The sequence below is a fragment of the Mesorhizobium sp. WSM4817 genome (assembly GCF_055811135.1).
In genome coordinates this window covers 110328-166415 of the sequence record NZ_JBVVQQ010000013.1, presented here as the reverse complement: position 1 = coordinate 166415, position 56088 = coordinate 110328, and the positions used below count along the sequence as shown (strand labels likewise).

Genomic DNA, 56088 nt, shown 5'->3' with positions numbered 1-56088 from the left:
CGAGGTCGAGCCAGAGTGGCGTGTCGTTGTCGCACAGCGCCAGCGCGATGGCGCCCGCGGTGGCCGACAGCGGCGCCGGTGGGCGGGCAAAGACCGGCAGAGGCTGCAGGGTGCCCGGCCGCGCCATTCCGTCCATCACGGCGCGGAACACTGTCTGGGCGTCGAACACCGGATTGGCAAAGCCGCCCTCGATCGCTTGCGTTGCGATGTCCATCAGTCTTCTCCGCGTACCATGGTGAAGAAATCGACCTTCGTTGCCGCCGTCTCGGCGCGCCGCCGCTCACGTCGGCTGGCCAGTGCGGCCTGCAGCGGCGCAATGAGTTTGCTCTCGACCTCGTTGCGGCGGGTGGGATCCTGCCAGAGCGCGTCGGCGATCGCCGCCAGTTTTGCTTTCTGCTTGTCACGGCCGAGCGCATAGCAGTGGCCGACTTCTCCCGAGGCAAGCCGCACAGTCGCGCGGGTGACCGTCGCCTCGCCGAGGTTGAATGGTGCGCCGCCGCCGCCGATGCGGCCACGCACGGTGACCAGGCCGGTTTCAGGGCCGCGCAGGAGTTCTGCTTCCGAAGGCAGGCCGGCTTCGTTCCAGAGGCGGACGATATCGTCGCCGGTCGATTGCGCCAACGTCGCCATGACGGCCTTGCGCTCAAGCTGCTGATCGCGCGCTTCCTGTCCTCGCATGGTTGACATTCCCTTGCATCGAAAATTCGTCTATTGATATAGACAATTATACAAATTATATCTATTTTCTAAAGCGTGTCCATGACGGACGGATGACAGCGCGAAAAAGATCGGGGCAAAGAAATGATCGGTCAGCAGATGGCCAGCAGCTTGGAGCGGCGCAGCGGCGTCTCGCTGTGGCGGCAGATCGCCGACCAGATCCTGCATTCGATCGCCGTCGGCGACTTTGCCGAGAATGCTGCATTGCCACCGGAAGTTGCACTGGCCGAGCGCTATGGCGTCAACCGCCATACGGTGCGCAGCGCCATCGCCGCACTGGTGCAGGATGGCGTGCTCAGGGCCGAACAGGGGCGCGGCACCTTCGTGCTGTCGCGCAAGCGCCTGTCCTATCCGATCGGCGCCCGCACCCGTTTTTCGGAGGGCTTGCAAGGGCAGGCGTCGGAGCGCCGCAGCGTGCTGCTCGAATCGGCGGTCGAGCCGGCCAGCCGGCGCGTCGCCGAAGGGCTGGGGCTTGCCAGGGGTTCGACTGTCATACGCCTCGAGACACGCGGCGAAGCCGATGGGCAACCGGTCTCGCGTGCGACCGGCTGGTTCGACGCGGCTCGCTTCGCCGGCATCGATGCCGCCATGGCCGAAACCGGATCGGTGACCGCCTCATTCCGGGGTTTCGGCATCGGTGACTATCTCAGACAATCGACGGTGTTGTCGGCCCGCCACGCGGACGCCGCCGACCTTGCCGATCTTAATCTGCAGCCCGGCGCTATCGTGCTGGTCACGGTCGCCGTCAACGTCACGCCGGACGGCCAGCCGATCCAGTTTGCCGAAACCCGGTTTCCGGCTGAGCGGGTCGAGCTCAAGATATCGGCGCTTTAAAGTCCGGTTCATCCGACCTGGATGACGGCCTTGATCAGGCCGGATTTCTCATGCGCCCAGCGGGCGAGGTCGCGCGGCGTGTCGCCAAGCGTCGTGCGATGGGTGACGAGCTTTGCCAGCGGCACAGCACCATCGCGGATCGAGGCGGCGACATGGTCGAAGTCGACGCGCAGAGCGTTGCGGCTGCCGATCAGCGTCATCTCGCGCTTGTGGAATTCAGGATCGGAAAAGACGATGTCGTCCTTGACGACGCTGACCAGGACCAGCGTCCCGCCATGCGCGACATGGGCGAAGGCTGACTGGACGGACTGGGTGTTGCCGGTGGCATCGAAGACCGCGTCAAAACCTTCGCCGTTGGTCGCCTCGCGAACTAGATCGGTCGCAGACTGCCGTGATGCGTCGAGGGTGGCGAAGCCGAGTTCGCTTGCGGCGAAGCCAAGCCTTTCCGCGCTCATGTCGAGCAGCGTCACGTCGAGACCGGCGATGCGGGCAAACAGCGCCGTGCCGAGGCCGATCGGCCCGGCACCGATGACCAGCGTGCGCGCGCCGGGATCAGCCAGCGAGCGCCGCACGGCATGCGCCCCGATCGCCAGGAATTCGACGGCGGCGGCATCGGCCAGCGACAGGCCGTTGGCCGGATAAAGATTTTGCGCCGGCACCAGGATCCGTTCGCACATGGCGCCGTCGCGGTGGACGCCGAGCACCTCGATCCTGACGCAGCAATTCGGCTTGCCTAGGCGGCAGGCGCTGCATTTGCCGCAAGCGAGATACGGGTTGATGATCACCGGCTCGCCCACCGGCAGGTCGACGCCTCCGCCGGCCTCGATCACGGTGCCGGAGACCTCGTGACCCATGATGCGGGGATAGGCGAGGAACGGATGCTTGCCCTCGAAGATGTGATAGTCGGTGCCGCAGATGCCGACATGACTGACCGCGACCAGCGCCCAGCCCGGCGGTGGTGTGCCCGGCGCCAGGCGGTCTTCCACAACAAGATCGCCGGGCGAACGGCAGATGACGGCTTTCATGCTTTGATCCAGTCGGTTCATGGCACCGCCGGCCCGATCGCCGGGCCGGCGGTTGTTAAGATGGTCTACTTGCCGCGGCGGCGCAGGCCGTCGAAATAGACGATGACGATGATCAGCACGCCGGTAATGATGCGCTGCCAGAAGGCATTGACGTTCAAGAGATTGGCGCCGTTGTTGATGGTGGCGAGGATGAAGGCGCCAAGCAGCGGTCCGTGCACCGAGCCGACGGCGCCGAACAATGAGGTGCCGCCGATCACCGACGAGGCGATCGCCTGCAACTCCCAGCCCTCGGCCTGTGTCGGATTGCCGATGCCGATGCGCGAGGCAAGCAGCACGCCGACAAAAGCCGCGCAGAGGCCAGACAGCGTATAGGCCATGTAGATGGTGCGCTGGACGTTGACGCCGGACAGACGCGAGGCCTCGGCGTTGGAGCCGACCGAGAACAGATACCGGCCCCAGCGGCTGTGATGCAGGAAGATGTAGGCAGGGATGCCGACCAGGATCACCATCCAGAACAGATTGGGGACGCCGAGGAACGAGCTGCGCGAAAACAACTGGAAGGCGTCGTTGTTGATCGAGATCGAGTTGCCATTGGTCATCAAAAGGCCGATGCCGCGCAGCGAGGTCAGCGTCGCCAGCGTGATGATGAAGGGCGGCAGGCCCATCTTGACGATGCCGAAGCCGTGGAACAGGCCGATGGCGACGCCAACCAGCAAGGTGATCAGGATGGCGAGGTAAATCGGCACGCCGGCATTGATCAGCATCGCAACGATGACGGTGGCGAAGCCAACCACGGCGCCGACGGAAAGGTCGATACCGCCGGTGATGATGACGAAGGTCTGGCCGACCGCCAGGATGGCGATCATCGAACCTTGCCGCAGCAGGTTCGAGATGTTGTTGGCGGAGGCGAAGCTCGGCGTCGCCACCGACAGGATGACCCACAACAGCACCAGCAGCGCCAGCAGCGTCAGCCCGAACAGCGCGTTGTAGTTGCGTTTCGGCCTTTCGGCCGCGATCGCCTCGGTGCTCATATCTGTCCTCCCGGTTTTTCTTGTTTCTCGGCCAGCGCCTGGGTGAGGATCTCCTCATGGTCGGCAGTGTGGAAACCATGAGTGGCCACCAGTTTGCCGCGCCGGAACACATGCAGCGTGTCGGCCAGTTCATAGACCTCGGGCAGATAGGACGAGATCAGGATGATGCCGGCGCCCTTGGACAAAAGCGCACTGAACAGGCGGTAGATCTCGGCCTTGGTGCCGACATCGACGCCGACTGTCGGCTCGTCGAAGATGAACAGCTTGGCGCCGTGCGCCAGCCATTTGCCGATGACGATCTTCTGCTGGTTGCCGCCGGACAGGCTGGAGGCGAGGGCGTGACGCGTCGGCGTCTTGATCCTGAGATTGGCGATCTGGCGATCCGCCTCGGTCTTCTCCTGTGCGCTGGAGATCAGCAGATTGCTGGAGATGCGCTTGTAGATCGGCAGATTGAGATTGAGGCCGACCGGCAGGTTGAGGCAGAGGCCCTGGTCGCGGCGGCTTTCCGGCGCCAGCGCCATGCCGAGCCTGATAGCGTCATGCTCGGAGTTGACCTGAACCTCCTTGCCCTCCCAGAGGATCTGGCCGGCCGACTTGCGGTGACGGCCGTAGAGCGTGGTGACGAACTCGCTGCGCCCGGCGCCGATCAGCCCGTAGAGCCCGACGATTTCGCCGGCACGGACCGTCATCGAGACATTTTCGAAGCCCTTGCCGGAGAGATTTCTGGCTTCGAGCAGCGTCGCGCCCGGGGTAAAATGCTCCTTGTGATAGACTTGCTCGATCGAGCGGTTGATCATCATCTTGACCAGCTCGGCGTCGTTGGTCTCGGCGATGTTCCTGGTGCCGACAAGCGTGCCGTCGCGCAGCACCGAGACGCGGTCGGCGAGCTCGAATACCTCTTCCATGCGGTGGCTGATGTAGATGATGGTGACGCCTTCGCCCTTCAGCCGGCGGATCAGCGTGAACAGCTGGTCGGCTTCCTTGCGGGTGAGATAGGCAGTCGGTTCGTCGAAGATCAGGAACTTGGTGCCGCGCACGGTGGCGCGGGCGGCGGCGATCAGCTGCTGCTGGCCTATGGTCAGGTCACCCAGCACGACATGCGCCGGCAGATCGAAGCCGAGATCGTCGATGATCTTCTGCGCTTCCCTGACCATGGCCCGCTGCTGCAGTATGCCGAAGCGGGAATCCTCCTCGCCGAGGAACATGTTGGCCGCGACAGTGAGATGGCGGCACAGAACGACCTCCTGGTGCACGGCATTGATGCCGAGCGCCATCGCCTCATGCGGCGTCGCCAGCGCTGCCGGCTTGCCCTCCCAGATGACGTCGCCGGAGGTGCGCGGCATGACGCCGGTCAAAAGCTTGATCAGGGTGGATTTGCCGGCACCGTTCTCGCCGACAATGGCGTGGATTTCGCTGGCCTTGAAGGCGAGGTCAACCGGCTTCAGCGCGTGCGTGCCGGGATATCGCTTCTCCAGTCCCTTGAGTTCGAGGATCGTCCTGCCCGGTTCCAGCGTTGGGGCGGGATGCAGTTCCTGCGCCGTCGACGTCATGACGTTCCTCCCAATTGGCCTCCCAGATTGGCCTCCCAGATCGGCCTCACGAGTGGCACGCGTGTAGGTCGTTTCCGGGGCAAAAAGCCCCGGAAACGGTGTGCCAATGCCGGTGCTCAGTCGAGCTTCGGATTGAGCAGCGCGTCGATCTTCGGATCTTTCATGTTAGCCTTGGTGACGAGGTTGGCGCCGGTGTCGACATTGGCCTCGACCTTCTCGCCCTTCGAGGCAGCGAGCGCCGTCTTGATGCCGTCATAGCCCATCCGGTACGGATCCTGGACGACGAGGCCGGAAATGACGCCGTCATTGAGGAACTTGACCAGCTTCTCGTCGCTGTCGAAACCGATCAGCCCGACCTTGCCGGCAAGGCTGTTCTCGGCGATCGCCTGACCGACGCCCTGCGCCATGATCAGGTTGGAGGCGAAGATGCCCTTGAGGTTCGGGTTGGCGGTGATCAGGTCGGTTGCGATGTTGAGGCCGGTGGTGGCCTGGCCGTCGGCGTATTTGTCGGCAATGAGCTTGAGGCCGGGATATTTGGCGGCAAGCTGTTCCTTGAAGCCCTGGGCGCGCTGCTCGAGCGAGCCGGCACCCGGAAGCGCGGTGATCAGGGCGACGTCGCCCTCGATTTTGCCGCCATTGGCTTCGCCGATCGCGGCCGCCAGCCCGTCAGCGGCGACGCGGCCGCCCTGGATATTGTCGGTGGTCAGGAACGAGGTGAAGGCCTTGGAGTCGGCGCCGGAATCGATGCCGATGATCTTGACGTTGGTGGCTGCCTCGTCGATCGGCTTGCCGAGCGCCTTGGCCTCGGTTGGTGCGATGACCACGGCAGCCGGATTGCCGGCGACGGCGTTTTCAAGGATCGAGATCTGGCCGTTGACGTCGGTCTCCGCCTGGGCGCCGAGTTCCGGCACGTTGACGCCGAGGTCCTTGCCGGCCTTGCGGGCGCCGGCCAGGACGATCTGCCAGTAAAAAGAGGTGGTGTCCTTGACGATGATCGGAATGGTTACGTCCGCCGCCGAAGCCGGCGCCGAATGCATCACGCCGGCAAGCATCGAGGCGGCGGCGAGCGCCACGAATGCGCGGCGGTTGAGAATGCTGGTCACGAATTTCATTAGACTTCCTCCCTAAGTCGCCCGGTGAACGTAGCGGAAGCTCGGTTTGGATAGGCGCTGCCCAAACGGAACTTTATCAATAAAAAACATTTACCGGATTTTGATAATGCATCGGTCCGGTCGACGCAAGCGGTGTTTCGTGTCGTCCTGCGTATGCCTCGACCGGAAGGGAGTGCCGATCCCTCTCATTGCCAAACCCCACAAATCCTCTCCGAAACGGCATGGAATATTAATTCCATCTTCCCGTCAAGATGGAATATTTGTTCTTTTTTGAGGCGTAAGGTGGGGCGCCTCCTGATCGCACCGTCCGCCGTTCAACCGGCGAAGGCCGCAGCGCATCAGCCGAGTTTCTGTACGACCGTGTAGGGATCATATTTGGCGAATTCTGTTTCGGGCACCTGGATGTCGAGCAGTTGCAGATTTCGTTCCAGATTGGCCGGTTTGGCGGTGCCCGTCAGCACAGAAGCCACCACAGGCTCGTGCAGCGGGAACTGGAACGCCGCCGCGGCAAGCGGGTAGCCGCCCTCGGCGGCGATTTTTTCCATGGCGCCGACGCGGTCGAGAATGTCGCCGGTGGCCGGCAGGTAGTCGAAATGCGCGCCCGGCACCGGGCCGGTCGCCAGGATGCCCGAGTTGAAGACGCCACCGATGATCAGCGAGGTCTGCCGTTGCCGGCAAAGCGGCAGCAATTCGGCTTCGGCGGTGCGGTCGAGCAGCGAATAGCGGCTGGCGAGCAGGATGCAGTCGAGCGGCGCCCGGCGCAGCACATCGAGACAGATCTGCACCTCGTTGACGCCAAGGCCGTAGGCGGAAATGACCTTGTGCGACTTCAGCTCTTCCAGCGCCTTCAGCCCGCCATCCATAAACTGGCGGAAATGCAGCTTCGTTTTCTCGACGCCATGCGTATAGACGCCGATGTCGTGAACGAACAGGATGTCGATTCGATTGAGGCCAAGCCGCGCATAGCTGAACTCGACGGAGCGCATGATGCCGTCGTAGGAATAGTCGTAGTCGGGCGCAAAGGGCAGCGGATCGACATAGGAATGGTCCGGAATCCGGTCTTCCGGCACCGGCCGCAACAGGCGCCCGACCTTGGTCGACAGCATGTAGGAGTCCCGCGGCTTGTCGCGCAGGAAATCGCCGAAGCGGCGTTCCGAAAGGCCGAAGCCGTAGAAGGGCGCGGTATCGAAATAGCGCACGCCGGCATCCCAGGCGACCTGCAGCGTCTGCATCGCCGTCTCGCGTGGGCAGGCTCGGTAGAGCCCGCCGACCGCCGCGCCGCCGAAGCTGACCTCGGTTATTTCCAGCGCGGTGCTGCCGACACGGCGTTTCTTCATGCAAAGCCTCCCACCGGCCATTTGCCGGCCCCGTCCATGTCTTAAGTCAGTTGGTGGCTGTTCTAGAGGGTCGCTCCGAGGTGCCACGGCACGAACTCGTTGTCGCCGTAGCCGAACTCCTCGCTCTTGGTCTTGCGGCCGGAGGCCGTCTCGACGATCAGCTCGAAAATCTCGCGGCCCATGCCGGCAATGGTCTTTTCGCCCGAGGCGATGACGCCGCAATTCACGTCCATGTCCTCTTCCATCGTGTGGTACATGGTCGAGTTGCTGGCGACCTTGATCGACGGTGTCGGCCGGCAGCCGAAGCAGGAACCGCGGCCGGTGGTGAAGACGATGACGTTGGCGCCGCCAGCCACCTGGCCGGTGGCGGAAACCGGGTCGTAGCCGGGCGTGTCCATGAACACCAAGCCGTGGCCGCTGACCTTCTCGGCATAGCCGAAGACGCCGTTGAGCGGCGTTTGGCCGCCCTTGGCGACGGCGCCAAGCGACTTCTCCAAAATGGTGGTCAGGCCGCCGCGCTTGTTGCCGGGTGACGGATTGTTGTCGATGGAGGCGCCATGCTTGGCGACATGATCTTCCCACCACTTTACATAGCCATCGAGCTTGGCGGCGATCTCCGGGGTCGCCGCGCGATAGGCGAGCAGATGCTCGGCGCCGTAGATTTCCGTCGTCTCGGAAAGGATGCCGATGCCGCCGACGCCGGCCAGGATGTCGACGGCGGCGCCCAGCGCCGGATTGGCGGTGATACCGGACATGCCGTCGGAGCCGCCGCATTGCAGGCCGACGACGATCTCGCTGACCGGGATCGGCTCACGCTCAAGCTTGCCGACCTCCTCTGATATCTCGGCCAGCACGACCAACGCCTTCTCGACAGATTTGCGCGAGCCGCCGGCTTCCTGGATGTTGAAATGGCGCTTTCCCGCGGCGACGCCCTTCTGGCCATAGAGGGTGAGCTGGTTGACCTCGCAGCCGAGACCGACCATCAGCACACCGCCAAAATTCGGGTGACGAGCATAGCCGGCCAGCGTGCGGTGCAGCACCATCATGCCGTCGCCGGTGGCGCTCATGCCGCAGCCCTGGCCGTGAACGATGGGAACGAAGCCGTCGATCCCCGGATATCTGGGCAGCAGCGTCCGGTTCGCCTCGTCGGCGATGGCGTGGCAAACGGTGGCCGAGCAATTGACGCTGGCGAGAACGCCGATGAAGTTGCGCGTGCCGGCACGGCCGTCGGCGCGGCGGTAGCCCATGAAGGTGCGGGCGCGATCGGCCTCTGTGGCGTGCACGGCCTCGCTCGGCGGCACCACCGGCAAACGCCCGGATTCGAAGACCAGATTGTGCGAATGGACATGCTCGCCGGGCGCAATGGCTTCAGTGGCGCGGCCGATCGCTTGGGCGTATTTGACCACGGCCTCGCCGGCGGCAATCGGCTTGATCGCCACCTTGTGGCCGGGTTCGATCAGCGCCGTGGCAACGGCGCCGCCCGGCAGCACCGCGCCGATCTCGATGCGGCCGTTGGCGACCGCGACATTGTCGGCGGGGGACAGAAGAATGCTGTTTGCGGTGTTCACGGGCAATTTCCTGGGTGTTCCTGGGATCGGCAAGCGATTGACACGCGCCTGTTAACAGTTAATGTCTTTTATCGTGAAAAAACAGTTTTGCGTCAATTGTTTTTTCGTGACGAAGCCGCGCGTTCTTGCGGATGCGCAGAGGACCGGACGCTGGAACCAGGCCTGACTTCCGAAAAGCGATTCCGCTTCCCGGGAGCCTGCGCCAGAAGCATCTGCATATCGCGCTTCAAGCCGGCCGCCGCAAGCGCCGGCGCGCAACGGGGCAGGGGATGTCGAAGAGCAACAACGTCTATAAGGACGCCTACAATCGCGGTTTGCGGCTGCTCGACGAAACGAAAAGCCTGCCGTCGGAGCCCGAGCTGGGCACCCTGCTTGGCGTCAGCCGCACGACGATCCGCACCATCCTTGCGCGCATGGAAGAGACCGGGCTGATCGCCTGGAACAAGCGCAGCAAGACGGTTTTGCGCGTGCCGCGGCCGGACGACTTTTTTCCCGAGGAAGAAACCGACACGCTGTCGCAGATCATCGAGCGCTCCTTCATGCGGCGGCTGCTTGCGGGCGGTGCTGAGCCCGGCATGCAGATCAACGAACTCGAGCTGGCGCGCGAGATCGGCGTTGGCACCACCAGCGTGCGCGAGTTCCTGATCCGCTTTTCCCGCTTCGGGCTGATCGAGAAGCGCCGCAACAGCCATTGGGTGCTGAAAGGTTTTACCCGCGCTTTTGCGCTGGAACTGACCGAAATCCGCGAGATGTTCGAACTGCGCTCGGCCGCCGCCTTCGCCGCGCTGCCGGAAGACAGCCCGGTGTGGGCCGACCTCGACCTGCTGGAGGATGAGCATCGCCTGCTGGCGCGCGAGATCGCCATGCGCTTCAACGAATTCTCGGAGCTCGACGAGCGCTTTCACCGGCTGATCCACCGCGCGTCGCACAATCGCTTCATCGTCGATTTCTACGACGTCATCGCCATGATCTTCCACTACCACTATCAGTGGAACAAGGCGCAGGAGCGCGAGCGCAACGAAGTGGCGGTCGCGGAACACCTGGCCTATATCGCGGCGCTCAAATCGCGCGATCTCGGCAAGGTCGACGCCGCCTGCCGCAAGCATCTGAAGTCGGCGCGCAATACGCTGTTGACGTCGATTCCAGAAGGCCAGCAAGCGTAGCGAGCTTTAGGTTGTTGTTTTATGCATGTCGTTATCGCAAAACCGCTGCACACTTTTGCGCGACATGCATTAAAGCGCCGCGTTGCCGCAGTGGTGATTTGGCGATTTTCCGACCGCCGGCCGCGTGCTAGATATCTTGCCGTTGCTGCGTGAAGAGGCAGGCATTTGAATATCCGGCGGAGACGATGGAGCATGCCGGCGGCATTCGCCGCGGCCTATTTGCTGGTGCTCCAGTCGGTGCTTGGCGCATTCGCCTTCGGCATCGGGCCGGATGCTTCGCAACGCGACGCTTTCGGCAACGTCATCTGCACCCAGGAGGGCGCTGCCCAGCGTCCCGGCGGCGATCCGCACCAGCAGCACATGCCGGCTTGCTGCATGCCTGGCTGCGGCATGGCTTCGGCTGTCTACGCGCCGCCGCCCGCTGCCGCCACGCTGTCCGGCAATTTTTCCGTCGAAACCGTCGCGTTTGTGCTGCCGGCGTTCAGGCATCTCGACTTTGCCCGCGACCGCTCTCCGTCGAATCCGCGCGCGCCTCCGGTGACGGCCTGATCCGTCCCGGTTCGCCATGCGGAATTTTTCGCGGGCGAATTCGTTCAACATCGAAACTGTTCGCGACTGGCCGACGGCGCGATTTCTCAGGTCCTGGAGCTATCATGTCTCACACTTTTCGCGTGCGGCTCGGCCGCAACAGCCGCTTCCTGCGCAGCTTCGAGGAGCGACTCGGCGTCACCGTGCTCCTCCTCGCCCTGCTGTTCGTCAACGCCCAGGCCGTCTTCGCGCATGAGTTCAGGGTTGGCGACCTCGAAATCGTGCATCCCTGGTCGCGCGCCACGCCACCGGGCGCCAAAGTGGCCGGCGGCTACTTCACCGTGACCAACACCGGCAGTTCGCCGGATCGGCTGCTGTCGATCTCCTCCGATGTGTCGGACAGGACCGAACTGCACGAAATGGGTGTCAAGGACGGCGTCATGACCATGCGGCCGGTCAGCGGCGGCCTCGAAATCCCGGCCGGCGGCAAGGCCGCGCTAGCTCCCGGCGGTTATCACTTGATGTTTATCGGCCTCAAGCGTCAGCCCAAACAAGGCGAGAAGTTTTCCGCTGCGCTGACCTTCGAAAAGGCTGGCACGGTGGCCGTCGAGTTCACGGTGGAAGGCATGGGCGAAACGGGCGGCATGCACGACCATGCCAATTGATCCGGCCAGATCCGCACAATTCAAACTCGAGGAACCATCATGAGCAATTATCTTCTGTCGGCCGGCGTGTTTTTCGTCCTGGGGACCAGTGCTGCCTTTGCCCACATTACGCTGGAAGCGCAGGAGGCGGCGGTCGGTTCAACCTACAAGGCCATCCTGCGCGTGCCGCATGGCTGTGAAGGCAAGGCGACGACCGCCGTGCGCGTGCAGATCCCGGAGGGAGTGATTTCAGTGAAGCCGATGCCGAAGGCCGGCTGGACGCTGCAGGTCAAGAACGGCAGATACGAGAAATCCTATCAGCTCCATGGTCAAGAGGTGTCCAGCGGCGTCAAGGAAGTCAACTGGAGCGGCGGCAGCCTGCCGGACGAATTCTACGACGAATTCGTCTTCCGCGGGACACTGGCGGCGGATCTGCCGGCAGGCCAAACGCTCTACTTCCCGGTGGTGCAGGAATGCGACGGCGCCGCCGAACGCTGGATCGAGATTCCAGCGGCCGGCCAGGATGAGGACGCGCTGGAATATCCGGCGCCCGGCCTCAAGCTTGCGCCGAAGCTATGATTTTTTGGCGGCGCGCCTTGTTCGAAAGAGTGCGCCGCTGTTTTGTGCCGTGACATGAGTGCTGCATCCCTGCTGCGAACGGTCTGCACAACCGGCCGATTTGCGATCTGCCTGCTGGCTGCGATCGTGCTGCTTGCCGCCATTGCCGCGCCAGGTCAGGCCTTCGCCCACGCGGCGCTGGTCACAACCGAGCCGACGGACGGCGCCGTGCTGGCGCAGAGCCCCGCGCAGTTCTCGCTGACCTTCAGCGAGCCGGTGTCACCGCTGATGCTGACCTTGGTGCGGCCCGATGGAACGCCGGTTCCGCTGACATCCTTTCGGCTCAATGGCCAGACGCTCGACATCGACAATCCGCAACGGCTCGGATCCGGCACGCATGTGCTGAGCTGGCGGGTGATCTCCGCCGATGGCCATCCGGTTGGCGGCTCGGTGCTGTTTTCGATCGGCGCGCCGAGTGCGGCGCCGGCCGTCGCCGAAGCTGTCGACCGGGGTCTGAGGTCGGCAATCTGGACCGGCAAGGTCTTTCTCTGTTTCGGCCTGTTTCTCGGCGTCGGCGGCGCCTTTGCCATCGCCTGGCTGGCGAAGGGCGGGCGTTCCGGCCGGCGCTTCGTCATCGCCGCGATCCTGTGCGGCCTCGTCGCGGCGCCGTTATCGCTCGGCTTGCAGGGACTGGACGCGCTCGGCGCACCGTTCGTCCGGCTGGCGCAGCCAGGCGTCTGGCAGGCCGGGCTCGGCACCAGCTTCGGCTGGACAGTGCTGGTCGCGCTGGTGGCGCTCGGGCTTGGCCTGCTGTCGCTGGTCGGGCCGCGCGGCGGCGCAAAGCTGTTTGCCTTTGCCGGCCTGGCCGGTGTCGGCGCCGCCCTTGCCGCCAGCGGACATGCAAGTGCTGCCGAACCGCAATGGCTGACAAGGCCGATGGTGTTTCTGCACGGCGCCGGCATCGCGTTCTGGGCCGGGGCGCTTGCGCCGCTCGGTCTCACTATCAGGCGGAAGCCGGCCGAGGCCGCACCTTTCCTGCATCGGTTTTCCCAGGCGATCCTACCTGTCGTGGCCGTGCTTGCGGCCACCGGCTTCGTGCTGGCTGTCATCCAGGTACAGGCGCCCGCAGCTTTGCTCGAGACCGCCTATGGCCGGCTGCTGCTGGTCAAGCTGGCGCTGCTGTTGTTTCTGTTCATTCTGGCCGCCATCAACCGCTGGAAGCTGACCGGTCCCGCGGAAGCGGGAGAGACGGAAGTACAGAAGAGGCTGGTCCGCTCGATCGGCATTGAGATGCTGATCGTTCTGGCGATATTCGGCGTTGCCGCCGGCTGGCGCTTCACGCCGCCGCCACGCGCCCTGGCGATCGCAGCGGCGCAGCCGGCTTCGGTGCATATCCACACGCCGAAGGCGATGGCCCACCTCAGCATCACACCCGGCCATGTTGGGCCGGTTGCCGCCTCGATCGTCATCATGACCGGAGATTTCGGCCCGCTCGACGCTGAACAAGTGACGCTGGTGCTGTCAAAACCCGATGCCGGGATCGAGCCGATCAAGCGCGCGGCGAAAAAATCAGGCGACGGCACCTGGCGCGTCGACGGTCTCGTCGTCCCGGTTCCCGGCCGATGGACAGCACGGCTCGATATTCTCGTCTCGGATTTCGAGATCGTGAAGATAGAGGCGCCGATCGACATCAGGCCTTGAGGACCAGCCGGCAGTCTGCGCAACACATTTCGGCGAGGCGGTTGACGCGGCCTTGAAGGCCCGTCATTCATTTCGGCAAGATTGGCATCTCGACAAGAATGGCATCCCAAGAAGAATGGGCACCGCTACAAATCGCGCCTCAACAAAAGATCCGAAAGCAGGGAAGAAACGATGGAAAAAGCCGAAATCGGCCTGATCGGCCTCGGCACGATGGGCTCCAACCTGGCGCTCAACATCGCCGAGAAGGGGCACCGCATAGCCGTTTTCAACCGCACCGCGGCACGTACCGACGCCTTCGTCGAGAATGCCGGCGCGCTGAAGGACATGGTTGTTCCCTGCTACAGCCTGGAGGAACTCGCCGCCGCCATCCGGCCGCCGCGACCGATCATCATCATGGTGCTGGCCGGCAAGCCGGTCGATGAGCAGATCGCGGCACTGCGCGGCGTGCTGTCGGCCAACGACATCGTCATCGATGCCGGCAACGCCAATTTTCGCGACACGATGCGGCGCTTCTCCGAGCTTTCCGATTCGGGTCTCACCTTCATCGGCATGGGCGTGTCCGGTGGCGAGGAGGGCGCGCGCCATGGACCGTCGATCATGGTCGGCGGCACGGAACAGTCCTGGAAACGCGTCGAAAAGGTGCTGACCGCAATTTCGGCCAAGTTCAGGGATGAGCCCTGTGCCGCATGGCTTGGCACCGATGGCGCCGGGCATTTCGTCAAGACCATCCATAACGGCATCGAATATGCCGACATGCAGATGATCGCCGAGATCTACGGCATCTTGCGCGACGGGTTAGGCATGGGGCCGAAGCAGATCGCACAGGTGTTTGCCGGCTGGAACAAGGGCCGGCTCAACTCCTACCTGATCGAGATCACCGCCAAGGTGCTGGCCGCCGACGATCCGAAGACAGGCAAGCCGGTGGTCGATATCATCCTCGACCGCGCCGGCCAGAAGGGCACCGGCAAATGGTCGGTCATCGAAGCGCAGCAGCTCGGCATTCCGGCCACCGCGATTGAGGCCGCGGTGGCGGCGCGCGTGCTGTCGTCGATCAAGGACGAGCGGCTGGCCGCCGAAAACGCCTATGGCAAAGGCGGCGTGACCACCATTTCCGGAGACAAGGACGCGCTTCTTGGCGATCTCGAACTGGCGCTGTTCGCCGGCAAGATATCAGCCTATGCGCAAGGCTTCGCGGTGATGAGCGGCGCGTCGAAGGAATTCAACTGGAACCTGCCGATGCCGACCATCGCCAAGATCTGGCGGGCAGGCTGCATCATCCGCTCGCAATTGCTGGACACGATGGCGGAAGCCTTCGGCACCGGCGGGGCGGCCACCAATCTTTTGATGGCGCCGGCTTTCATTGCAATGATGCAGGAAGCGCATCCATCGCTGCGGCGCATCGTGGCAGGGGCGTCGGAAGCCGGCTCACCCGTGCCGGCGCTGTCGTCGGCGCTTGCCTATTTCGACAGCTACCGCCAGGGCCGCGGCACCTCGAACCTGATCCAGGCGCAACGCGATTTCTTCGGCGCGCACGGCTTCGAACGCATCGATGGGCCGGGCGCTTTCCATGGCCCGTGGGGCAGCGGAGCGGCAGCTTAGCGCCTGATATCGGCCGTTGAGCAGACCTCAGCCGCATCCCAAAGCGGACATCCGGCCGCGCTGTCCGCCGGCATCTGCCCCGATGAGCCCAATGCAGCTTGTATGACTTGAAGCTAATATGCTATTCTACGTGATGCGCGGACTGCTGGCACTTACTATGCTGGTATTGGCGGCTACAAGAGTAGTCGCAGGTGAGCCGTTGTTCGACTCCATCGCTGCCGGCGACAAGAGTGCCGTGGAGCAAGCCTTGGCAGGCGGTGCCGAAGTCGACAGCCGGGCACGCGACCAGGCAACGCTCCTCATCGCTGCTGCTCTCGACGATCAGCTTCCCATTGCGGAATTCCTGCTGAGCAAGGGCGCCGACATCATGGCGCGCAATTCCGGTGGGTTTACCCCCCTCCACGCGGCTGCGTTTTCTGGAAGCCTCCCGATCGCCAAGCTGTTGCTCGAAAAGGGCGCGGTGCTCGAGGACTCGGCTAACAAGTCTGGGGTCACACCCTTGGTGATAGCGGGTGAGGAAAACCATGTCGAACTGGCAGAATTCCTCATTGCGCAAGGTGCGGATGTGAACCGGGCCGAGGGTCATGGCTATATGCCGATTACCCGCGCGTTCTGGAAGGGTAATACCGACATCATAAAACTATTCAAACGGCATGGCGCCACGTGCCAGGCGAAAGTCCTTGGCGAAGCGAACGCTGCGAAGTGCGACGCTATCCACGATTGAACGGAGAACGCAGATGAACATATTGATCACGAGGAGACTGGTTCGCAATTCGGTCTCGGCAGCCGTATGTTCGCTCACCCTGATGGCCGGTGCAGGCTCTGCCTTCGCCGACGACTCAGTGAACACTGGCTACTTCGGCGGCGTGGCGATCATGGGCTACGACACGGTCGCTTATTTCACCGATGGCAAGGCCGTAAAGGGTTCCGAAGAATTTTCCCATGAGTGGCTTGGCACGCCGTGGCATTTCGCCAGCAAGAAACACAAGGAAATGTTCATGAGCGAACCTGCCAAATACGCTCCTCAATACGGTGGTTACTGCGCGGGCGAGGTCGCACTCCATGAATCCGTCACTGTCAATGTCGATCCGGAAGCGTTCAAGATCATCGATGGCAAGCTCTACCTGATCTACGACGAAGGGAACGCGGCCGCTTTTGCGGACAATGCCGATGATTTTGTTCCGAAGGGCGATGCTAAATGGCCGGTTGTCCAAGCAAAGTTGGCAGTCGATGAGCCGGATTGGAACTTGATCAATAACCCCTGAGACTTGCGAGCTCAATTCACTGTCACGAAGTGAAACACCATACCTACATTGACATAAGAATACCCGTTGCCGGCAGCGTCCCTTCGTCTGTAGACGGGACCACAGATGGGGCGCCCAAACAAATTTTCGCTCTGCTCACATAAGAGGTCGCGATCAACGTAGACCCTCACGGTGATCATTCGTGTCATAGTGCGGAAGACTGCCGTGCCGTCCTGTTCGATCTGCATAATGGCTGGAAGCCCGTCGGGTTCGAGGTTGCCTTTCAAGGTCTTGCCAACCACAAGAGATGCGATTTCCGCGCCGTTCAACCGGGCATGTTCATCAGCGGTGAAGCCGAACGGCCATTCGGGCAGTCCTGCCTGGCGTAGGGCGTCGATGATCGGCGACAGATCTTCAGCGTTGCGAAGATGGGCATAGAGATTCCGAAACGCTTCCAACGACCGCAGTCGAGCCGAGGATTCGGTCCTCGCCACCAGCCGGAGGCCGTCCGCAATCGCCGCTTTGGCGTCCTCTGAGCGGCCGGCGCGGGCATAGGCCGCGGCGAGCAGAATCCTAAGGCTGCCCGCCTCTGGAGCATCGTCGCGAGCGCGCTCGAGAGTCTCAATGGCTTTCTTGGTGTCCCCGAGCAAAAGAAAGACAACTCCGACAACCTCGCGGTCTATCGGAGCCAGATTGGGATCAAGCTTCAATGCCGTCTCGACGGCTAATGCCGCTTCGTTATGATTGCCGGCGAACAGCTGGATATAACCAACGGCAATTTGCGTCGCAGCGTCTCCGGAGCCTAATGCGACCGCACGCTCCGCCGAGATGATCGCATCTTCATAGCGGCGATCCATGACCTGCATAATCCCGAGAACGGCGTAGGGCGATGAAAACTCCGAATCGAGCTCCAAAGCACGGCTTGCCTTCTCATATGCTCTCTTTCGCGCAAGCGCGCTCTGAATGATATCATCGGAGGCAGTGCGCCAAAGATAGACACTCAGCCGTGCGTCGGCGGCGAAGGCCTCGGCGAAGGCAGGGTCGAGCTTCTGCGCCTTCTCATAGAGCGCAAGCGCCTCGCGCAATCCGTCGCCTCGACCGGTGCGCGCCTCCCGCTCCGCACGCAGGTAGGTATCATAGGCTTCGAGATTTGCAGTCGGCGGGCGTGCCATTCGCTCGCTCTCGGCTGCCGAAGCTTGGACGCCGAGCGCCTTGGCGATTTCCCGGCCCATCTCGTCCTGGACGGCAAACACTTCCGCGATGCCGCGATCGAACCGATCGGCCCACAGATTGTCGCCAGTGGCTATGTCGATTAGCTGCGCATTGAGGCGGATTTGATCGCCGGTCCGCCTTACACTGCCGTCAACGACAAACCGCACGCCAAGATCGCGTCCGACATCTTCCAAAACGAGGGGCTTTCCTTTGTAGGCAAAAACCGAATTGCGAGCGATGACATCGAGGCCTGAAAGCTTGGCAAGGTCGGTAATCAAGTCCTCGGTGATGCCGTCGGCAAAATAGTCCTGGCTCGGATCGCCGCTCAGGTTTGCAAATGGCAGGACCGCAACGGATGGTCGTTGAAGCGCGGAGGGCCTCTGCCAGGCAAAGATGCCTACAACCAAGCCGATCAACAGGACCGCCGCGATTCCTGCCAAAATCATGATCCAGGAGCCCGGCCGGTGTGGCGGGGCCACGATCTTCCCCGATTGTCTGGGATCTAGCAGGACCCGATAGACGCGAATCGGATCGGCGATATTCTTGAGGCGCTGCTCTCCCAGACCGGCAAAGCCTACATCCACTTTGTGCGCTGCGTGATCGAACGCCGTGCCGGAGATGCAAATTCCGCCGGGCTCTGCGATCGCCTGCAGACGGGCGGCGATGTTTACCCCGTCGCCGTAGATATCGTCGCCCTCAACGATGATATCACCGAGATTGACACCAATGCGAAACCGGATTTGCCGGGCTTCGGCGGTGCCCTTGTTGCGGTCGGCCATCCGGCGCTGGATTACAGCAGCACACTGGACGGCATCGACGACGCTGGCGAACTCGACGAGCGCGCCGTCGCCCATGAGCTTGATCATGCGGCCGTGGTGCTTCTTGATCTCGGGGTTGATCAGTTCGCGACGGCAGCTCTTCAGTCCCTCGAGCGTGCCTACCTCGTCCTCGCCCATGAGGCGGCTGTAGCCAACCACGTCGGCAGCAAGTATTGCCGTAAGCCGTCGGTCCATACGTGCCGTGCGCCTTCCCTGGTCGGTCGTAGCGGCTTTACCTTTCACCCTATTCTAGTCCTGCTTCGGACGCGAGCGTGCTTTAGCTATAGCTAGGCGGATGGCGGGGTTACTCGGCATACGCAACGCGCCGGTCCTTCCATCCACGAGAGTTCTGAACGGAAAGCTCTCTCGACAAGATGTCCGCTTAGGTCATCAGCGCCGGCTTGGCTGAGTGTCCGCTTTGGAGACGCCGAAATGCTCTGGGAATGACCGGAATGGGTCAGATCGCGTCGATGCTCCCCAAGGTCCTGAATGTCCGCTTCCACCCCTTTAACGGCTGAAAGCCGACCGTCCGCTTCCGGCCCCATAGCTGTCGACTAGACTAAGCACGCCCGGCCTCCCATTCAGCACTATCAGGATTGGCTTACCATCCACTTAGCAAGGCGTTGATACCTAAACATCAGTTTTGCTGCCGACCTCCCATTCTGGCCAGGGAAGCATGAAGAAGGCGACCATGGCCAGCAGGCACGCCGCGGCGATGAACGCGAAGACAGCAGCGAATTGATTGACGCTAAACGTGCTCGCGGTGGACGCCACCCATCCAGTTGCGCCCTGCAAGATGGCAACGCCGAGGAATGCAGCTGTGTTCAGAATTCCGAATGCCCGGCCGACGACCTGAGGATCATATGCACTCTTAGTGTCTGCGAACTGCAGGATCGTGAAGCCGGTGAGCGCCCCAAGCGCAACGCACATCGTAGCATCGACGATCCAGTTGGCGGAGATTGCAAGGATAAGGAAAATCCCGGCGGAAGTGGCCATGCTCGCGCAGATCAGGTATCGCCGTGAGCGTCCTTTCGCCCGCACCAGACCGAATAGCGGTGGGCCAACCAAGGTCGCGACCGACGAGGCGAGAAGCACATTCCCGACGCCCGTCAGTGTGAAGCCGTGTCGCTCCATGAACAAGGGTGTCGCCCACAGGCCCCTCAGCGCGATGTAGGACGGATAGCCAACGAGCGCGAGCGCAACGATGCCCTTGGTCTGCCGTTCTTTCAAGATTGCAAGCGTCTCTCGAATTGCGCCTGGGATGTCGCCTGAGTTCTTGCCGTGATCATCCCGAACGAGGACCAGGATGCAGACCAAGTTTGCCGCCGCAACGACGCCTGTCACCACAAAAGCGCTGCGCCAGCCCCAATGTTCGACTACCCATGCCAGCGGCGTGCCAGTGGCCAGTAACCCAAGGCCGCTGAAGCTGAGAACCAAGCCCGATACTCGGGCAAAACTCTTTTCAGAAAAATGTTTGCTTACAAAGAACAGCGATCCCACAAAGGCTGGTGCGCAGCCGATGCCAATGAGCAACTGCCCCAGCATCAAAACCGGGAAGCCGGTTGCAATGAACGACAGGAGCGCTCCCGCTACTGCAAGGAGGAAAGCCGAACCAACGGTCTTTCTCACGCCATAAAGGTCAAGCGCTAGGCCCATCGGGATCTGGGCGAGGGCAAAGGACAGATGGAAGGCGCCGGCGTAGATGCCGAGTTCTTCGGTCGAGAGTCCGAATTCACGTTGCGGTCCGGGGGCGACGATGGCCGCAATAGTACGAAACACCTGACTCATCGCAGCCACGCCAACAAGCGTCGCGAGCATGACTCCGGCCGCACCGGCCTTGTCTGCGTTGAATACTTTCAGCCTACCGCCCTCCTTCCGGCCAAGCCGCAATGCGATCGATAACCTGGTATCCCGTTGCACCTAGGGGCAAATCTCTCCCATGGGAATGCGGCCTCGTCTGCCTACGCTGTCCGCAACTCGAGCATCTCGACGTAGTGCGGATTGTACATGATACCCAATACGTTGCCGAACGGATCAACCACCGAGGCGGTGACGAAGTCGCTCTCGCGCTTGGTGATCGGATCGTACTCCGTGGCGCCCATGGCCTTGAGCCGAGCGAACGCCGCCTCGATGTCGTCGACGTGCCACAGCAGTGTGGCGCCGCCCGGACCGGGCTGCATCGTTGCTGGTGAGTAGCGGCGGTCGATGATGCCGAACTCGTCCTCGTCGTCGCCGATTCGGAACTCGACATAGGCGGGGTTTTCCGCATCGGGCCGCTGGAAGTACGCCTCGACGCCGAACAGCTCCGCGTACCAGTCGCGCGCCGCGGCCACGTCGTCGGCCCAGAAGTTCACCGTGGCCATGCCACGCAAAAAGTGCTTGTTGTTCATTGTCGTAACCCTTTCCTTGATTGCGATCGGACGGCCAAATGATGCGCGATAGTGTAAAGCCCGTATTTCAAAAACCCGCAGACGGCTACGAGCCCCATGGGCGCCTCGATCCGGCCGGTTTCGACCGCCAAGGAGCGCGGTGTTCCGAACCTCATCGGGGAAGCGGGTAGCAAGGCCTGCTACTGACTCATCTTAATTGCACGTCTTAGGCGGGTGTAGTGACTTTGGAGGCGAGGCAGCCTCCAAACCTGGCGCTTTCCGGGTGGATCTGACAGGCAAGCTCGCGGGTGTCGGTCATCAGGCGCCCGTTGGGCGCCAGCTTGCTGGATGATCTGCTCCCAGCGGTCGGTCCGCATCCGGCCCCGTCCAGAAGAGCCGAAAGCGGTTTCACTTAGATGGAAAGGGAAGGGCCAGTTTCTGCTGGACCGGCCCAAGGTATCAAGGATCCGTTCTCTGCGGGCAAAATGCTCGTAGGTGATTTGCCACGGATCGTTGCCGGACGATCTTTCCTCGCCGATCCAATGGAAGCTGTCGGCCGCGATCTCGGTGAAACGCCACCGCGCTTTGAGGCCCCGCGAATCCTCGCCGATCTGGACAATGTCCTTACCCTCGGCTCGTCCAATCTGGCGCGAGTAGTCCTGGTTGAGCGGGTCGTTCCAGATGATGTGCCAGCCCCCGATGTCGGGATCGAAGATACGCAAGGTCGTGCCATACATGGTGGACGGCGCAGGGCGTCTGGGCCTGATCCAGATATCCTGAATGGCGCGACCTTCCAGCACCCAGCCGAAATGGATTTCTCCGGTTGATTCCTCGGTCGTGCCGTCATCGAGATGACGTATGGTGTCCATTTCCCAGCTTCCGATCAGCCACCCGTACAGGTGCATGTCTTTCGCCCCGTCGGCTGGCGGAGCCTTGGATCCGAGAGCGGCGAGAAACGGCGATATCGTCATAGTCAAAGACCTTTTGTTCTTCAGCAATCGTGGCAGAAGTTTAGCACGGCCCTCCTGACAGGGAGCCGTCAGGAGATCGGGCCAAACGTCGGGCTGGGCACGTCAGCCGAACGGCGGCTAACCGCTGAACTCACCCTGATTGCAGACAGACGGCTCACGGCCCCAAGGCTGCCAGTCAGCAGCGCGCATTTTGCAGCCAAGTGGAATCACTCGGCGTCGCGGAAATGCGGCTAAGACAAATAGATGGAGCGGGATGGCCCAGCTCAATTTGACCGCATCCGCTCTAGTCGGGACGGCGATAGGCCATAACCCCGGTCGGCTTGCTCAGGCTCTGCAAGGAGCCGGGTGCCGCGCCGCCGATCCAGCCCAGCACCGAGCGGGCGAGCTCCGCGCCGGCCAGCCGGAAGTTCTCGTTGACGGCCAGCAATTCCCTGCGGAACAGGTGCAGCAGGTCGGACGACTGCTTGGACACCGCGTCGACGTCCCGGCCGAGCCTGAACCTGGACATTCCTCGACCGCCTTGGTCGTAGCGAAGAAGTGCCAGCGCAGTCCACTGCCGGATTGCCTTCAAGGAGACAACCGGCAGTGGTCTGCGGAGTCGGAGAGAAACACTCTCGAAACAAAACCGCCGGATGAGCCATCCGGCGGCCGTATTTTTGTTTTTGACACTTTAAAGCTCGAAATGTGCGCATACGGCGCGTGGCCGAACTATCGGGCTTCGACAGATCCTTGCGGGCAGCTTCGTCGATCACGTCAGCGACGACCTTTGGCTGAGTCATAAAGACCCCATGGCTTGCCGCGACCTCCGTGATCGTCGCGCCGATGCGCTTCGCCATCGCTTGCAACATACGCTGATCGAAGGCCTTGTCGTCGGTTGCAATCACTGCCCAGCTCGGCTTGCTTCGCCATGCGGCATGCTCAAGCTTGGTTGCGAAGGCGGACATGTTTATCGGCACCTGAGAGTCCCGCATGAAAGCGGCATCCGCGTCCGTCGTGTCGTTGGCGAAGCCGATCTTGAACCTGTCGGGAGAAACGAAGCCGAAGCCGTCCGCGGTAGTTTCGATGACAAATTCAGGCGGGGTCTGGTAGCCCTCGTACTGCTGCGCAGTCGTCTCTCCGGCATCTGGCGACAACGCCGATACGTAAACCAGGCCTGTCACGTTTGAATGGGTACCTGCTTCCGTTATCACCGTGCCGCCCCAGGAATGTCCCACAAGGACCGCAGGTCCATCCTGACGGTCAAGAATGCGTTTGGTTGCGGCAACGTCGTCCGCAAGCGAGGTAAGCGGGTTCTGGACGATCGACACACGATAGCCGCGGGCGGTCAGTTCGTCATAGACGCCGCGCCAACCCGATCCATCAGCGAACGCGCCGTGCACCAGCACCACGTTCCGGACGGTCTGGTTGTCGGGAATTATCTCGGCAGAGTGAGTGGCCGTGGCTGCGGCAAGTCCTGCGACGGCGGCAGTTGCGGCCAGAAGGTTGGTCGTCCTGGAAGTCATGCTGATCTCCTCTTGTCTATCGATAACAATTATCGCGATATCTTTATCTACCGCTCCAGCCGCGACATGTCCAGCATAATTTTTATCGCGATATTCTTTTGGGATCGGGTAGGCTACATCGGGTCCAAGGAGAGCCACCCATGCCAGCGAAAAAACTCAACAACCCATTGCCGCTCGACGATCAGCTCTGTTACGCGATCTACTCTGCCGGCATGGCGATCCAGAGGGTGTACAAGCCACTTCTGGACGATTTGGGCCTGACCTATCCCCAATACCTCGTACTCAATGTCCTCTGGCGCGAGGACAAGCTGACCGTTGGCGGCATCGCCGAAAGGCTCGCGCTGGAGTCGAGCACCCTGACGCCCTTGCTCAAACGGCTCGAAGCGGCAGGACTTCTGCGCCGGACACGGAATCCCGCGAACGAGCGGCAGGTCGTAGTTGCGCTGACTGACAAGGGACGCGAACTCAGATCTCGTGCAGGCTGCCTTGCTGACGCTCTGCTTTCCTCCTCGGGACAAAGCCCAGCGCATCTCAACCAGATCAACCGTGACGTCAGGGAGCTACGTGACGCAATCTATGAACATACGGGCGTCTGGAGGAGTACGGCCTAAGCCGGCAAGCATGGGCGGCTTTTTTTACACTATAGGCACGGTTCCTCCGTCGATTAGGTACTCCGCACCCGTGATCGAAGAGGCACGATCGGAAGACAGAAAGGCAACGAGATTGGCGATCTCGGCCGGGCTTGAGGGGCGACCGAGGGGGATTCCACCGAGGGAGTCCATGATGATCTTCTTGCCGCCTTCGACGTCGGTGCCTGCCTCATCCGCGAGACGTCGGGCGAGCTTGACGGAGGCCTCGGTTTCAATCCAGCCTGGTGACACGCGAACGACACGCACGCCTTTCGGCGACACCTCCTTGGAGAGGCTTTTGCTGTAGGTCGACAACGCCGCCTTCGCCGCGGCGTACGCGGTCGTGGCTTCCGGCAGGGGAAGCAGCCTCTGGATGGAAGAGACGTGGATCACCACGCCGCTTCCCTGCGCGATCATTCCCGGTATCAGTTCTCGGTCGAGCCGCACGGCGGGAAACAGGTTGAGATCGAGTTCCTTGTGCCAATCACTGTCGCCCAGCGCCGAGAAGCCGCCTGCCGGCGAGGAAGAACCGCCGAGCATGTGAACGATAATGTCGACGCCGCCCAACTTACCCCTGACAGCTTCGGCCACCGTGAAGCAGCCTTCGCTGGTGGAAAGATCGGCAGCCACGAAAAGCTCCGCCGAAGAGTTCGCGGGGAACGAGCGGGCCGTCGTCAGTACACGCGCGCCGAGTTTGCGGAACAGGTCGACGGTTGCGGCACCAGCTCCCTTTGTGCCGGAAGTGATCAGGGCGCGCTTGCCTGACAGGTTCAGGAAGTCGCTCATGCGCCGATCTCCAAGGTTGCGATCTTGTCGCCCATCAGACGGAAGACGTAGGTGAGACTTACAGGGCTGCCGGGAAACTCGCCGGTGACTTTGGCGATCACCTTCGTCCCATGCTCGTCAGTGAGGGCTTCGAGCGGATCGGCGACATGCCGATACCTGGCTTTCGACCATTCCCACCAATTGCCGATGGCATAGTGCCCGGAGTAGGAGCGGCCCTCGTCATGGACAGCGGCCGTCTGCGCGAAGCAGGCCAGCAGAGCCTCGCAGTTGTTCTTCCGATCCGCTTCGAAATAAGCCTGGATCGCCTGAGGCAGTTGCATCTCTCATCTCCTCTGGGGAATTGTTCGCTCCACAATTAGGCGTATTTCGATGTTCGGATAATTGGGATAAATATGGATGTCGAATTGCGGAAAGTGGGATAATGGCGAGACCAGGCCTTCACGATCTGGAAGCTGTCGTAGCCGTTGCTCGCAGATCCTCTTTCCGCGGCGCGGCGCTTGAACTGGGAATGTCGACGACTGCCCTTAGCAATGCCGTCGGCAAGCTGGAGGCCCACCTTGGCGTTCGCTTGTTCAACCGAACCACCCGCAGCGTATCTCTGTCGGATGCCGGTCGCCTGTTCGTCGAGAACGTCGGTCCTGCGTTGCAAGACATCCACGGTGCCATGGATGCAGCGCGCTCAAAGCAGGCAAACCCCACGGGAACGCTCCGCATCAATTCCTATGCCACTGCCGCGCGAGAAATCCTTTCACCCCTGCTTCTGGAGTTCATCAGGCGTTACCCGCAGGTCCATATCGATCTGGTCACCGAGGGACGGCTCTTGGACATCGTCGCGGAAGGCTTCGACCTGGGCGTGCGTCGCGCCACCCTCGTGCCGAGTGACATGATTGCGATCTCGCTGGGTCGGCCGCAGAGAAATGTGGTCATAGGCTCGCCCGACTATTTCAAAAGCTATGGTACGCCTTCCACACCGACTGACCTCCTTCAACATCGGTGTATCCGTATCCGGCTGCCGAATGGCGCGCTCTTTCGCTGGCGCTTCGAGAAGGATGGGGAACCGCTATTGATCGATGTGAACGGACCGATGACTTTGGATGAGGCAAGCCTGTCCCGCGGCACAGTGCTCGAAGGCGTGGCGCTGGGCTACGTAATGGAACGTGACGTGCGCGAGGATATTGAGGCAGGGCGGTTGATCAGCGTTCTGAAGGAATGGCTGCCGCCTTCCGACGAACTCTGCCTCTATTACCCGGGACGACGGAATCCATCCGCGGCGCACAGAGCATTCGTTGAGCTAGCACGGGAACTCGGATCAAAAGCCCGAAACACGGCTTAAGCGCCGTTCCGCTTTGCGCCGCAATGGGCGTCGTTCGAGCTGTCGATCGCCTTCCAAAAGCAGACATAGTTGTGTTGCCGAAGTTCAGCCGAATATTTCGGCGCATGCGTTCGAACACTCCGTCCGCCACTGACAAACCAACCTACACCACCTTCCGTCAGCTGGCGCGCGAGAACTCGTTCGCCGCCGCCATCAGCGCACCGGGATCAACTCCCATGCAGCGCAACGCACGTGCCGCGACGCGCCCTGCTCCATTGCGACGACTATAGCCACGACATGCGCACCCAGCAGTGGACGGTGATCGTTTCGGTTGGCCGCCAATTCCTTCATCACCTCAGCTCCCGACGGGGCTGGGTCATAAAGGCCTGCCGCTCCCTGAAGCGGTTCTGGGGTCAAACCCCAGGATATTTGTTCGCCGGCGTTCACCCCAACGGAGCGCAGGGCTTCCCAATATTGAGCGCCGACCACGTCGCGGAAGCCAGCGGCATCCGCCCCAATTTCGCGGAATGCGAGACGGGCGGTATTGTCGGGAAGATCGATGGCCGCCAGCAGGAAATGTTCGGCGCCGGCCTGTCGCTGCTGGTCCTTTAAAGCGTAGTTTTCGGCACTTTCGCACAGTGTCTTGATGGTGCGGACGTTCGATAGACGGGTTTTGATGCCGCTGAGCATGATCGTCTCCTATGGCGGATTGTCCTGGGCGTTGATGTCGGACAGCCGCTTATGGGCTGCCTGTTTGGAGATGCCGAGTGCCTGGGCAATCTTCGCCCAGGACCAACCTTGCTTCAGGGCCGCCCTGACCGCTCTACGCTCCAATAGGTCAGCCGCTCGCCGAAGCGCAACGACCGCAGCCAATGCTTCCTCCGGCTGGTCAGGTGTGGGCAGTTGGCGGACATCGATCATGCGTCAACATTAGTTGACGAAATCGTCTCCCGTCAACATATGTTGACGGGACGATGCATTCGGGTCGGTTTCCAGAGAACCCGGGGCAGAGCGGCCGCCAGGCACGCATCTGTGACTTCTGGTTTGGGAAAAAATCCGATGCTTGAACAAAAAGATCAGTCAGGAGCGCGATAGGCCAGAACCCCCGGTCGGCTTGCTCAGGCTCTGCAAGGAGCCAGGTGTTGCGCCGCCGTTCCAGCCCAACACCGAGCAGCCGGAGCCGGACCCATTGCGGTCATTGGCACGCGCTGACGAATCTTTGTGCGCCCGAGCCTACGGACTCGAGTCGATCCGGGCACAAGCCGAACAAGCAGCAGGGCAGCCCAATCCGCCGCTGCTCGGTTTTGATGGGCCACGGCCCAATCGCCGATCGGGGAAGATCCACGTTCGAGATCGGGTCATTGGCAGGAAAGTGCGATCTCGCTGACGCGCCTCCTGGTTCGTTGTTACTTGGCAGCCCGGGTGGTAGAATGACGATGAGTTCAGGCAAAATAGCTTTATCATTTTCGAGCGCCATGACTTTCGTGCCGCGCGCTGCAGCCGCTGCGATGAGTATCTTATGGAGAGGACAGTCGTGACAGTCCCAGAGGACGACTTTTTCGTCCTCTCGAGCTTGCCGCCAAGTCAGGCGCAGAAGCAGCTCGCTCTCGTTTTTGTGCTTGGCCTTTTGGCCGTCTACGTGTTGATCACTGTTAGTCCGCTCTCGGGCATCCATCTGAGCCGGGTCGACGCCTTCGTCCCTGCCTATGCGACAGCGATGTTCGTGAACGATTCGATCACCGCAATCCTCCTGTACACTCAGTTTTCCATCCTGCGCTCACGTGCCACGCTCCTGATTGCAAGCGGATATCTCTTTACAGCGCTCATGCTGATCCCGTTTGTTCTGGCATTTCCAGGTCTGTTCACGCCAAAGGGCGGCCTGGTGGGCGGCATGCAGAGTACGTCATGGATCTACTTTTTCCAGCACGCTGGCTTTCCCCTATTTGTCATAGGCTATGCCCTCTCAAAGGGCTCGAACCCCAGCAAACGATTTCGACAGGGTACCGTGCGGGGGCAGATCGCTGTCAGTGTCGCCCTGACTGCAGCTGTGGTCTCGTTAGCGTCTTTTTTTTTCATAGCGGGCGAAGCGTCGTTACCGCGCGTGACCCTAGATTCCACTCGCCTTAGCCCGGTGTGGCCCTATGTGGGTGCGCCCGTCGCGTTGTTGAGTATCGTCGCCATCGTCGTGCTCTGGATCCGGCGACACTCAATGCTCGATCTTTGGTTGATGGTCGTCATGATCTTATTCACGATAGAGATGCCTTTAAGCTATTACCCCGATCCGGCCCGCTTCAGCCTTGGCTGGTATACCGTCCGCATCTTCGGAGTTCTGTCCAGCGGTCTCGTCCTTATGGTTCTGCTTCACGAGATAACGACCCTTTATACGCGGCTTCTCGGAGCGGTCCGTGGCCAGCGTCACGAGCGCGAGGCGCGACTGGTAACCGGCGACGCAGTCGCAGCCACGGTTGCGCATGAAGTCAAACAACCTCTATCTGGCATTATAACAAGCGCCGATGCGGGCCTGCGGTTTCTCAGTCGCTCAATGCCCGATCTGGAGGAAGCAAAGGAGGCATTCAAGCAGATTATCGCCGGTGGTCATCGCGCGGCAGCGGTGATCGACGGAATTAGAACGATCTTCAAGAAAGAAGACCGCAAGCGAGCTCCGCTCGACCTCAACAGCCTTATCGGGGAAACACTCGCCCTGGTGCGAGAGGGTCTGGCGAAACACCGGATAATGGTCGAAGCCGAGCTGGATGAACGCCTGCCGCGGGTACCAGGCGATCGAATCCAGCTACAGCAGTTGCTTGTAAACCTGATCACGAACGCCATCGATTCCATGGCCGCGGTCGGCGGGGCGCGGGTGCTGTCCGTGAAATCCAAGTTGCATGACGATGGCAACGTAACGGTTTCGGTTGCGGACACTGGAACAGGAATTGGTCCGCAAGACGTGAATCGAATATTCAACCCGCTCTTCACGACAAAGCCCGACGGCATGGGGATGGGCCTGTCGATCTGCAGATCGATCGTCGAAGCCCACGATGGGCGGTTGTGGGCGGCCCCGAACACGCCCCGGGGTGCCATATTTCATTTTAGCGCAACTCGATCTGTCTCCGCATGACAAGGATCCGTCTGTGATCAAAGTCGCACCGAACAGTTTGCAGCCGACGACAGAGGTCGAGCCTGCTGTCTATGTGATCGATGACGACGTCGGAATCCGCGACTCGCTCGGCCTGTTATTCCGCTCGGTCGGTTTGCGCGCCGAACTATTCCATTCGGCGAACGAACTCATGCAAAGCAAGCTGCCTCCGATCCCGAGCTGCCTGGTTCTCGATGTTCGGCTACCGGGGTTGAGCGGCTTCGAGCTTCATGCCGAGTTGACCAAGGCCGATGTCCATATTCCCATCATCTTCATCACTGCACACGGCGATATCCCCATGTCCGTACGGGCTATGAAAGCCGGCGCCGTCGACTTCATCACCAAGCCGTTTCGCGACCAGGATATGTTGGATGCCGTCACCGCCGCGATCACCCGCGACCGGGCCAGGCTGGATGCCGATCGCGCACGGCTCGACTTAAAGGGCCTGTTCGACAGCCTGACGTCGCGCGAACAGGAGGTGATGGCGCTCGTCGCTACCGGCTTAATGAACAAACAGATCGCCGCTCACATCGGCCTCAGCGAGATTACGGTTAAGATTCATCGCGGCCACGCGATGAAGAAGATGCGTGCGAAATCGCTCGCGGACCTGGTCAAAATGGCCGAAGCACTCGGTATCGGCCGGGAAATGTCCTCGTAGCCTCATATCTATGTATGACTTTCGAACACAGCCGACTCGTACCATTGTCGGTGCGCATTGATGGGCCAATCGCTTGCCAGACACTCCCGTTATTTCAATCGTCGACGATGACGAATCCATTCGAAGCGGAACTACGAGTCTTGTACGGTCGCTTGGGTTTGTCGCCCACGCTTTCCCATCCGCACGCGCGTTCTTGCATTCGGAACAACTGGCTCAAACCTCGTGTCTGATTTCAGACATCCAGATGCCGGAGATGAGCGGAATCGAGTTGCACGATATCTTGCGCATACGTGGACATCACACGCCCATCATTTTCATCACGGCCTTTCCCGATGAAAAGGCGCACGCTCAAGCGTTGGTTCGAGGCGCCGTCTGCTTTTTGAGCAAGCCTTTTGACGGCGACACGCTGTCTCGCTGCCTCGACGTTGCATTGAGAAACAATGCCGGTGAGAGCGACTAGCGTCGCCGATCGCTGGGCGCGATCAGGCTCAGCAGACCGCAAAGTCCAATCGTCGAAGCGCATACGTTCAACCGAGGGACGCTCGGGCCCGCCGGGGCCTATAAACCTAGGTATGACCGCCATAAACGAACACGCGGTCACGACCAACCTACGTCCGATGGAGCGCGCACTGGAGTGAGAGCACAACTAAAGTGTTCAACCACTCTAATGGCATCGCGCAACGAAGGAGACTGATCATGTCCACGGCATCACCGGCGCCAAATCGGCGCGACTTTCTTGCCACATCGGCCACCGCATTGCTTGCCACTTCGGCAGGTGCTGCCGCGTTCAACTTCACCTCGTCTCAGCCGGCGGCCGCGGCCGATGCCGGTTTAATCCGCCCCTTCACCGTGAGCTTCCCGCAGGAGGAGATCGACGAGCTACGCCGTCGCATCGCTGCCACGCGCTGGCCCGATCACGAGTTGGTGTCCGAAGCAGCTTCTCGGCGGACTTCGGCGACGTTGGCGGCAGGCGACACACAAGGCGTGCAACTCGCGACGATGCAGAAGCTCATCCAGTACTGGGGAACGGAATATGATTGGAGCAAGTGCGAGGCGCAGCTGAAGTCGCTGCCACATTTCGTCACCGAGATCGACGGGCTGGACATCCACTTCATCCACGTGAAATCAAGCCATCAGGGTGCGCTGCCGGTCATCATCACGCATGGCTGGCCCGGTTCGGTCATCGAGCTGCTGAAGGTCATCGATCCGCTCACGAACCCCACGGCGCATGACGGAACCGCGGCCGACGCGTTCGACGTGGTGATCCCGTCGATGCCGGGCTACGGCTTTTCCGCCAAACCGACCCAACCCGGTTGGGATCCGGTGCGCATCGCGAAAGCGTGGACCGTGCTGATGAAGCGCCTGGGCTATAACCGGTTTGTTGCACAGGGCGGCGACTGGGGGGCTCTCATCACCGAACAGATGGCTCTGATGGCGCCTCCCGAGCTGATCGCCATCCACACCAATATGCCAGCGACCATTCCGCCCGAGATTGTGAAGGCGCTTGCCGCCGGCAGTCCGCCTCCCGCCGATCTCGGGCCCGACGAAAAGCGCGCCTACGAGCAGGTCGCCTTCTTCTACAAGTTCGGCCTGGGCTATGCCAACGAGATGGCGCTTCGTCCGCAGACGCTTTACGGGCTCGTCGATTCACCGGCCGGCCTGGCGTCATGGATTCTCGATCACGATGCGGACAGTTATGCACTGATAGCCCGCTCCTTCGATGGGGAGCCGGAGGGCCTTACCCGCGACGACATCCTCGACAACATCACGCTCTATTGGCTGACCAACACGGCCATCTCGTCGGCCCGGCTCTATTGGGAACACCGGCAAACGGCGAAGGCGGGCTTCTTCGACGCCAAAGGCATCACCATTCCCGTCGGCGTGAGCGCGAACCCCAGCGAGATCTACACGGCGCCGAAGAGTTGGACCGAGCGCGCGTTCCCGAAGCTCCTGCATTACGGTCACCCGCCCAAGGGCTGCCACTTCGCGGCATGGGAACAGCCGAAGTACTTCACCGACGACGTGCGCGCATCGTTCAAGACGTTGCGGACGGCGTGAAGTGTTGAGCGGGGATGGCGCGCCGGACGTGCGCGTCACCCTCCGCCTGGCGATTAACCCCCAGCGCATCTCCAAAAGGAGAGAATGCAATGAACCTTCTCATCCAGACGCTCACCGCACTCGCGGCTTGCACCGTGTTCGCCACGGGTGCGTTCGCCCAGAGCACGGTCGTGCCCATCGACAACGAGCCCGCGCCAAAGCTGATCGTGGAGCCGCCGCTTCCGGGTCCGTTGGCCGGGGGCGTGGTGTTCATCCCGTACCGGGTGGAGAACCTGCGCATCCTGCCTGTCGGTGGGCCGGCCGCGCGCAACGTGTCTCCGCGGGTCGGGCATCTGCACCTCACCGTCGACGACCTGCCCTGGGCGTGGGCGGACTACGGTCAGAGCGACACCATCATCCTGGTGGGCATGCCGCGCGGTCAGCACAAGGTCCTGGTCGAGGTGGTGGACGCCGAAGGTAACGTCTTCACCAAGCAAACGGTGACGTTCCACTCGCCGGGCAAGGAGATTCAGCCATGAAGCTCCACAAGCTGGCGACCGTGCTGGCATTCGGGCTTTGCATCTTTTCCGCCTTGGCCAACGCCAGTGCGGCCGAAGATCGCTCGATCCGGCCCTTCACCGTCAGCATCCCGCAAGCGGCGCTCGAAGATCTTCGTCGGCGCATCGCCGAAACACGGTGGCCGGATCGCGAGACGGTCGATGACCAGTCGCAGGGCATACAGTTGGCGAAGCTGAAGCCGCTCGTCAAGTATTGGGGCACTGGCTACGACTGGCGAAAGGCCGAGGCCAAGCTCAACACCCTGCCTCAATTCATGACAACGATCGACGGCGTGGACATTCACTTCATTCACGTCCGCTCGAAGCATCCCAATGCTTTGCCGCTGATCATGACGCATGGCTGGCCCGGGTCGGTGTTCGAACTGCTCAAGACCGTGGGCCCGCTGACGGATCCCACAGCTCATGGCGGACGAGCGGAGGACGCGTTCGATCTCGTCCTGCCTTCGATGCCGGGATATGGCTTCTCCGGCAAACCGACAGAGACGGGTTGGGGACCTGATCGCATCGCGCAAACCTGGGCGGAGCTGATGAAACGCCTGGGTTACACCCGCTACGTCGCACAGGGTGGCGACTGGGGCTCCCCCGTCTCCAGCGCGATGGCGCGCCAGGCGCCGACAGGTCTGCTCGGCATTCATATTAACTTGCCGGCGGTGGTGCCGCCCGAGATTGCCGCGGTGCTCGCCGTCGGCGGGCCAGCGCCAACGGGACTCACGGATAAGGAACGCGCAGCGTTTGACGCGCTCAGCGCCGCAGCCAAGATGGGGAACAGATCCTACGCTACGATGATGGGCACCCGGCCGCAGACGATCGGCTACGCCATCAATGACTCTCCCACAGGCCTCGCGGCGTGGATGCTCGGACATCCGGGCTTCTCACGCTGGACATACGACAACAGCGATCCCGAAAAGTCCCCGGACGAGGTGCTGGACGACATTACTCAGTACTGGCTGAGCAACAGCGCGACCTCAGCAGGGCGGCTGTACTGGGAGTACGGTGGACGCAGCGTTGTTTTTGCGGCCGTCGAGCGGACCCTCGAGATCGCGCTGCCGGTGGCCATCACGGTCTTTCCGGAGGAAACTTATCTGGCCCCGGAGACGTGGGCCCGGCGCGCCTATCCAAACCTGATTTACTTTCATGAGGTCGACAAGGGCGGGCACTTCGCCGCCTGGGAGCAGCCCGAACTGTTTTCCGCCGAGTTGCGTGCGGCGTTCCGACCGCTCCGACAAGATTTCTGAGACGCGTACCAGGCCCCAGCCCGGACGCGTTCAATGCTCAACAGGTTAAACCCAAGGAGATCGACATGAGCAGCACCACTCAGACGCATAGCGAAAAACCGATCGAAACTTCCGGAACGCGGACGCTCGACATGAAGCTCGAGGCCGTGGTTATCCCAGTTTCGGACGCAGCACGCTCCAAGCAGTTTTACGAAGGCCTGGGTTGGAGGCTCGACGGCGACTTCGTCGTCGGCGACACGTTCCGGGCGATGCAGTTCACGCCTCCGGGCTCGCCGGCCTCGATCCATTTCGGCACCGGTATCACGTCGGCCGCGCCCGGCTCCGCAAGCGGGCTTTTCCTCGTCGTGTCGGACATTGACGCCGCGCGCGCCGAACTCATTGGCCACGGCGTCGAGGTGAGCGAAGTATTCCACCGCGCCGGTCCGGGCAAACCAGCGCTCAGCGGCAGGCATCCGGAGCGGCAGAGCTATTCCTCTTACGCAACCTTCAAGGATCCAGACGGCAACGAGTGGCTACTGCAGGAGGTCACCACCCGGCTCCCTGGCCGGGTCGATTCCAATACGACGGACTATGCCTCGGTAGCGGATCTTGCGGCCGCAATGTGGCGCGCGGGGTTAGCCCATGGCGAGCACGAGAAGCGCAACGGCGGCCAGCGCGATGAGAATTGGCCCGACTGGTACGCCAAGTACATGGTGGCGGAGCAGGCGGGCAAGCCGCTGCCGCTTTAAGCAGCAACCGAAAATTGGGTGAGCGGGACGGGTCACCGTCCCGCCGCCAAACTTAGCCGGCGATCCAAGCCAGGTTTGCGGCTGACGGTTTCACGCGCAGTTGCCAGCGCAATCGAATGGGAGAGCAATCATGACGTATTCCAAAATGGGCATCGCGATGGTGACCGGCGCCTCCGCCGGGATTGGAGCGATCTACGCCGACCGGCTCGCGCGCCGCGGCTATGACCTCATTCTCGTGGCGCGCAGCCAGGAGAGGCTGGACGAAGTGGCCAAGCGCATCGCCGGCTCAACGAATTGCAACGTCAGCACCGTTGCGGCTGACCTCAACGACAAGGCGGATGTGGGCCGGATCGAGACCTTGCTCGGCGCCGATCCCGCCATCACGCTGTTGGTCAATAACGCTGGCATCGGCGCTGTCGCGCCGCTCTTGAAATCCGACATCGACAAGATGCAAGCGATGATCGGGCTCAACATCACGGCGTTGACCCGCCTGACTTATGCAGCGGCTCCGGCCTTTGTGGCGCGAGGCGGCGGCACAATCATCAACATCTCGTCAGCGGTCGCCATCGCGCCGGAAATCCTCAACGGTGTCTATGGCGCGACGAAAGCCTTTGTGCTCGCTTTCAGCCTGTCGCTCCACAAGGAGCTTGCGGACAAGAAGCTGCGCATCCAGGCGGTTCTGCCCGGCGCCATCGCCACCAATTTTTGGGACGTATCAGGAGGTTCACTCGACGATCTGCCGAGCAAGGCGATCATGCAGTCCGATGACCTCGTCGACGCGGCCCTTGCCGGCCTCGACCAGGGCGAGTTGGTGACTATTCCCTCGCTTCCCGACGTCGCCGACTGGCACGCCTATGAAGCGGCGCGGCAGAAACTCATCCCAAATCTTTCGCTCAACGCCTCGCCGGCGCGGTACGACATCGCCGTGGCCGCGTAACCAAGCGAAAACTCAATGAGTCAGCCTGAGTAAAGCGCCAGAGGAGAATCAAAATGGACAAACTTTTGACGGCGGTCCTCGAGGCGCATGGCGGTTTGCCGAATTGGGGCAACGTTACAAGCATCACTGCGCAAATGTCGCTTGGGGGCGTATTTTGGGCTGCAAGGGGCTGGCCGGACGTCTACTCCAAGCAGACCGTCACGCTCGATCCACATCGCGAGCACATCGTTTTTTCGCCCTTCACAGCACCAGACCGTATGTCCGTGCTGGATGTCGCTCCCGAGCGGGTCGCTATCGCTACGCGCGACGGCCGCATCATCGAGGAACGTTTCAATCCACGTGGCTCATTTCCGCTGCCCTTTCTGGATGGCAGCACACCTTGGGATGCGATCCAGGTGGCGTACTTCACGAGCGCCGCCGTATGGAACCACCTCACGGCGCCGTTCGTCTTCACACTACCCGGTGTCGAAGCACGAGAAATCGCCGCCTGGAGAGAGGGCGCGCAAACGTGGCGACGGCTGGCCGTCACGTTCCCTAGGACCATCGCCAACCATAACGCCGATCAGGTCTTTTATTATGACGATGCGTTTATGCAGCGGCGCATGGACTATTCGCCCGACGTGACTGGAAACCCGCTGGTCGCACACTACGCTTATGACCACAAAACCTTTGACGGGTTCGTATTCCCGACACGGCGGCGTGTGCTTCTGCATGACGCCGAGGGGGTCGCAAACCAAGCATTCGCACCTATCACGGTCGACGTGTCCGATGTGACAGTCGACCGAAGATAATCCTCCACCAGGCACCATGCCATATCAACGGATACAAGCCACTATGACCGAACAGATCGACCTCCATCGACGTCACCTTTTGGGCGTGGCCGTCACCACCGTTGCGGCCGCTCAGTTTGCCATGACGGGCTCGGCAAATGCGCAGTCCAGCATTACGAAACCGGACGCCAGCACAATCGAACCAGAAGCAAACACGTCGTTCGGTCCGTTGAAGCAGGTTCAAGCTGGCGTACTCGACATTGGATATGCCGAGGTCGGTCCTGGCAAAGGGCCGGTCGTCATCCTCCTGCATGGATGGCCGTACGACATCCACACCTATGTCGACGTTGCGGCGATCTTGGCGTCGAAAGGCTTTCGGGTCGTCGTTCCATATCTACGCGGCTATGGCACCACGCGGTTCCTCTCCAACAAAACGCCACGCAATGGCCAGCAGGCGGTGGTCGCGATTGATGTCATTGCGCTGATGGATGCACTGCAGATCGATAAGGCGATCGTCGGCGGTTGCGACTGGGGCGCACGCACGGCCAACATCATCGCGGCATTGTGGCCGGAACGCTGCAAGGCCTTGGTTTCGGTCAGCGGCTACCTGATCGGCAGCCAGGAGGCCAACAAGATGGCGCTGCCGCCGAAGGCCGAGCTGCAGTGGTGGTACCAATATTACTTCGCCACTGAGCGGGGCCGCGCTGGCTACGGGAAATACACGCGGGATTTTGCCAAGCTGATCTGGCAACTCGCTTCTCCGCAGTGGAATTTCGACAACGCCACCTTCGAGCGCAGCTCTACCGCCTTCGACAATCCGGATCATGTCGACATCGTAGTACACAACTACCGCTGGCGGCTCGGGTTGGCGGAAGGCGAGCCACAATATGACGAACTGGAGCTGCGACTTGCGAAAGCTCCGGTCATCGCCGTGCCGACGATCACTCTGGAGGGCGACGCCAACGGCGCGCCGCATCCCGACCCCAGCGCCTACGCCAAGATGTTCTCCGGCAAATACGAGCACCGGCTCATATCCGGCGGCATAGGGCATAATCTTCCTCAGGAAGCACCGAAGGCGTTTGCAGACGCCATAATTCAGGTGGCGAGTCTAGCCTGAGCAAACGGCCCATGCCACGATACATGATCGACCATGCCCAAGGCAAAAACTGATGAAATCACACCCGGGGCAATCCCTCCGATACGAAATGAACATTTGGCGCGGCCAGGACGGCTTTCGTCGCCCTTTACAGTGGCTCCTCGCACCCATTGTGGGGGCAGTAGCCGGCTTGGCCTACGCGCTGATGTTCGACGTCGAGGCCCTGCACTCCGCAGTCAGAGGCGTGTTCATCGGAACTCCTATTCTGTTGTATGAGCGCGGCGTTATCTTGCGCCGATGGCGCAATGTGATCCGGCAAGCGGCAACGCCGGTCTTCGTCGTGGCTACGATCGCAACCTACGTGTTGATGATCTTGATCGGCAACGCCGCCGCCGGCACAGCGCTTCACCATCTCCTCGGCTACATGAGCACCGCGCGGGAAGCCATGGTGATGTCGGAGTCCGGTCTTCTGTATTCACTCGGCGTCTCCACCCTCGTCGCATTCGTGTTGCGACTACGTGACCTTATCGGGCCAAGCCTGTTCACCAGCCTGCTTCTCGGTCGTTATCACCGTCCCATCAAGGAGGAGCGGATCTTTCTGTTCCTCGATGTCAGTGGCTCCACGCACTTCGCGGATCGGTACGGAGATCTGGAGACCCAGGCCTACCTCGGACAGATATTCAACGCACTTGCGTCTCCTGTTCGTCGCTCCCAGGGCTCTATTGACGACTACATCGGGGATATGGCGCTGGTCACCTGGCCCATGGATCGCGGCATGCGGGACGCCGCGTGTCTTCGTTGCGTCTTCGACTTCGCGGCGGCCATAAGGAATCAGGCGGCGGCGTGGCAAGCGCGTTTCGGGCAAGTGCCGGAGTTTCGCGCCGTCCTGCATTGCGGCCCGGTCGTTACCGCTGAGATTGGCCTTGAGCGACACAAGATCGCGTATTTCGGCGATGTCGTGAACACCACTGGACGTCTGGAGTCGCTATCCAAGGCTCTCGGTCATCCCATTCTGGTCTCCGCAGATATTCTCGCCGGTATCCGTGTTCTACCTCCACATGTCGTCGCGGAGAACCTCGGATTTCATGTGATTGGAGGCAGAGATGAACCGCTTCAGATATCAGCCGTAAGGCTAGCACTGGGAAGCTGATTGGAGTGGCGCCATCATTACTATCTCCGTGCATCCACTTATCTTCGATGCCCATTACGGCAGTCGCCGTCACCCCTGTCCGCTTTTGAGGGTCCAGGTTCCGCAGCTGCCGGACCGCTTTCGGGCCCAAGGCCAGTCAGCAGCGCGCATTTTGCAGCCAAGTGGAATCACTTCGCGTCGCAGAAATGCAGCTAAGACAAATAGATGGAGCGGGATACCCAGTTCAATTTGAACGTATCCCGCTCTAGTCGGGACGGCGATAGGCCAGAACCTCGGTCGGCTCGCTCAGGCTCTGCAAGGAGCCAGGTGTTGCGCCGCCGATCCAGCCCAACACCGAGCGGGCGAGCTCGGCGCCGGCCAGCCGGAAGTTCTCGTTGACGACCAGCAATTCCCTGCGAAACAGGTGCAGCAGGTCGGATGACTGCTTGGACACCACGTCGACGTCCCGGCCGAGCTTGAGGCCGGCGTCCTCGATGCCGGCGACGATGGCGAGTGTCGCGGCAGCGGCACTGCTGACGAAACCGTCCGGCCTGACGTCGCGGCGCATCAGCTGCGCGGTCCTCATCCTGATCTGCTCGATCGAATGGTCGACCGAAACGGTGTTGAACGGGATCTCGCTGGCGCCGACCTCGCTCAGCGCATCGGTGAAGCCGTTCAGCGTATGACTGTGGTAGGTCAGCTCGACTGGAGGCGCCAGCAGAGCCAGCCGGCGGCGGCCGATGCCGGCCAGGTGGCGCACAGCCTCGGTCGCGAACGCGTAATTGTCGAAATCATGATAGGGGTGGATCAGCCCCATATCGGTGCGGCCATGCGTGGCGAAGGGAATGCCACGCTCGAGCATGTAACGGGCCCTGGGGTCATTCGGCTGGGTGCGCGAAATGATGACGCCGTCGGCGGAGCCGGTTTCCACCAGATAACGTATCGGGTCCAGGGGATCCTGAGAGCGTGAATAGGGGGTGACGATCAGGTGATAGGGTGTGTCGGCGATGACTTCCGAGACGCCGTAGATGATGTCCGAGACAAAGCTCATGATCTCGCGCTCGGTGTTGAGCACGAGGCTGATGACGTTGGTCTTGCCGGTCCGCAGGCGCACACCGGCGCGGTTCGGCCGGTAGCCGATCTGCTTGGCGACGAGCTGGACGCGTCGCCTGGTCTCGGCGCCGATCTCGGGCGCGTCCTTCAGTGCCCGCGACACGGTGGTGACGCCCAGCCCGGTCATGAAGGCAAGCGTCTTCAATGTCGGCCTGCCCAGTGCCGAGGCCTCGTCGTCCTTTTCCGTCTGATCTCTGTCCATTCGTCCCGCCCGTCAGGCGCATAGCAGTTGCCGTGCAGGTCGGCAATCGGTGATGAACACCCTATATACTGAAACGTTACAGATTGTCACTTGCCATCGCGCAGCGGCCAGTAAAAGCTAACCTGGAATGAGCGGCGCTCCATTCGACGCAAAGTCGGTGTGCGTCGGCAAGGACTTGCCCGCGAGCAAGGGTTTGCCGTTTTTTCACGCATTGCAGCATCATTTTGCAGTGCAGCCTGGCTTGCTGCCGTGCAGTAGGCGGACATTGCGCGGCGGGTTTGTTCGCGGCTCGAAAAAATGCCGAGCTGCTCCTGTTCGGGGGTTGCGCGCTTCCAACAATTGCCGTATCGAAAATCTGTAACGTTTCAGATTCTGGGAGGAGCCGAAATGCGATACCATTTCATGACCGCTGCGTTGGCAGTGACAACCGCGCTGCCATTCGCCGGCCCGGCGGCAGCGACGGATCTGGAAGTGACCCATTGGTGGACTTCAGGCGGCGAGGCGGCGGCGGTCGCCGAATTCGCCAAGGCGTTCGACGCGACAGGCAATCATTGGGTCGACGGCGCCATCGCCGGCTCCGGCGGCACGGCGCGGCCGATCATGATCAGCCGCATCACTGGCGGCGACCCTATGGGCGCCACCCAGTTCAACCACGGAAGGCAAGCGGAAGAATTGGTGCAGGCCGGTCTGATGCGCGATTTGACCGAACTGGCCACCAGGGACAAGTGGGCGGAAATCGTGCAGCCGAAGAGCCTGCTCGACGGCTGTACCCTCGACGGCAAGATCTATTGCGTGCCGGTCAACATCCACTCCTGGCAGTGGCTGTGGCTGTCGAACGCGGCCTTCGAAAAGGCCGGTGTGCCGGTGCCGAAGAATTGGAATGAATATGTTGCAGCAGCCCCTGCGCTGGAGAAGGCAGGTATCATACCGCTGGCGGTCGGCGGGCAGCCCTGGCAATCCTCGGGCGCCTTCGACGTGCTGCTTACGGCGGTCGGCGGCACGGACGCTTTCTTGAAGGTCTATCGCGACAAGGATGCCGAATTCGCCGCCGGGCCCGAGGTCGCCAAGGTGTTCAAGGCCGCGGACGATGCCCGCAAGATGGCGAAGAACACCAATGTGCAGGACTGGAACCAGGCCACCAATCTCGTCATCTCCGGCAAGGCCGGCGGCCAGATCATGGGCGACTGGGCGCAGGGCGAGTTCCAGGTTGCCGGGCAGACCGCCGGCAAGGACTATACGTGTCTTCCCGGCCTTGGCCTGAACGAGGTCATCGCCACCGGCGGCGATGCCTTCTACTTCCCGCTGCTGCAGGATGCGGAAAAGTCCAAGGCGCAGGAAGCGCTGGCCGAAACGCTGCTCGATCCCAAGACGCAGGTCGCCTTCAACCTCAAGAAGGGCTCGCTGCCGGTGCGCGGCGATATCGACCTCAAGGCGGCGAACGACTGCATGAAGAAAGGACTGGAAATCCTGGCCAAAGGCAGCGTCATGCCGTGGACGGACCAGCTGCTGTCGCAAGACACCCAAAAGCAGAAGGAGGACCTTTTTTCCGAGTTCTTCGCCAAGCCGGACATGACCGTGGAAGAGGCACAAAAGCGTTTCGCCGACATCATCGCCTCAGCGGACTGACTTTTCGACGAACCGCTCGCTCCCAGCCCGCCGCGGGGCCGGGAGCTCAGGGTCAAGACCCTGACCCTTCGGCCTTGACCCTTGGCCCTGACCCTTCGGCCTTACCCGATCCAGCCCGGCTGTGCAGATGAGCAAGAGCGAACGCCCCAACCAACTCTTCCGCAACCTCAACGCCAAGGTCGCCTCTATTCCGATGGTCCTCACCGCACTGGTGATCTTCGTCGGCGGCAGCGCCTGGACGGTGCTCTATTCCTTCACCAATTCAAAACTGCTGCCGCGGCTAAACTTCGTCGGGCTCGACCAGTATTATCGGCTGTGGTCGACGCCGCGCTGGCTGGTCTCGATCGAGAACCTGCTGGTCTACGGCGTGCTGTCGCTGGTGTTCTCTCTGGTCATCGGCTTCATGCTGGCGGCGCTGCTCGACCAGAAGATCCGCTTCGAGGACACGTTCCGCACCATCTTCCTCTACCCGTTCGCGCTCTCCTTCATCGTCACCGGTCTGGTCTGGCAGTGGCTGCTCAACCCGGAGTTCGGAATCCAGGGGGTGGTGCGCGGCCTCGGCTGGGAAAGCTTCAGCTTCGATCCGCTCTACAATTCCGACATCGTCATCTACGGCATCCTGATCGCCGCGCTCTGGCAAGGCACCGGGCTGATCATGTGTCTGATGCTGGCGGGCCTGCGCGGCATCGACGAGGATATCTGGAAGGCCGCGCGGGTGGATGGGATACCCACCCTGAAGACCTATCTGTTCATCATCATCCCGATGATGCGACCGGTCTTCATCACCGCGCTGGTCATCATCGCTGCCGGCATCGTCAAGGTCTATGACCTGGTTGTCGCACAAACCAGCGGCGGTCCCGGCATCGCCTCCGAAGTGCCGGCCAAATATGTCTATGACTACATGTTCTTCGCCCAGAACCTCGGCCAGGGCTTCGCCGCCTCGACCATGATGCTGCTGTCGGTGGTGGTCGTGATCGTTCCCTGGGCCTATCTCGAATTCGGAGGCAAGAAGCGTGGCTGACCTCGCCGTTCCCCTGCCTGCCGGTACGGGCTCTATCGGGCTTGAGGCATCCGGGCCGCGAGGGCCCAAGCCGCGGCATGTGTTCTCGCGCCGCAACATCTTCCTCTATGGCACGCTCATCGTGGTGGCGCTGTATTATCTGCTGCCGCTCTATGTGATGGTGGTGACGTCGCTCAAGGGCATGCCGGAGATACGCCTCGGCAACATCTTCTCGCCGCCGCTCGAGATCACCTTCGAGCCTTGGGTGAAGGCCTGGTCCAGCGCCTGCACCGGCCTCAACTGCGACGGGCTCTCGCGCGGCTTCTGGAATTCGGTGCGCATCACCGTTCCGTCGGTCATCCTGTCGATCGCCATCGCTTCGGTGAACGGCTACGCGCTTGCCAACTGGCGCTTCAAGGGAGCCGATACTTTCTTCGTCATCCTGATCGTCGGCGCCTTCATCCCCTATCAGGTGATGATCTATCCGATCGTCATCATCCTGCGCGAGATCGGCCTCTACGGCAGCCTGAGCGGCCTGGTGATCGTCCATTCCATTTTCGGCATGCCGATCCTGACGCTGTTATTCCGCAACTATTTCACTTCCATGCCGGAGGAACTGTTCCGGGCGGCGCGCGTCGATGGCGCCGGCTTCTGGGGCATCTATTTCCGCATCATGCTGCCGATGTCGCTGCCGATCTTCGTCGTCGCCATCATCCTGCAGGTGACCGGCATCTGGAACGACTTCCTGTTCGGCGTCGTCTACACCCGCCCCGACACCTATCCGATGACGGTGCAGCTCAACAACATCGTCAACTCGGTGCAAGGCGTGAAGGAATACAACGTCAACATGGCCGCCACCATCCTGACCGGCCTGGTTCCGCTCGTCGTCTATTTCGTTTCGGGCAAGCTTTTCGTGCGTGGCATCGCCGCCGGCGCGGTGAAAGGATGATGATGACAAGACTCGAAAATCCCAGCGTTTCGATCCAGGACCTGTCGCTGAATTTCGGCGCAATTTCGGTGCTGGAAACCCTCAACATCGATGTCGCCGAGGGCGAGTTCATCGTGCTGCTCGGGCCGTCCGGCTGCGGCAAATCGACCTTGCTTAACTGCATCGCCGGCCTGCTCGACGTTTCGGACGGCCGCATCTTCATCAAGGGCAAGAACGTCACCTGGGAGGAGCCCAAGGACCGTGGCATCGGCATGGTGTTCCAGTCCTATGCGCTCTACCCGCAGATGACGGTGGAGAAGAACCTGTCGTTCGGGCTGCGCGTTGCCGGCATTCCCAGGGACGAGATCGCTAGGCGCATCGCTCGGGCCGCCGAGATCCTGCAGATCGAGCCATTGCTGCAGCGCAAGCCGTCGGCGCTTTCGGGCGGCCAGCGCCAGCGTGTGGCGATCGGGCGGGCGCTGGTGCGCGATGTCGACGTCTTCCTGTTCGACGAGCCGCTTTCCAATCTCGACGCCAAGCTGCGCGCCGAGCTGCGCGTCGAGATAAAACTGCTGCACAGCAAGCTGCAAAACACGATGATCTATGTCACCCACGACCAGATCGAGGCGATGACGCTGGCCGACCGCATCGCGGTGATGAAGGGCGGCGTCATCCAGCAGCTCGACGCACCGCAAAAGATCTACAATCGCCCGGTCAACCGTTTCGTCGCCGGCTTCCTCGGCTCTCCGGCAATGAATTTCCTCGACGGCCGGCTGGAGAAGGACGATGGCAACTGGCACTTTGTCGCCGAGGAAGTGCGGATCCCGCTTGCCACCTACGCTTTCGAAAAGGAGCCGGTGCCGGGAGCGGCGGTGTTCGGCATCCGGCCCGAGCATGTCGCGTTCAACAGCGGCACTGGATGGCCGTTCACAGCCACGGCAAATGTCGTGGTCGTCGAACCCATGGGGTCCGACACGCTGGTCTGGCTAAAGCTCGGAAATCAGAATTTCACCGTGCGGGTGACATCTGAGCGCACGCCAAACAGCGCCGACACTGTGAGCATCGGTTTTGACCCGATGCGCGCTTCGCTGTTCGACGCTGCCACCGGCACTCGCCTGTAACACCCCGAGAATTCACCCTCCAAGCACATCCATCCCCAGAGAACGGACAGAGACGATGAATTGGTCATTCCAACTTTACAGCGCCCGCAACTTCCAACCCTGGGTAGGGGTGCTCAAGATGCTGGGCGAGCTCGGCTACGCGCAAGTAGAAGGGTTCGGCGGCGTCTATGACGACCCCGCGGCATTTCGTGCCGAACTCGACAAGAACGGCCTCGCCATGCCGACCGGCCATTTCTCGATCGATGCGCTCGAGAACGATTTCGACGGCGTGCGCAAGATCGCCGACGCGCTCGGCATCACGCTGCTCATCTGCCCCTATCTGGTCGCCGAGAGCAGGCCGACCGACGCGGCCGGCTGGCGCGGCTTCGGCGAACGCCTGGCCAAGGTCAGCGAGACGGCTGAAAAGACCGGCTATGGCTTTGCCTGGCACAACCATGATTTCGAGTTCAAGAAGCTTGCCGACGGTTCGGTGCCGCAGGACCATATCCTGGCGGCAGCGCCCGACATCGGCTGGGAGATGGACGTCGCCTGGGTGGTGCGCGGCGGCGACGATCCGCTGCCCTGGATCGAGAAGCATGGCAAACGCATCGCCGCCGTCCATGTCAAGGACATCGCCAAGCCTGGCGAGGGCCTCGACGAGGACGGCTGGTCTGATGTCGGCCACGGCACGATCGACTGGGCCGGCCTGATCCAGGCGCTGCGCGCCGAGAGCGCCGCCAAATACTACGTCGTGGAACACGACAACCCCAACGATATCGAGCGCTTCGCCCGCCGCTCGATCACCGCCGCCAAGACCTATTAGGAGCAAACCAGCATGGCAAGAAAACTTGGGGTCGGCGTCATCGGCTGCGGCAACATCTCGAAGGCGTATTTTTCGCTGGCGCCGCTGTTTCGCGGCATCGAGATGCGCGCCTGCGCGGATATCGACATGGATGCAGCCAAAGCGCGGGCGAAGGAGTTCAAGCTGCGCGCCGAGACAGTCGAAGGACTGCTCAAGGCCGGCGACATCGACATCATCGTCAACCTCACCGTTCCGGCGGTGCACTATGAGGTGTCGAAACAGATCCTCGACGCCGGCAAGCACGTCTATTCGGAAAAGCCGTTCGTGCTGTCGGTCAAGGAAGGGCTGGACCTGAAGAAGCTGGCGGAGAAAGAGGGACTGCGTATCGGCTCGGCGCCGGACACTTTCCTCGGTGGCGCGCACCAGCTTGCCCGCAACCTGATCGACACTGGCAGGCTCGGCAAGATCACCAGCGGCACATGCCACGTGATGAGCCATGGGATGGAGCACTGGCACCCCAATCCGGATTTTTTCTTCCAGCCTGGCGCTGGTCCGGTGCTTGATATCGGACCCTATTACATCACCAACCTGATCCAGCTGATCGGGCCGGTGAAGCAGGTGGCGGCCTTCGCTTCGATCCCCTCGACAGAACGCACCATCAGTTCGAAGCCGCGCGCGGGCGAAAAAATCCTGGTCGCGACGCCGACGACCATCCACGGCGTGATGGAGTTCGAGAATGGCGCCGTGGTGACGCTCAATAGCAGCTGGGACGTGTGGAGCCATGGCCATGCGCCGATGGAACTCTACGGCGAATTGGGCACGGTGTTTTTGCCGGATCCGAATTTCTTTGGCGGCGACGTTCGCTTCACCAATGCCGCCAAGCCGGTCAAGAAGCTGCCGAAATGGAAGCATCCGTTCGGCGTGGCCAACCAGATGCATTCGCACGGCATGATGGCCAACTATCGCACTGCCGGTCTTGCCGACATGGCGCTGGCGATTGCGGAAGGCCGGCCGCATCGCTGTTCGATGGAACTGGCGCTGCATGCCGTCGATGTGATGACCGGCATGCTGCGGTCGGGCGCGAGCGGAAAGTTCGTTGCCATGCAGACCACCTGCGAACGGCCTGCGGCACTGGGCGTCAAGGACGCGGAAGGGCTGTTGGCGAACAAGAAAGGGCTCTTGGCAAAGGAGAAGTAGCATAAGCGCTTCAGCGATCCCTCTCCCCATAGAAACGGCGAGAGGCTAAGGGTGAGAGGCAGAGCCGACTCACACTTTATCGCGGTGGCAACTGCCGGGCTCGCTTTTGATTTGAGGATCTCCCATGCCCTATGTGCCCGCCGAAAACCGTTACGAGAACATGGTCTACAATCGCTGCGGGCGATCCGGCCTGAAATTGCCAGCGATCTCGCTCGGGCTCTGGCACAATTTCGGTGACGACACGCCGCACCGGACCAAGCAGGCGATCGCGCGCAAGGCCTTCGATCTCGGCATCACGCATTTCGACCTCGCCAACAATTACGGGCCGCCGCCCGGTTCGGCGGAGACGGCTTTCGGCGAAATCCTGCGGACGGATTTCTCCTCTTTTCGTGACGAGCTGATCATCTCGACCAAGGCCGGGTATGAGATGTGGGCCGGACCCTATGGCGAGTGGGGCGGGCGCAAATATGTGCTGGCCAGCCTCGATCAGAGCCTGAAGCGGATGGGGCTCGACTATGTCGACATCTTTTATTCGCACCGCTTCGACCCTGATACTCCGCTGGAAGAAACGATGGGCGCGCTCGATCACGCGGTGCGCTCGGGCAAGGCGCTTTATGCCGGCATCTCCTCCTACAATTCGCAGCGCACACGCGAGGCCGCCGACATATTGAAGCAACTCGGCACGCCTTGCATCATCCATCAGCCGAGCTATTCGATGCTCAACCGCTGGGTCGAGGACGATGGTCTGCTCGACACGCTGGAGGGGCTCGGCGTCGGCTCAATCGTGTTCACGCCGCTGGCGCAAGGCATGCTGACCGACAAATATCTCGGCGGCATCCCTGAGGGCAGCCGCGCCAGCCAGGGCAAGTCGCTGCGGCCGGCCTTCATCAACGACAAGACCATCGTCAACATCAAGGCGCTGAACGTCATCGCCGGCCGACGCGGCCAGACGCTGGCGCAGATGGCGCTGGCCTGGGTGCTGCGCAAAGGCCGGGTGACCTCGGCGCTGATCGGCGCCAGCCGGCCGGAACAGGTCGAGGATTGCGTCGGCGCGCTGAAGGCGCTCGATTTCAGCGATGCCGAACTCGCCGAAATCGACACCTACGCGCGCGAGGCCGACATCAATCTGTGGGCCGCCTCCGCCGAGCGCAAGGGTCCGCCACGGAAGTGACAATCACTTCAGGTTTGCATCGATTGGCATAGCCAAACAATGCCTCGGAGTTGGCCGGCTTCTGGGCCATGCCGACACAGAAACAGTAGCAAAAAGGCCGGTTCGTCGCTATCTGGAGAGAATTGAAGCCGCTTGCATGCGGAAAATGACGAGCAACCGGCGCAAAACGGGTTGGAAACAGGATCATGGCGGCAAGGGATGTGCTGACGAAGAACCAGTTGTGCGTGCTCGAGAAACTCGAGGCCGCCAGCGGGCCGCTCAGCGCCTATACATTGCTTGACCAGCTTCGCGATCGGGGTTTTCGCGCCCCCCTGCAGGTCTATCGCGCGCTCGACACGCTGGTGAAGTCCGGCTTCGTGCACCGGCTCGAAAGCCTCAATTCCTTTGTCGCCTGCGCCGAGCCGCACGACCACAGCCATTCGATGACCGCCTTTGCCATCTGCGACACATGCGGGCAGGTGACCGAATTCTCCGACCATGATGTCGGGCACCGGCTCGACGAATGGGTACGCTCGACCGGCTTCGCCGCCAAGAAGGCGGTGATCGAGTTTCGCGGGACCTGTGCCAAATGCCTGGCCGAGGCGGCTTAAGGGCCGGTTGTGCCGTGACCTAGCGGTGGAAGCCGGAGGGACAGCGCCCCCCTCTGTCCTGCCGGACATCTCCCCCACACGGGGGGATTGGCCATTATCCCGGCTTTCGCCAATCTCCAACGGAGCAAGATGGTTGCAGCGCCGAAGCTGCCAATCTCCCCCCTCGTGGGGGAGATGTCCGGCAGGACAGAGGGGGGCGCGAAGGATCGCTACAGATTGCAACTGGTCGGCCGCGGACATCCGCATGAGGCCCTAATGCGCCTCTTCCCAATTGTCGGCGGCGCGGGCGTCGACGTGCAGCGGCACCGACATCGACACCGCCGGCATCGCGGCGTTCTCCATCACATGACGCACGACGGGGATCGTCGCCTCGACCTCCGCTTCAGCCGTCTCGAAGACCAGTTCGTCATGCACTTGCAGCAGCATGCGGGCGGACAGCTTCGCCTTTTCCAGCGCTTCGTCCATGCGGATCATGGCGCGGCGGATGATGTCGGCCGCGGTGCCCTGCAGCCGGGCGTTGATCGAGGCGCGCTCGTTGAAGGCACGGACCGACGGGTTCGACGACCGTATCTCCGGGTAGTGGATGCGGCGGCCGAAGATCGTTTCGACATAGCCGTATTCGCGGGCATAGGCCTTGGTCGCGTCGATATAATCGCGGATGCCGGGGAAGCGTTCGAAGTATTTCTTGATGTAGGCGCCGGCCTCTTCGCGCGGGATCGACAGCTGGTTGGCCAGGCCAAAGGCGGAAATGCCGTAGATGATGCCAAAATTGATCGCCTTGGCGCGGCGGCGTACCTCCGAGGGCATGCCCTCGACCGGCACGTTGAACATCTCCGAGGCGGTGATGGCGTGGATGTCGGCGCCGTCGGCAAACGCCTGCTTGAGCTGCGGGATCTCGGCGACATGGGCGAGCACGCGCAGCTCGATCTGGCTGTAGTCGGCGGAAACCAGCTTGTTGCCCTTGTCGGCGATGAACGCCGTCCGGATCTTTCGCCCCTCGACGGTGCGTACCGGAATGTTCTGCAAATTGGGATCGGAGGACGACAGCCGGCCCGTCGTCGTTGCGGCAAGCGCGTATGAGGTGTGGACGCGCTTCGTATCGGGATGGACGAAACCGGGCAGCGCATCGGTATAGGTCGATTTCAATTTGGTCAGCTGGCGCCAGTCGACGATCTTGCGCGGCAGTTCGTGGCCCTCTGCGGCGAGGTCTTCCAGGAGCTGCGCCGAGGTCGACCATTGGCCGGTCTTGGTCTTGGAGCCGCCGGGCAGGCCCATCCTGCCGAACAGGATGTCGCCGAGCTGTTTTGGCGAGCCGATATTGATGCGCTCGCCGACGAGCTGGTAGATCTCGTCCTCCAGCCGCGCGGCGCCCTGTGCCAGTTCGCCGGAGAGCCGCGACAGGATCTGCCGGTCGACGGAGATGCCGCGCTGCTCCATCCTTGCCAGAACCGGCACCAGCGGCCGTTCCAGCCGCTCGTAGACCGAGACGAGGCCCTTGGCGGCAAGCCGCGGCTTCAGCACCCGCCAGAGCCTGAGCGTCACATCGGCGTGCTCCGCGGCATAGGCCGTTGCCTTGTCGATGTCGACCTGGTCGAAGCCGACGAAGCTTCTTCCAGAGCCGGCCAGTTCCTTGAGGGCAATGGTCGAGTGGCCGAGCCACTTTTCCGACAGAGCCGCCATGCTGTGGCCGCCGGACGTGCCTGCGTCGAGCACGTAGGAAATCAGCATGGTGTCGTCGAAGGGGGCGATATCGATGCCGTGGCGGCTCATGACGACGATGTCGTATTTCAGCTCCTGAACGATCTTGAGAACCGACCTGTCCTCCAGCAACGGCTTCAGGATGGCAAGCGCCTCACGGATCGGAATCTGGTTTTCGACCACTCCGCCGCCGAGCAGGTCGCCATTGCCGCGTTTGTGGGCGAGCGGCACATAGGCGGCGCGACCGGGCGCAGTGGCTATGGACAGGCCGATCAACTCGGCCTGCATCGGATCGGCTGAATTGGTCTCGGTGTCGAAGCCGACGATGCCGGCCTCCATCGCCACGGCCACCCATGCCTTCAATACTTCAGTGTCGCGGATGGAGACGTAGGCGCTGGTGTCGATCTTGCTGGCGGTGGCGTCCTCGAAGCGAAGCGCCGAGAGAAGCGATGGGGTGTCGCCTTGCTTGGGTTCCACCTTGACGGTGGCCGGCACCGCTTCCCCGGCTTCGTCCGTCACTGTACCTGCCACGCTTTCGGCGGCGCCCGGCACGCCAAACCCCATATCGGGACCATGCGCGGTGTCGGCGCGCTCGATAATGACGGGCATGGCCTTGACGTCAGCCGCTTCTGTTCCGGTTGCTTCCGCCACGCGGCGGGTCAGCGAGGAGAATTCCATCGTCTTGAGGAAGCCGATCAGCCTTGGTCCGTCGGGCGGGTGCAACACGAAATCATCGAGCCCGCCGTTCAACGGCACGTCGTTCTTCAGCGTCACCAGTTCACGCGAGATGCGCGCCTTGTCGGCATTGGCGATGATCGATTCGCGGCGCTTGTCCTGCTTGATCTCGGTGGCACGGGCGAGCAGCGTATCGAGATCGCCGAACTGTTCCAGCAATTGCGCCGCCGTCTTCGGCCCGATGCCGGGCACGCCCGGCACATTGTCGACCGAATCGCCGGTCAGCGCCTGCAGGTCGATCATTTTTTCCGGCGACACGCCCCATTTCTCGATCACCTCGGGAACGCCGATCTGGCGGTCCTTCATCGGGTCGTACATGGCGACCGAAGGGCCGACCAGCTGCATCAGATCCTTGTCGGAGGAGATGATGGTGGTGTCGGCGACGGCTTCGCAGGCAAGCCGGCAATAGGTGGCGATCAGGTCGTCGGCCTCGTAGCCTTCCGTCTCGAGGCAGGGCAGGTTGAAGGCCCTGGTCGCCTGGCGGATCAGGCCGAACTGCGGGATCAGATCTTCCGGCGGTGCCGAGCGGTTGGCCTTGTATTCGGGGTAGAGGTCGTTGCGGAAGGTTTTCGACGAATAGTCGAAGATGACGGCGAAATGCGTCGGCACGATGCCGACATCGGTGTTGCGGGCATCCTGCGTCAGTTTCCACACCATGTTGCAGAAGCCGAGCACGGCACTGGTCGGCAGCCCATCGGATTTGCGGGTCAGTGGCGGTAGCGCGTGATAGGCACGGAAGATGTAGCCGGAGCCGTCGACAAGGAAAAGATGATCGCCTTTTTTCATGGGACGAAGGGATAGCGCGGCGCGGCTTCGTGGTCCATGCCAAAGGCGGCCTCAACCACCGGTTCCGGCAACATCCCTGACACGTCGATCCGATCACGGGTATGTTACGAAAGTGTAATCTTCGTGCCCTTGAATCGCCACGTTCGGAGACACAGATAAATGCCATCGGCATTTTTCGCCGAGGTCCGGAGCAAGGCCCGTCCCCCGCCTATCCCGGACACTTGCGGCAGCCTATCCCCCCTCTCCGGGCTGCCGCATCGTTTCGAGTAAAGGCCGCCGTGGTTCCCCCTCCACCACGGCGGCATTTTTTTGCCTTTCGGTGCCCGTGGTCCAACGACCGCCGGCTTTTCGTTTCTGCCTCGCAGCTTTAGGGTTGCCGCTCAGAATCGAAAGGCTTGATAAAATGTCCAGAATTTCTCCCGTCCTCGACCGCCTCGACAAAAATCTCGACGAGGGCCTGGAGCGCCTGTTTGGCCTGCTCAGGGTCAAGTCGATCTCCACCGATCCATCCTATGCCGCAGACTGCCGCAAGGCGGCGGAATGGCTGGTGGCTGAGCTCGAGCTGATCGGCTTCGACGCCAGCGTGCGAGACACGCCAGGCCATCCGATGGTGGTGGCGCACCATGACGGGCCGGCAGGCGCGCCGCATGTCCTGTTCTATGGCCATTACGACGTGCAGCCGGTCGACCCGATCGAGCTCTGGGAAAGCGATCCGTTCGCACCTTCGGTAAAGCAGATCGAGCCCGGCCGCCAGGTGATCACGGGACGTGGTTCGGCCGACGACAAGGGGCAGTTGATGACCTTCGTCGGGGCTTGCCGCGCCTGGAAGCAGGTGCATGGCGGGCTGCCGTGCCGCATCACAATTCTGTTCGAGGGCGAGGAGGAGTCCGGCTCGCCATCGCTGAAGCCGTTCCTCGAGGCAAATGCGGCCGAACTCAAGGCCGACTTCGCGCTCGTCTGCGACACCGGCATGTGGGACCGCGATACGCCGTCGATCTGCGTCGCGCTGCGCGGTCTGGTCGGCGAGGAGATCACGGTGAAAGCCGCCGACCGCGACCTGCATTCCGGTCTCTACGGCGGTGCTGCCGCCAATCCGATTCGCATCCTGGCCAGGATCCTGGCCGACATCCACGACAAGGACGGCCGCGTCACCATTCCCGGTTTCTATGACGGTGTCGAGGAGACGCCTTCGCAGATCCTGAAGTCGTGGGAGGCGCTCGGCGAGACCGCTGAGACGTTCCTTGGGCCCGTCGGCCTGTCGATCCCTTCCGGCGAACACGGCCGCTCGGTGCTCGAACTCACCTGGGCGCGGCCGACTGCCGAGTTCAACGGCATTATAGGTGGCTATACCGGCAAAGGGTTCAAGACGGTGATCGCGGCGGAAGCCTCGGCAAAAGTGTCCTTCCGCCTCGTCCACAAGCAGAACCCGGAAAAGATCCGCGCCGCTTTCCAGGCCTTCGTCAGGGAGCGCATCCCGGCCGACTGCTCAGTCGATTTCCACCCGCATGGCGGCTCGCCGGCGATCCAGCTTTCCTACGACTCGCCATTTCTTGCCAAGGCCAAGGACGCGCTGTCCGACGAGTGGCCGAAGCCGGCGGTGACCACGGGAAGCGGCGGCTCGATCCCGGTGGTCGGCGATTTCCAGACTTATCTCGGCATCGAATCCTTGCTTGTCGGTTTCGGGCTCGACGATGACCGCATCCATTCGCCGAACGAGAAATACGAGATGAGTTCCTTCCACAAGGGCCAGCGCTCGTGGGCGCGCATTCTCGACGCGCTGACACGCTGAGAGGGCCAGACTGCAACTTTCTGTTGATTTTTCATCGGATCGCGGCGAGGACGGGATAGAGCGACGCCGCGCCCAGTTGGACGCACGAATGGGCCGCGACCGGAGAAGACGATGAGCGATATCCGCTTCCACAAGAACGACCTGCCCGGGCTCTTGCACTACGACGTCGGGGCGGTCGCGATCGACACGGAGACGCTGGGGCTCAATCCGCATCGCGACCGGCTTTGCGTGGTGCAGATCTCGCCGGGCGACGGTTCCGCCGACGTCATCCAGATCGCGCCCGGCCAGAAGAAGGCGCCAAACCTCGTCAGCCTGCTCAGGAACCGCAGCATAACCAAGCTGTTCCATTTCGGCCGTTTCGATCTCGCCGTCCTCTACAACGCCTTCGGCGTCATGCCAGAGCCGGTGTTTTGCACCAAGATCGCCTCGCGGCTGACCCGAACCTACACCGACCGGCACGGGCTGAAGGACATTTGTTTTGAGCTTCTCGGCGTCAGCCTGTCGAAGGCGCAGCAATCGTCGGACTGGGCGGCGGAGACACTGTCGCCCGAACAACTCGAATACGCAGCCTCCGACGTGCTTTACCTGCACCAGCTGCGCGATGTGCTGACGATGCGGCTGGCGCGCGACAACCGGACCAAGGAGGCCGAGGCCTGCTTCCGCTTCCTGCCGACGCGTGCGAAACTCGACCTGATGGGCTGGGATGAGGCAGACATCTTCGCCCACAGCTAAGTGGAACCAGGCGTTCGCCTCGACGTTCTATCGATCGATGGAGGGGATGAAATGGCTGCCAGAAAACCAATCGAAACAGCACCCAGGGATGGCTCCAAGCTCACCGTCTACTGGAAGGACAGCGACGGGGTGATGAACGAATCCATCGCGCAGTACAGGTCGCTCGACCGGCTGAAAGCGGCCGGCGGCGACTGGGACGAGAACGACACCGGCTGGTGGGCCTATACGGACGGTCATACGCAAAGAAAGATCGAGCCGATCAGCTGGCGGCCTGCATCCGGGGATGACGACGGCGAATGACGCCGCTGGCGGCGCCGGCTTCTTTCCAATAGGTTGGACCTGTTGCAATCGGAGGTCGATTCGGAGCTTTCCGCTCCGCGACCATTCGCTCGGGAGGGATCTGCAATGGGTACTGAGAGCCTGCTTGTCTTCATCATCATCGGCGCCATCGCCGGCTGGCTCGCCGGCTTGATCGTCAAGGGTTTCGGCCTCGGCCTGATCGGCAATATCGTCGTCGGCATCGTCGGCGCCTTGATAGCCGGCTTGCTCTTCCCAAGGCTGGGATTCGCCATAGGCGGTGGCATACTTGCCTCCATTATCCACGCCACGATCGGCGCGGTGATCCTGCTCGTGCTGATCAAGCTGGTGAAGCAGGCCTGATCCTGCGAAGCACATCAAGGCGCGCCATGAAACAGAACATGCTCTATCTCGTCATCGGCGCGCTCGTCGTCGTGGTCATCGCGCTCGGCATCTATGTCTATCGCGAGCAAACCAGGCCGGAGGGCGTGGAACTCAAGATCGACGACAAAGGCATTTCGATCCAGCAGAACTGAGCGGCGTTGGCGTGGCACGGCAGAGGTGCCGATGATCTAACCCTATCAGGCCGAAAATTGACGATAAGGCAGGGGCCGCTCCATCCTTCGATGCACCCGGATAGAAGCCAAGCCGGATATGGAATGAGAGTGACGTATCGACACATTCGCGGTATGATCTTGGTACAGGGAGTTTGGGGCCAACCCACCTACTATTAGGAGGTTGCCATGAGGCACCAAACACTGGACCAACTGCATACGGTGGCAAAGGTACACAGAGACCCAACACCTCCTGCAATGGACCGAACCCAGCGTCTCGAACGTTGGTCAAAACTTCTTGAACGGCAGCCCAACCGACTCCTCACCGCACTTATCGGGACCGAATATCGTTCGTCACCCGAGCGCGACATTATGCGTGGCGAAGGCTCGCCAATATCGGTTGCCTTCGAGGATTCGGTCCTGCGCGATGAGGGGCTGAAAGACGATACTTATGGCGAAGCAAAGCGTTTCTTCGAATTGACCGACGATGAGCTCCACGAAATTGTCTGCTACTGCCATGTGGGCGAGACGATGCAATCATCCTGGGCAGCGCTTTCCGTTCGTGCTGCGATTGGCTAACGCATGATCCCCAGTACGCGTAACTTTGGTAACAAGGTCATGCGTAGATTAAATGGGTTAGAGCGCGATCGAACGCACTTTACCGATCGCGCTCTAATGACGAGCATAGATTGCGGCTACCTTGCTATTGGCGGTCCGCGCCGAACGACTGCGGCTGGGCAGTTGATGCCGAAATGCGAGAACGCTCCGCCGTCTCGCGATAGACGCCATTGTTGCCGACCGCCAGGAGCAAGGAACGGAGCGGTGACGTGCCGTAACGCATTGCACTAACTTTGAACCATTTAACCCGCCCTTAAATCGCCGCATCTACTCTTCACCCCGAACGCCATGGAGCGACGTGCGTCCGTTCGGACGCACAGAGTGCGCTCTACGACTTTGAAGCTTCGCATCGGCCCGAAAATTGCGAGTTTCGGGCCGATGCGATAGGCATCGGGACAGACAGCTCAGCGCATGGCGAACCGCAGAGACAGCCGCATCGAACCGAGCTTCGAGGGACCGCCGCGGGCGAAATCCTCGGCCGGTTTTTCGGTGAGCGAGGAGGATCGCGTCGTGCCGAGCAACCGCAACACCTCTGCAAAGCGCCAATCGGCCAGGACAAAACCGTCGCGTCGCGGGCGCGGCAAAAGCCGGCGCGGCCTGTTCGGCGTGCTCGGCCGGCTGGCCTACTGGTGCTTC

General features: G+C 61.7%; 55 protein-coding genes and 2 pseudogenes (2 of these 57 running past the window's edge). 37 read left to right on the top strand and 20 right to left on the bottom strand.

Annotated elements, in window-relative coordinates:
- Positions 1-214 carry the 5' portion of a phosphonate C-P lyase system protein PhnH gene (gene phnH / locus AC0L2K_RS19245; RefSeq protein WP_473532062.1) on the bottom strand. The gene continues 398 nt to the left of window position 1, outside the view, so 214 of the gene's 612 nt are visible here — the first part of the coding sequence; the start codon lies at positions 212-214; its stop codon lies beyond the left edge, outside the window.
- Positions 214-678 (bottom strand): phosphonate C-P lyase system protein PhnG, encoded by a 465-nt coding sequence (gene phnG / locus AC0L2K_RS19240; protein WP_473532061.1) that lies wholly within the window; start codon positions 676-678, stop codon positions 214-216. The genes phnH and phnG overlap by 1 nt, the downstream gene beginning before the upstream one ends.
- A 123-nt stretch (positions 679-801) precedes the next feature.
- Between phnG and phnF the strand changes: the two genes are divergently transcribed.
- Positions 802-1551, top strand: coding sequence for a phosphonate metabolism transcriptional regulator PhnF (gene phnF, locus AC0L2K_RS19235; protein ID WP_128173461.1), 750 nt, complete (start codon positions 802-804; stop codon positions 1549-1551).
- Between the two features lie 8 nt (positions 1552-1559).
- Here phnF and AC0L2K_RS19230 read toward each other — a convergent pair whose 3' ends face one another.
- From AC0L2K_RS19230 to AC0L2K_RS19205, 6 genes are all read right to left on the bottom strand, one after another.
- Positions 1560-2576 (bottom strand): zinc-binding alcohol dehydrogenase family protein, encoded by a 1017-nt coding sequence (locus AC0L2K_RS19230; protein ID WP_473532060.1) that lies wholly within the window; start codon positions 2574-2576, stop codon positions 1560-1562.
- 65 nt (positions 2577-2641) lie between these two features.
- Complete coding sequence (locus AC0L2K_RS19225) at positions 2642-3607, bottom strand: ABC transporter permease (protein WP_091595434.1); 966 nt, start codon at positions 3605-3607, stop codon at positions 2642-2644.
- Entirely contained in the window at positions 3604-5157 is a 1554-nt protein-coding gene (locus AC0L2K_RS19220; RefSeq protein WP_128169642.1) for a sugar ABC transporter ATP-binding protein, read from the bottom strand. The genes AC0L2K_RS19225 and AC0L2K_RS19220 overlap by 4 nt, the downstream gene beginning before the upstream one ends.
- Positions 5158-5273: 116 nt before the next feature.
- The gene (locus AC0L2K_RS19215) at positions 5274-6269 is read right to left on the bottom strand and encodes an ABC transporter substrate-binding protein (protein WP_027153111.1); all 996 of its coding nucleotides are present in this window, start codon (positions 6267-6269) and stop codon (positions 5274-5276) included.
- 338 nt (positions 6270-6607) lie between these two features.
- Entirely contained in the window at positions 6608-7606 is a 999-nt protein-coding gene (locus AC0L2K_RS19210) for an aldo/keto reductase (RefSeq protein WP_473532059.1), read from the bottom strand.
- 62 nt (positions 7607-7668) lie between these two features.
- Positions 7669-9174 (bottom strand): UxaA family hydrolase, encoded by a 1506-nt coding sequence (locus AC0L2K_RS19205; protein ID WP_128169644.1) that lies wholly within the window; start codon positions 9172-9174, stop codon positions 7669-7671.
- A gap of 269 nt (positions 9175-9443) precedes the next feature.
- On the opposite strand from AC0L2K_RS19205, the gene AC0L2K_RS19200 reads away from it, so the two are divergent.
- The 8 genes from AC0L2K_RS19200 to AC0L2K_RS19165 all read left to right on the top strand — a co-directional run bounded on the left by AC0L2K_RS19200 (position 9444) and on the right by AC0L2K_RS19165 (position 16632).
- Positions 9444-10337 carry a GntR family transcriptional regulator gene (locus AC0L2K_RS19200; protein WP_473532058.1) on the top strand — a complete coding sequence of 298 codons (894 nt, stop codon included), beginning with the start codon at positions 9444-9446 and terminating at the stop codon, positions 10335-10337.
- A gap of 192 nt (positions 10338-10529) precedes the next feature.
- A complete protein-coding gene (locus AC0L2K_RS19195) occupies positions 10530-10886 on the top strand; it encodes a DUF2946 family protein (RefSeq protein WP_473532057.1) in 357 nt (118 codons plus the stop codon).
- A gap of 104 nt (positions 10887-10990) precedes the next feature.
- Positions 10991-11530, top strand: coding sequence for a copper chaperone PCu(A)C (locus AC0L2K_RS19190; RefSeq protein WP_128169647.1), 540 nt, complete (start codon positions 10991-10993; stop codon positions 11528-11530).
- A gap of 39 nt (positions 11531-11569) precedes the next feature.
- Positions 11570-12088: a YcnI family copper-binding membrane protein gene (locus AC0L2K_RS19185; RefSeq protein ID WP_128169648.1), complete on the top strand. Its 519-nt coding sequence runs from the start codon at positions 11570-11572 to the stop codon at positions 12086-12088.
- A 54-nt stretch (positions 12089-12142) separates the two neighbouring features.
- Entirely contained in the window at positions 12143-13768 is a 1626-nt protein-coding gene (locus AC0L2K_RS19180) for a copper resistance CopC/CopD family protein (protein WP_473532056.1), read from the top strand.
- 171 nt (positions 13769-13939) lie between these two features.
- Positions 13940-15367, top strand: a complete 1428-nt coding sequence (gene gndA / locus AC0L2K_RS19175; RefSeq protein WP_473532055.1) for an NADP-dependent phosphogluconate dehydrogenase — start codon at positions 13940-13942, stop codon at positions 15365-15367.
- 133 nt (positions 15368-15500) lie between these two features.
- Positions 15501-16091 (top strand): ankyrin repeat domain-containing protein, encoded by a 591-nt coding sequence (locus AC0L2K_RS19170; RefSeq protein WP_473532077.1) that lies wholly within the window; start codon positions 15501-15503, stop codon positions 16089-16091.
- 13 nt (positions 16092-16104) lie between these two features.
- Positions 16105-16632: a YHS domain-containing (seleno)protein gene (locus AC0L2K_RS19165; protein ID WP_287059170.1), complete on the top strand. Its 528-nt coding sequence runs from the start codon at positions 16105-16107 to the stop codon at positions 16630-16632.
- An 11-nt stretch (positions 16633-16643) separates the two neighbouring features.
- Here the strand turns inward: AC0L2K_RS19165 and AC0L2K_RS19160 are convergent, their stop codons facing one another.
- The 6 genes and pseudogenes from AC0L2K_RS19160 to AC0L2K_RS19135 form a co-directional block, all read right to left on the bottom strand.
- The gene (locus tag AC0L2K_RS19160) at positions 16644-18836 is read right to left on the bottom strand and encodes an adenylate/guanylate cyclase domain-containing protein (RefSeq protein ID WP_473532076.1); all 2193 of its coding nucleotides are present in this window, start codon (positions 18834-18836) and stop codon (positions 16644-16646) included.
- Between the two features lie 435 nt (positions 18837-19271).
- Positions 19272-20561 carry an MFS transporter gene (locus tag AC0L2K_RS19155; RefSeq protein ID WP_473532054.1) on the bottom strand — a complete coding sequence of 430 codons (1290 nt, stop codon included), beginning with the start codon at positions 20559-20561 and terminating at the stop codon, positions 19272-19274.
- Positions 20562-20602: 41 nt separating this feature from the next.
- A complete protein-coding gene (locus AC0L2K_RS19150) occupies positions 20603-21031 on the bottom strand; it encodes a VOC family protein (protein WP_287284925.1) in 429 nt (142 codons plus the stop codon).
- 179 nt (positions 21032-21210) lie between these two features.
- Positions 21211-21981 (bottom strand): hypothetical protein, encoded by a 771-nt coding sequence (locus AC0L2K_RS19145; RefSeq protein WP_473532053.1) that lies wholly within the window; start codon positions 21979-21981, stop codon positions 21211-21213.
- Between the two features lie 283 nt (positions 21982-22264).
- Positions 22265-22477: pseudogene (locus tag AC0L2K_RS19140) on the bottom strand (LacI family transcriptional regulator); the annotation flags it as partial.
- A 235-nt stretch (positions 22478-22712) separates the two neighbouring features.
- Positions 22713-23483 (bottom strand): annotated as a pseudogene (locus AC0L2K_RS19135) (alpha/beta fold hydrolase); the annotation flags it as partial.
- Between the two features lie 140 nt (positions 23484-23623).
- Here AC0L2K_RS19135 and AC0L2K_RS19130 point away from each other — a divergent pair.
- Positions 23624-24094 carry a MarR family winged helix-turn-helix transcriptional regulator gene (locus AC0L2K_RS19130; protein WP_473532052.1) on the top strand — a complete coding sequence of 157 codons (471 nt, stop codon included), beginning with the start codon at positions 23624-23626 and terminating at the stop codon, positions 24092-24094.
- Positions 24095-24118: 24 nt separating this feature from the next.
- On the opposite strand, the gene AC0L2K_RS19125 is transcribed toward AC0L2K_RS19130, so the two are convergent.
- Both AC0L2K_RS19125 and AC0L2K_RS19120 read right to left on the bottom strand, forming a co-directional pair.
- On the bottom strand, positions 24119-24898 hold the full coding sequence (locus tag AC0L2K_RS19125) for an SDR family oxidoreductase (RefSeq protein ID WP_473532051.1): 780 nt from the start codon (positions 24896-24898) through the stop codon (positions 24119-24121).
- Positions 24895-25218 carry a nuclear transport factor 2 family protein gene (locus AC0L2K_RS19120; protein WP_287066939.1) on the bottom strand — a complete coding sequence of 108 codons (324 nt, stop codon included), beginning with the start codon at positions 25216-25218 and terminating at the stop codon, positions 24895-24897. The genes AC0L2K_RS19125 and AC0L2K_RS19120 overlap by 4 nt, the downstream gene beginning before the upstream one ends.
- Positions 25219-25319: 101 nt before the next feature.
- Here AC0L2K_RS19120 and AC0L2K_RS19115 point away from each other — a divergent pair, with 101 nt between their 5' ends.
- Positions 25320-26231 carry a LysR family transcriptional regulator gene (locus AC0L2K_RS19115; RefSeq protein ID WP_473532050.1) on the top strand — a complete coding sequence of 304 codons (912 nt, stop codon included), beginning with the start codon at positions 25320-25322 and terminating at the stop codon, positions 26229-26231.
- A 192-nt stretch (positions 26232-26423) separates the two neighbouring features.
- Here AC0L2K_RS19115 and AC0L2K_RS19110 read toward each other — a convergent pair whose 3' ends face one another.
- Both AC0L2K_RS19110 and AC0L2K_RS19105 read right to left on the bottom strand, forming a co-directional pair.
- A complete protein-coding gene (locus AC0L2K_RS19110) occupies positions 26424-26900 on the bottom strand; it encodes a Clp protease N-terminal domain-containing protein (RefSeq protein WP_473532049.1) in 477 nt (158 codons plus the stop codon).
- 9 nt (positions 26901-26909) lie between these two features.
- Positions 26910-27083, bottom strand: coding sequence for a helix-turn-helix domain-containing protein (locus AC0L2K_RS19105; protein ID WP_236375973.1), 174 nt, complete (start codon positions 27081-27083; stop codon positions 26910-26912).
- Positions 27084-27744: 661 nt separating this feature from the next.
- On the opposite strand from AC0L2K_RS19105, the gene AC0L2K_RS19100 reads away from it, so the two are divergent.
- The 11 genes from AC0L2K_RS19100 (at position 27745) to AC0L2K_RS19050 (ending at position 38535) form a co-directional block, all read left to right on the top strand.
- Positions 27745-29328: an MASE4 domain-containing protein gene (locus AC0L2K_RS19100; RefSeq protein WP_473532048.1), complete on the top strand. Its 1584-nt coding sequence runs from the start codon at positions 27745-27747 to the stop codon at positions 29326-29328.
- A gap of 13 nt (positions 29329-29341) precedes the next feature.
- A complete protein-coding gene (locus AC0L2K_RS19095) occupies positions 29342-30004 on the top strand; it encodes a response regulator transcription factor (RefSeq protein ID WP_128247318.1) in 663 nt (220 codons plus the stop codon).
- A 73-nt stretch (positions 30005-30077) separates the two neighbouring features.
- Positions 30078-30464, top strand: a complete 387-nt coding sequence (locus AC0L2K_RS19090) for a response regulator transcription factor (RefSeq protein WP_128247319.1) — start codon at positions 30078-30080, stop codon at positions 30462-30464.
- 236 nt (positions 30465-30700) lie between these two features.
- Positions 30701-32062 (top strand): epoxide hydrolase family protein, encoded by a 1362-nt coding sequence (locus AC0L2K_RS19085; RefSeq protein ID WP_287184057.1) that lies wholly within the window; start codon positions 30701-30703, stop codon positions 32060-32062.
- A gap of 89 nt (positions 32063-32151) precedes the next feature.
- On the top strand, positions 32152-32580 hold the full coding sequence (locus AC0L2K_RS19080; RefSeq protein ID WP_077380650.1) for a DUF6130 family protein: 429 nt from the start codon (positions 32152-32154) through the stop codon (positions 32578-32580).
- Positions 32577-33854, top strand: a complete 1278-nt coding sequence (locus tag AC0L2K_RS19075) for an epoxide hydrolase family protein (protein ID WP_473532047.1) — start codon at positions 32577-32579, stop codon at positions 33852-33854. The genes AC0L2K_RS19080 and AC0L2K_RS19075 overlap by 4 nt, the downstream gene beginning before the upstream one ends.
- Positions 33855-33919: 65 nt before the next feature.
- Positions 33920-34582, top strand: coding sequence for a VOC family protein (locus AC0L2K_RS19070; RefSeq protein ID WP_287208536.1), 663 nt, complete (start codon positions 33920-33922; stop codon positions 34580-34582).
- A gap of 130 nt (positions 34583-34712) precedes the next feature.
- The gene (locus AC0L2K_RS19065) at positions 34713-35519 is read left to right on the top strand and encodes an SDR family NAD(P)-dependent oxidoreductase (RefSeq protein ID WP_473532046.1); all 807 of its coding nucleotides are present in this window, start codon (positions 34713-34715) and stop codon (positions 35517-35519) included.
- Between the two features lie 53 nt (positions 35520-35572).
- Positions 35573-36310: a hypothetical protein gene (locus AC0L2K_RS19060; protein ID WP_473532045.1), complete on the top strand. Its 738-nt coding sequence runs from the start codon at positions 35573-35575 to the stop codon at positions 36308-36310.
- A 43-nt stretch (positions 36311-36353) separates the two neighbouring features.
- A complete protein-coding gene (locus AC0L2K_RS19055) occupies positions 36354-37406 on the top strand; it encodes an alpha/beta fold hydrolase (protein ID WP_473532044.1) in 1053 nt (350 codons plus the stop codon).
- 169 nt (positions 37407-37575) lie between these two features.
- The gene (locus AC0L2K_RS19050; protein WP_473532043.1) at positions 37576-38535 is read left to right on the top strand and encodes an adenylate/guanylate cyclase domain-containing protein; all 960 of its coding nucleotides are present in this window, start codon (positions 37576-37578) and stop codon (positions 38533-38535) included.
- Positions 38536-38779: 244 nt separating this feature from the next.
- Here AC0L2K_RS19050 and AC0L2K_RS19045 read toward each other — a convergent pair whose 3' ends face one another.
- Entirely contained in the window at positions 38780-39829 is a 1050-nt protein-coding gene (locus AC0L2K_RS19045) for a LacI family transcriptional regulator (protein WP_473532042.1), read from the bottom strand.
- Between the two features lie 387 nt (positions 39830-40216).
- On the opposite strand from AC0L2K_RS19045, the gene AC0L2K_RS19040 reads away from it, so the two are divergent.
- From AC0L2K_RS19040 to AC0L2K_RS19005, 8 genes are all read left to right on the top strand, one after another.
- Positions 40217-41455, top strand: a complete 1239-nt coding sequence (locus AC0L2K_RS19040) for an ABC transporter substrate-binding protein (protein WP_473532041.1) — start codon at positions 40217-40219, stop codon at positions 41453-41455.
- Positions 41456-41582: 127 nt separating this feature from the next.
- A complete protein-coding gene (locus tag AC0L2K_RS19035; protein WP_027153094.1) occupies positions 41583-42476 on the top strand; it encodes a carbohydrate ABC transporter permease in 894 nt (297 codons plus the stop codon).
- The gene (locus AC0L2K_RS19030; protein ID WP_023797406.1) at positions 42469-43404 is read left to right on the top strand and encodes a carbohydrate ABC transporter permease; all 936 of its coding nucleotides are present in this window, start codon (positions 42469-42471) and stop codon (positions 43402-43404) included. The genes AC0L2K_RS19035 and AC0L2K_RS19030 overlap by 8 nt, the downstream gene beginning before the upstream one ends.
- Positions 43405-43406: 2 nt before the next feature.
- Positions 43407-44504, top strand: coding sequence for an ABC transporter ATP-binding protein (locus AC0L2K_RS19025; protein ID WP_473532075.1), 1098 nt, complete (start codon positions 43407-43409; stop codon positions 44502-44504).
- A gap of 55 nt (positions 44505-44559) precedes the next feature.
- A complete protein-coding gene (locus tag AC0L2K_RS19020; protein ID WP_473532040.1) occupies positions 44560-45306 on the top strand; it encodes a sugar phosphate isomerase/epimerase family protein in 747 nt (248 codons plus the stop codon).
- A gap of 12 nt (positions 45307-45318) precedes the next feature.
- A complete protein-coding gene (locus AC0L2K_RS19015) occupies positions 45319-46482 on the top strand; it encodes a Gfo/Idh/MocA family protein (protein ID WP_473532039.1) in 1164 nt (387 codons plus the stop codon).
- Between the two features lie 124 nt (positions 46483-46606).
- A complete protein-coding gene (gene mgrA / locus AC0L2K_RS19010) occupies positions 46607-47653 on the top strand; it encodes an L-glyceraldehyde 3-phosphate reductase (protein ID WP_473532038.1) in 1047 nt (348 codons plus the stop codon).
- Between the two features lie 185 nt (positions 47654-47838).
- Entirely contained in the window at positions 47839-48243 is a 405-nt protein-coding gene (locus AC0L2K_RS19005; RefSeq protein ID WP_023797411.1) for a Fur family transcriptional regulator, read from the top strand.
- Positions 48244-48495: 252 nt separating this feature from the next.
- Here AC0L2K_RS19005 and polA read toward each other — a convergent pair whose 3' ends face one another.
- On the bottom strand, positions 48496-51462 hold the full coding sequence (polA, locus tag AC0L2K_RS19000) for a DNA polymerase I (protein WP_473532037.1): 2967 nt from the start codon (positions 51460-51462) through the stop codon (positions 48496-48498).
- Positions 51463-51865: 403 nt separating this feature from the next.
- Between polA and AC0L2K_RS18995 the strand changes: the two genes are divergently transcribed.
- From AC0L2K_RS18995 to AC0L2K_RS18965, 7 genes are all read left to right on the top strand, one after another.
- Positions 51866-53251, top strand: coding sequence for a M20/M25/M40 family metallo-hydrolase (locus AC0L2K_RS18995; RefSeq protein WP_473532036.1), 1386 nt, complete (start codon positions 51866-51868; stop codon positions 53249-53251).
- A gap of 111 nt (positions 53252-53362) precedes the next feature.
- A complete protein-coding gene (locus tag AC0L2K_RS18990; protein ID WP_023797414.1) occupies positions 53363-53983 on the top strand; it encodes a ribonuclease D in 621 nt (206 codons plus the stop codon).
- A 51-nt stretch (positions 53984-54034) separates the two neighbouring features.
- Positions 54035-54283 carry a hypothetical protein gene (locus AC0L2K_RS18985; protein ID WP_473532035.1) on the top strand — a complete coding sequence of 83 codons (249 nt, stop codon included), beginning with the start codon at positions 54035-54037 and terminating at the stop codon, positions 54281-54283.
- A 105-nt stretch (positions 54284-54388) separates the two neighbouring features.
- Complete coding sequence (locus AC0L2K_RS18980) at positions 54389-54643, top strand: GlsB/YeaQ/YmgE family stress response membrane protein (RefSeq protein ID WP_023797416.1); 255 nt, start codon at positions 54389-54391, stop codon at positions 54641-54643.
- 26 nt (positions 54644-54669) lie between these two features.
- Complete coding sequence (locus AC0L2K_RS18975; RefSeq protein WP_023797417.1) at positions 54670-54816, top strand: hypothetical protein; 147 nt, start codon at positions 54670-54672, stop codon at positions 54814-54816.
- Between the two features lie 207 nt (positions 54817-55023).
- A complete protein-coding gene (locus AC0L2K_RS18970) occupies positions 55024-55413 on the top strand; it encodes a hypothetical protein (protein WP_023797418.1) in 390 nt (129 codons plus the stop codon).
- 450 nt (positions 55414-55863) lie between these two features.
- Positions 55864-56088, top strand: partial view of a transglycosylase domain-containing protein gene (locus AC0L2K_RS18965; RefSeq protein WP_473532034.1) — the 5' portion only. 2028 nt of this gene lie beyond the right edge of the window; the window shows 225 of its 2253 coding nt (coding positions 1-225); its start codon is at positions 55864-55866; its stop codon lies off the right edge, out of view.

What these genes read in the sequence shown, in the direction of transcription:
- AC0L2K_RS19130 (WP_473532052.1), top strand. Translation starts at nt 23,624, where the DNA reads ATGCCAGCGAAAAAACTCAACAACCCATTGCCGCTCGACGATCAGCTC.
- AC0L2K_RS19215 (WP_027153111.1), bottom strand. Translation starts at nt 6,269, where the DNA reads ATGAAATTCGTGACCAGCATTCTCAACCGCCGCGCATTCGTGGCGCTC.
- AC0L2K_RS19220 (WP_128169642.1), bottom strand. Translation starts at nt 5,157, where the DNA reads ATGACGTCGACGGCGCAGGAACTGCATCCCGCCCCAACGCTGGAACCG.
- AC0L2K_RS19180 (WP_473532056.1), top strand. Translation starts at nt 12,143, where the DNA reads ATGAGTGCTGCATCCCTGCTGCGAACGGTCTGCACAACCGGCCGATTT.
- AC0L2K_RS19190 (WP_128169647.1), top strand. Translation starts at nt 10,991, where the DNA reads ATGTCTCACACTTTTCGCGTGCGGCTCGGCCGCAACAGCCGCTTCCTG.
- gndA (WP_473532055.1), top strand. Translation starts at nt 13,940, where the DNA reads ATGGAAAAAGCCGAAATCGGCCTGATCGGCCTCGGCACGATGGGCTCC.
- AC0L2K_RS18970 (WP_023797418.1), top strand. Translation starts at nt 55,024, where the DNA reads ATGAGGCACCAAACACTGGACCAACTGCATACGGTGGCAAAGGTACAC.
- AC0L2K_RS18990 (WP_023797414.1), top strand. Translation starts at nt 53,363, where the DNA reads ATGAGCGATATCCGCTTCCACAAGAACGACCTGCCCGGGCTCTTGCAC.
- AC0L2K_RS19035 (WP_027153094.1), top strand. Translation starts at nt 41,583, where the DNA reads ATGAGCAAGAGCGAACGCCCCAACCAACTCTTCCGCAACCTCAACGCC.
- AC0L2K_RS19165 (WP_287059170.1), top strand. Translation starts at nt 16,105, where the DNA reads ATGAACATATTGATCACGAGGAGACTGGTTCGCAATTCGGTCTCGGCA.
- AC0L2K_RS18995 (WP_473532036.1), top strand. Translation starts at nt 51,866, where the DNA reads ATGTCCAGAATTTCTCCCGTCCTCGACCGCCTCGACAAAAATCTCGAC.
- AC0L2K_RS19015 (WP_473532039.1), top strand. Translation starts at nt 45,319, where the DNA reads ATGGCAAGAAAACTTGGGGTCGGCGTCATCGGCTGCGGCAACATCTCG.
- AC0L2K_RS19230 (WP_473532060.1), bottom strand. Translation starts at nt 2,576, where the DNA reads ATGAAAGCCGTCATCTGCCGTTCGCCCGGCGATCTTGTTGTGGAAGAC.
- AC0L2K_RS19120 (WP_287066939.1), bottom strand. Translation starts at nt 25,218, where the DNA reads ATGCAACTGCCTCAGGCGATCCAGGCTTATTTCGAAGCGGATCGGAAG.
- AC0L2K_RS18985 (WP_473532035.1), top strand. Translation starts at nt 54,035, where the DNA reads ATGGCTGCCAGAAAACCAATCGAAACAGCACCCAGGGATGGCTCCAAG.
- AC0L2K_RS19210 (WP_473532059.1), bottom strand. Translation starts at nt 7,606, where the DNA reads ATGAAGAAACGCCGTGTCGGCAGCACCGCGCTGGAAATAACCGAGGTC.
- polA (WP_473532037.1), bottom strand. Translation starts at nt 51,462, where the DNA reads ATGAAAAAAGGCGATCATCTTTTCCTTGTCGACGGCTCCGGCTACATC.
- phnG (WP_473532061.1), bottom strand. Translation starts at nt 678, where the DNA reads ATGCGAGGACAGGAAGCGCGCGATCAGCAGCTTGAGCGCAAGGCCGTC.
- AC0L2K_RS19225 (WP_091595434.1), bottom strand. Translation starts at nt 3,607, where the DNA reads ATGAGCACCGAGGCGATCGCGGCCGAAAGGCCGAAACGCAACTACAAC.
- AC0L2K_RS19075 (WP_473532047.1), top strand. Translation starts at nt 32,577, where the DNA reads ATGAAGCTCCACAAGCTGGCGACCGTGCTGGCATTCGGGCTTTGCATC.
- AC0L2K_RS19025 (WP_473532075.1), top strand. Translation starts at nt 43,407, where the DNA reads ATGACAAGACTCGAAAATCCCAGCGTTTCGATCCAGGACCTGTCGCTG.
- AC0L2K_RS19005 (WP_023797411.1), top strand. Translation starts at nt 47,839, where the DNA reads ATGGCGGCAAGGGATGTGCTGACGAAGAACCAGTTGTGCGTGCTCGAG.
- AC0L2K_RS19200 (WP_473532058.1), top strand. Translation starts at nt 9,444, where the DNA reads ATGTCGAAGAGCAACAACGTCTATAAGGACGCCTACAATCGCGGTTTG.
- mgrA (WP_473532038.1), top strand. Translation starts at nt 46,607, where the DNA reads ATGCCCTATGTGCCCGCCGAAAACCGTTACGAGAACATGGTCTACAAT.
- AC0L2K_RS19080 (WP_077380650.1), top strand. Translation starts at nt 32,152, where the DNA reads ATGAACCTTCTCATCCAGACGCTCACCGCACTCGCGGCTTGCACCGTG.
- AC0L2K_RS19060 (WP_473532045.1), top strand. Translation starts at nt 35,573, where the DNA reads ATGGACAAACTTTTGACGGCGGTCCTCGAGGCGCATGGCGGTTTGCCG.
- AC0L2K_RS19125 (WP_473532051.1), bottom strand. Translation starts at nt 24,898, where the DNA reads ATGAGCGACTTCCTGAACCTGTCAGGCAAGCGCGCCCTGATCACTTCC.
- AC0L2K_RS18975 (WP_023797417.1), top strand. Translation starts at nt 54,670, where the DNA reads ATGAAACAGAACATGCTCTATCTCGTCATCGGCGCGCTCGTCGTCGTG.
- AC0L2K_RS19055 (WP_473532044.1), top strand. Translation starts at nt 36,354, where the DNA reads ATGACCGAACAGATCGACCTCCATCGACGTCACCTTTTGGGCGTGGCC.
- AC0L2K_RS19020 (WP_473532040.1), top strand. Translation starts at nt 44,560, where the DNA reads ATGAATTGGTCATTCCAACTTTACAGCGCCCGCAACTTCCAACCCTGG.
- AC0L2K_RS19145 (WP_473532053.1), bottom strand. Translation starts at nt 21,981, where the DNA reads ATGACGATATCGCCGTTTCTCGCCGCTCTCGGATCCAAGGCTCCGCCA.
- AC0L2K_RS19150 (WP_287284925.1), bottom strand. Translation starts at nt 21,031, where the DNA reads ATGAACAACAAGCACTTTTTGCGTGGCATGGCCACGGTGAACTTCTGG.
- AC0L2K_RS19115 (WP_473532050.1), top strand. Translation starts at nt 25,320, where the DNA reads ATGGCGAGACCAGGCCTTCACGATCTGGAAGCTGTCGTAGCCGTTGCT.
- AC0L2K_RS19195 (WP_473532057.1), top strand. Translation starts at nt 10,530, where the DNA reads ATGCCGGCGGCATTCGCCGCGGCCTATTTGCTGGTGCTCCAGTCGGTG.
- AC0L2K_RS19040 (WP_473532041.1), top strand. Translation starts at nt 40,217, where the DNA reads ATGCGATACCATTTCATGACCGCTGCGTTGGCAGTGACAACCGCGCTG.
- AC0L2K_RS19110 (WP_473532049.1), bottom strand. Translation starts at nt 26,900, where the DNA reads ATGCTCAGCGGCATCAAAACCCGTCTATCGAACGTCCGCACCATCAAG.
- AC0L2K_RS19160 (WP_473532076.1), bottom strand. Translation starts at nt 18,836, where the DNA reads ATGGACCGACGGCTTACGGCAATACTTGCTGCCGACGTGGTTGGCTAC.
- AC0L2K_RS19070 (WP_287208536.1), top strand. Translation starts at nt 33,920, where the DNA reads ATGAGCAGCACCACTCAGACGCATAGCGAAAAACCGATCGAAACTTCC.
- AC0L2K_RS19170 (WP_473532077.1), top strand. Translation starts at nt 15,501, where the DNA reads ATGCGCGGACTGCTGGCACTTACTATGCTGGTATTGGCGGCTACAAGA.
- AC0L2K_RS19085 (WP_287184057.1), top strand. Translation starts at nt 30,701, where the DNA reads ATGTCCACGGCATCACCGGCGCCAAATCGGCGCGACTTTCTTGCCACA.
- AC0L2K_RS19185 (WP_128169648.1), top strand. Translation starts at nt 11,570, where the DNA reads ATGAGCAATTATCTTCTGTCGGCCGGCGTGTTTTTCGTCCTGGGGACC.
- AC0L2K_RS19065 (WP_473532046.1), top strand. Translation starts at nt 34,713, where the DNA reads ATGACGTATTCCAAAATGGGCATCGCGATGGTGACCGGCGCCTCCGCC.
- phnF (WP_128173461.1), top strand. Translation starts at nt 802, where the DNA reads ATGATCGGTCAGCAGATGGCCAGCAGCTTGGAGCGGCGCAGCGGCGTC.
- AC0L2K_RS18980 (WP_023797416.1), top strand. Translation starts at nt 54,389, where the DNA reads ATGGGTACTGAGAGCCTGCTTGTCTTCATCATCATCGGCGCCATCGCC.
- AC0L2K_RS19045 (WP_473532042.1), bottom strand. Translation starts at nt 39,829, where the DNA reads ATGGACAGAGATCAGACGGAAAAGGACGACGAGGCCTCGGCACTGGGC.